Here is a 55,892-nt window from a genome sequence, read left to right as displayed (position 1 = left end):
ATCGAGCTGGTGCGTGCCGCCCCGGATGAGGCGGAGGAGGCCGACGACACGTGAGCGAGTAGGTACGGGCATGACGGATGACACCGCCGCGCAAGCGACAGGGACGCGCGAGGAGCCACTCCACGGCAACCTGCTGTTGGGCCCGCAGACCAGCGCCCCGGCGACGGGCGCGAGCCTGGAACCCGGGGTCGGCGAGCGGGGACATGTCGGTGAGCGTTTCGTCGACGTCAAAGACGAGGACACCGGGGCGGCTGTCAGCGCACATCGCGCACTTGCCCATCCAGCGGCCCTCCCGGTCCAGGGTGACGGTGAAGGTGTTCACGTGGTTGGGGAAGGCATCCATCTTGTACCGCAGGTGCGGTACCCACAGCGAGTGGATGACGTCACGGGACGTCAGCCGGAGTTGCACGGGGCGGCCGGTCGGCACGACCAGGGTCGGCAGGTCGTCGCCCCGGCACGTCCCGGTGACACTGCGCGGTGCGGGTGCCTGCGGGTAGCTGAAGTTCCAGCACCACTGGAACGAGGAGACGTCGACGCGCACGGGCGGGCGCTCGGCCGCCTGGTGCTCCCGGTGGTTCTGCCATGCCGTCCACGCCACCAGGAACACGGCGAACGCGGTCAGGACGCCTACGTAGTAGGCCTCCAGCCGTGGACGCTCCGCACGTTCGGAGGCGGTCACCTGCCGCGCTGCCCGCCGCCTGAGAAGCGCGTAGCCGAGCAGGGCAAGGACGACGAGGAATACCACGCCCGCGACGATCGACTCCAGAGCGAAGACGTCGCCGAAGATATGACGTTGCTTCACTGCGCCACCCTTTCCCCGTGTTTGTCGGCGCCCTTTCGAACGCCTCTGCGCAGGCACGCCCTGGTCCCTGCCGTCCGGCGGAAGTCCCCGACAACCAGTCCGATCGCTCCCGTCATACTGTTCGAGACCGAGGCCATGCGGACATTACGGGGCAGGCCGGACGGTCCGCGAGCGGACACACCGCCGACCGGAGTGCCCGGGTATCCGGGCCGCACACCTGCACCGTCCGAAGTCACCCGTTCCCAGGTCGACTTGCCGGGTACTCCGCACCGCTGAGCGAAGGAGGCGAACACATGTCCAGCCGGAGCCGGGTGCGGCACCTCCTCCGCTCGCCCCGCTGGAGTTGTCCCGCGGGTCGACGGCCGCCGGCCTTATCGGCGCATCGAGCCGGCCGGCACCGAGCGTCCGGCCGACTGCCGGCGCACGCGCGGCCGCTGAGCCCTTCCGGCGTGCTCGCGACCGGGAGTCCACTCGCCCGGCTGCCGCGGGAGCGCTGTGGATCGCTGTTCGCAGCGGACGCGTTCCGCGGGAGCCGGACCGAGGCGAGGGAGACCAGATCCCGGCCGAGCGGGATGGCAGTGAGCCACATGGTCAGAACGCGGATCTTGCGCTTCCAGGTCGGCACCGCCAGAACGTGATGCCCTGGTGCGTCAGCGAGGCCGGTGGTCCCTTGATGCCAAGGCCCTGCTGTCCCAGAGCACATGCAGGGTGGGGGGCTTGCGGAAGACCAGACCGTGCGGAGTGGCCGGGCGGTCCGGGTCGAGCCGCAGGGCGGGGAGGCGTTCGAGCAGGCGCTGGAGGGCGATACGGGTCTCCAGGCGGGCGAGGTGCGCGGCAAGGCAGTAGTGGGGGCCGTGTGCGAAGGCCAGTTGGAGACGCGCGTTCTCGCGTCGGACATCGAACCGATCGGGGTCGGGGAAGACGGCCGGGTCGCGGTTGGCACCCGTCAGGGAGACGGTGACCAAGTCACCCCGGCGGATCGCGGCCGGGCCGAGGACGATGTCACGGGTGGCGTAGCGGTCCACGACCGCCGCGCCGGGTTCCAGGCGCAGGGATTCCTCTATCGCTCCGTCCAGCAGGTCGAAGTCGGCCCGGACCGGGGCGAGTTGATCCGGGTGTCGCAGCAGGAGCAGCAGCGCGTTGTTGATCATCGCCTCGGTGGTCTCGATGCCTCCGAACATCAGCACCGCGGCATTGGACGCCACCTCGGGCAGCGCCAGCCGCCCGGCAGCGGAGACAAGGAGCGAAGAACCTCCGCCGTCGGCGACGGTGGCTTCCACAGCGGCTCGTAGTCGCGCGTACGCCGCGGCACCGGCGGGCTCCACCTCATGCCCTGCGGTGATGGCCGAGACCGACCGCACGATGGAGTCGTACCAGGAGAGCACCGTAACCGGGGTGGTGCCGACCAGCCCGAGTGCCTCGGTCACGACGGCGACCGCGAGCGGGCCCGCGAAGGCACGTCGCAGTTCGACGGCGCCCGTCGGCTGCAATGTGGTGATGAGCCGGTCGGTCTCCCGCTCGATGAACGAAGCGAAACCGTCACGCACCGTCCGAGGCCGGAAAGCAGAGGTGAAGGTCTCACGGTGGCGGGTGTGCTGGTCACCGTCCAGGGACAGCATGCTCGGCCCGACGACCTGTGCGGTGGAGAACCGAGGGTCGTCGACGGTGAAGGTCGCGGCGTCCCGCATCACGCTCAACGCGAGGTCGCGACGCGTCACCAACCAGCCGTCCAGCTCGGGCAGCCAGGAGACGGGCTCATGCGCACGCAGCAACGCCAGTCGCGGGTGCGGATCCCGCGCGAGTTCGGCGAGTGTGGTCGCGGCACCCAGCGGGAAGGAGTCGACGCGGTTCATCGCGAACCTTGGCCGGGCAGAAGGAAACCGATCACAGCCAAGGCTAACAACCTCTTTCAAGGCAAGGCGGATTGGAGGCGGTTTGGGCTTGCGGACCCCGCCTGACGCTACCGACACGGTGACGTGCGGCCACGCCGGCCATTGTCATGAAGAGGTGGACACCACCTCGTTTCTCGCCGCGGGACGCGAGCAGCAGGCAACCTGCACTCCGGTCGGCGGAGTCGGCGGGGATCCTCGGCAGCTCCGCGGCTGCGTACTCCGGAGGCACTCGTGCCGGCTGATGTCCGGTTGGTCAGCAGTGGTCGGTGTCGGGCGAGCACCACCGCGGCATGGCCCCGGCAGCAGATGGTGCCGGGGTCTTCCCCGTCCGGGGCTTCACAGCGCTCCACGAGGTGGAGGGTGACCTCTCCGCTTGCGGGATCGACCTCTCGTACCGTGCCGGTGACCACGAGCCGGTCTCCCGCGTGGGCGGGCGCCGGTTCTGCCAGGCGACCTCGCGTACCCGTCCGGTCTCGTCGGCGAATCCCGCCGCGGCCGATGGAAGAGGCAGCCGTGCAACCGCGCCATGACGACCGGGCCGGCCAGCCCTTCGGACCGGGCGAAGGCGGTGTCGTAGTGGATGCGATGGGTGTTGCGTGTGACGGCGCCGAAGCGCAGCAGGGCGACCGCGTCGGGCGTGAACTCGACGGGCGGTACCGGGTGTCCGACGGTGACGGAATCGATGTACCTGCTGACCTGACTCACCTGACGATGAACCTCTCCGCGACCTCGGCACGGTCGCCGACGGGCAACGCAGACCCGCGGTGGAGCCCTCAGGGGGTGTACCGGTGTCTGGGTGCCGACCGCTGGCTCGCCGTCAGCGTCCGCTCGGACGAGGAGTGGACTGCCCTCTGCCATACGATCGGACGCCCCGAACTGGCCGATGACGAACGGCTGTCGACCGCTGAGGGGCGCAGGCGGGAGAGCGCGCTGATCGATGGGCGTACTCGGCGACTGGGCGCGCGGGATGCCCGCCGATGCCGCTGCCGAGCTGTTGCAGGAGCGCGGGATTCCGGCCGGTGCGGTGCAGGACGGTCGCGAACTCCTCGAGCACGACCCGCAGTTGAGGGCCCGCGGCTTCTACGTCCGTCTTGAGCACCCGGCGGCGGGCGCCTTCCTCCACGAGGGTGTGCCCATCCGCCTCAGCGGCACACCGGGCGGAGTACGCAAACCCGCGCCCCTGCTCGGTGCCGACACCGACGAGGTGCTGAGCGAGGTGGCAGGCATCAGTCCTGAGCGGCTTCGGCGACTTCACGAGGCCGGAGTTCTGCGGTGGGTGGCATCGCGGATGCGCTGACCGTGCCGCAACTGGTCGACGCCGCCGAGAAGTTCGGCGACCGGACCTTTCTGCGGGTGGGCGGCACGACGCGGACGTACGCGGAGACCCGCGAGGCCGCCGCCACCATGGCCGGGGCACTCGCGGCACGGGGCTGCCGACCGGGCGACCGGATCGCGGCCCTGTTGCCCAACCGGATCGAACTCGTCGATCTGACCCTGGGCTGCGCCTGGCTCGGCGCGGTCGTGGTGCCGTTGAACACCGCTCTGTGCGGCCGGTCGCTGCGACATGTGCTGCACGAAGCGCAGCCGCGATTCCTCTACGCCGAGGGCGAGTTGGCGGAACGTGCCGTCGAGGCGGGCCATCAGGGCACGGTGTGGGTGGCGGGCGAGGAGGACGTCCCCGCGCCCGGCACGACCGGAGCGCTCCCGCCCGCCCCGGTACGTCCACAGGACACCGCCGCCGTTCTCTTCACCTCGGGAACCACGGGCGCGTCGCGCGGTGTCCGCTGTCCGCAGGCCCAGTTCGTGTGGTGGGGCCGCAACGTCGCGGACTCCCTGCGCCTCACCTCCGACGACGTGCTCTTCACCTGTCTGCCGCTGTTCCACACGAACGCCCTCAACACGCTCGCGCACGCCATGACGGTGGGCGCGAGCTGCGTCGTCGGCGGGCGGTTCTCCGCAACGCGGCACTGGGCGCAGGTCGCTCAGACCGGCGCGACCGCGGTGTACCTGCTCGGTGCGATGGCGCCCATGCTGCTGGCGCAGCCGCCGGGCCCTCAGGACCGGGCCCACCGGGCGTGGCGCGGGCTGTCGCCGGCGACCCCTGCCGCCGCGTGGGAGCCGTTCCGCGAGCGCTTCGGCATCCGTCTCGTCGACGGGTTCGGTTCCACCGAGACGAACCTCGTCACCGGCTCCACACCCGAGGAGACCCGTCCCGGCTACCTCGGCACCGTACGCGCGGGCTTCTCCGCCCGGGTGGTCGACGAAGGCCTCGCTCCTGTTGCGGACGGGACGCCCGGTGAACTCGTCGTCCGCAGCCACCGGGAGCACGCCTTCTCGACCGGCTATGTGGGCGACGCGATGGAGCCCTCCGACTCCTGGCGCCGGACCGGCGACCGCGTGATCCGCGAGCCGGACGGCTGGTTCCGTTTCGTCGACCGGATCAAGGACGTCATCCGGCGCCGCGGCGAGAACATCTCCTCGTCCGAGGTGGAGTCGGCGGTCCGCACCCATCCGGCGGTCGCCGAGGCCGCCGCGTTCCCGGTCTCCTCCGAACTGGCCGAGGACGAGGTGATGGTCGCGATCGTCGTCCGGCCCGGCACCGATCTGGACCCGGAGGACCTGACCCGGCACTGCGCGCTGGAGCTGCCCGCGTTCGCCGTGCCCCGCTACATCGAGACGGTCCCGTCCCTGCCGCTGACCGAGACCGGCAAGGTCCGCAAAGCGGCCCTGCGGGAACGCGGCGTCACCGCCGGCACCTGGGACCGGGCGCGCACCGCGGGACGTACCGCCCAGTCCTGACGTCGACGGCCATCTGCTGGGAGTTCAGCCGCCGGTCGCGCCAAGGGGATCCGTCAGTGCGACCGGTTGTCCGGTGCGCAGCGACTCGTAGGCGGCCAGCACGATCCGGAGGGTGCGCAGGCCCGTCTCGCCGTCGGGAGACGGCCGCCGTCCGGTGCGTACGGTGTCGAGGAACTCCTCGAGCATGGCGGCGTCCAGGTCTGCTCCGCCCGCCTCCCAACGGTCGCGACCGGTGGTGGAGTCGAACCCGCCGAGCAGCGGGGGGAAGGCGTCGAACTCCACGATCGCCTTCTCGCCGACGCAGGTCATGGCGAGCCCGCCCCAGGTGGGGTGGTCCGGCGGATGGCTCCAGCTGGCGTCCACGGCGGCGACCAACCCGCTGGGGTACCGGACGGTGACAAGCGCCGCGGTCTCGACGTCCGGAGCGGGGCCGTCGTCGTCCAGGATGCTGTTGGCCTGGGCGTACACCTCTGCCGCCTGCTCGCCGTCCAGCAACGCGTCAACGAGGTCGGCGATATGGACGGTGTGGTCGGCCAGAGCTCCGCCGCCCGCCAGTTCCGGGTCGGCGAACCAGGGGCGCGTACGGGCCGGGTTGGAGCCGTTGTTGGCTCCGTGGACGCTGATCAGGCCGCCGAGCGAGCCGTTGGCCAGCGCGCGGCGCAGGGCGGTGAAGGCGGGGCTGAACCGTACGGGATAGGCGGTCATCAGCCCGACCCCGGCGCGCTCACAGGCGTCGATCATGGCTCGTGCGTCCGCCTCCGTGGTCGCGAGGGGCTTCTCGCAGAGCACATGGGCCCCGGCCGCGGCGGCCCGCTCGACCAGGTGCCGGTGCCGGGCGTTCTCGCTGGTGACCACCACGGCGTCGGGACGGAGGGCGAACACCTCGTCCCAGGTGTCGGCGTAGGCGGCACCCAGGCTTTCGGCGAGTTGACGGCCCCGGGTGGGGTCGTCCGGCGGGGCGTCCGGATCCGAGGTGATCAGTTCGATGCCGTCGCGGTCGCGCAGCAGCCCGATGTAGGTCGCTGCGTGCACATGGGCGAAGGACAGTACGGCGACTCTCACTGGTCGATTCCCCCTGTGGGTACGGTGGTTGGCCGCGCGGCGAGCTCTACGGTCCGGCCGGTACGGGCGGACTCCGCCGCGGCCTCGGCGATGCGGACGGCGGCCACGCCGTCCCGGCCGCTCACCCGTGGTTCCGGACCGCCCGCGAACGCCTCGGCGAACTCGCGGATCTGGGTGAGGTAGGGCGACGGACCGAACTCTCCGCCGGGTATGCCGTCCGCCGGGCCGCCGGACACGGCACCGGTGATCCGCAGGTCGAGGTGGGCCTGCGAGTCGTGCTGGACGGTCCCGCCGGTGCCCGACACATGGAACGTGGTGCGGAACGGCGTTGCCGGCGGCCCCCACACCCCTACGACCTGTGTGATGGCGCCTCCCGCGTGAGTGAGTACGGCGGTGCCGGTGGCGACCGCCCCTTCCGGGGCCGGGGTGGTGAGATGCCCCTGGTGCCGGGCGTGAACCCGTACGACCTCGCCGAAGAGCCAGCGGGCGATGTCCATGTCGTGGATCATCTGGTCCGTCAGAATCCCGCCGGAACGGGCCGGGTCGGCGAACCAGCCGCTCCAGGTGGGATAGCGGCCGGTACGGGTGAACCGCGCGACCGCCACCCGGCCCAGACCGCCTCCGGCGACCAGGTCCCGAAGCCGGGCGTAGGCGGGGAAGAAGCGCACGACATGTCCCGGGTACAGCCTCACCCCGGCCGCTTGCGCCGCGTCGGCCATCTCCTCGGCCTCGGCCGCGCTGAGCGCCAGCGGCTTCTCGCACAGGACATGGGCCCCCGCCGCGACGGCGGCCAGCGTGATCTGCCGGTGGGTGTCGGTCGGGGTGCACACATCCACCACGGCCGCCCCGGTGATCGCCTCGCCCAAGGAGCCCACTGACGTCGCGCCGAACTCGCGAGCGAGGGCGGGGGCGCGGGCGTCGGGTGCGTACAGGCGTACGCGCGCGCCGAGGGCGGCCCACGCGGGCAGATGCGTGCGGGCGATGCCGCCCGCGCCGATCAGCGCGACTTCGAGTTCTGCCATGGAGTTCTCCGACCTCCTGTGGGTTCAGGCCTTGTGTGGTCAGCTGTGTTCAGCCCTTGAGGGCGCCGCTGAGTACGCCGCTGATGAAGTGCCGCTGGAAGAACAGGTAGACGAGCACGACCGGGGCGATCACGATCAGGGTGGCCGCGGCGAGCAGCGGCACGTCGACGCCGAACTGCCCGGTGAAGAAGCCCAGTCCGGCGGGTGCGGTACGGCGGGCCGGGTCCTGGATCAGGATGAGCGGCAGCAGGAATTGGTTCCAGCTCCAGACGAAGTACAGAACGCCCAACGTCGTAATCGCCGGGCGGGAGTTGGGCAGCAGGATCCGCCAGAGCGTCGCCCACGACGAGGCGCCGTCCAGCCGTGCGGCTTCCATCAGGCTGCGTGGCATGGTCGCGAAGTGGGCGCGCATCCAGAAGACCCCGAACGGCATGAACGCGGCGATCTCCGCAAGTGCCAGCCCCGGCACGGTGTTGGTCAGCCCGATGGCGCGCAGGTCGTAGTAGAGCGGGATGATGGTGCCCTCGGTGGGGATGGACAGGCCGAGCAGCAGATACGCGTAGAGCCTTCCCCGGCCGGGGACGTCCAGGGTCGCGAGCGCGTACCCGGCGAGGGTCGCGCACACCACCGCGGCCGGCACCACGCACAGCGCGATGACCACGCTCGACCGCAGCAGTGTGCCGAAGCCGGCCGCGGACCAGGCGCGGGAGAAGTTCTCGAAGTGCAGGCCGTCCGGCAGGGCGAAGCCGGTCAGCGGGGCGCCCGCCGGCTGGAGTGCTGCCAGCAGCAGGGAGGCGAACGGCACCAGCACGGCGGCCATGAACAACGCGAGCACGACGGGAGCCGCCAGCCGCCCGGTGACCGCTCTAGTCGTGGAGGTCGGTGAGATCGTCGAGGTCGGTGAGGTCACGGCGCCTCCCTGGACAGCCGGTTGATCACCAGGACGGCGAGGGAGATGACCACCGTCAGCACGATCGCCAGCGCGCTGGCGACACCGACGGCGCCGCCCCCGAAGGCCAGGCGGTAGATGAGGATTCCGGGGACGACGGTGCTGTTGCCCGGGCCTCCCCCGGTCGTGATGTAGATGAGGTCGAAGCTGGACAGTGCGGCGATCACGGTGATGGACAGTGCCACCGCGAACTCCGGCCGCAGCAGCGGAACGGTGATCGCCGTGAACTCGCGGACGGGGCCCGCCCCGTCCATCCGTGCCGCCTCGTAGATCTCCGGGTCGATGCGCTGGGTCCCGGACAGGAACAGCACCATGCACAGGCCCGAGACGACCCAGCTGCCGATCAGTCCGACGGCCGGCAGGGCCCAGGTGAAGCTGCCCAGCCAGGCGTCGGTGAGGCCGCCCAGGCCGATCGCCCGCAGCGCCTGGTTGAGGGTGCCGTCCTCGGCGTACACCCAGCGCCAGAGGATGCCGACCGCGACCAGCGGGATGACCTGGGGCAGGAACAGCACCGTGCGGACCAGAGTGGTGCCCCGGCGCCCGGCACGCCGGGACACGATCGCCGCCGAGACCAGCCCCAGGCAGATGGGCAGGACGGAGAAGAACAGGATCAGCGCACCGGCATGCCAGGCGGCGGCGCGCAGTTGTGGGTCGGTGGCGATACGGCCGTAGTTGTCGAGGCCGACGAAGGACGGGAGGGTCACCCCGTCCCAGTCGAACAGTGAGAGGTACGCGGTGTGCAGCAGCGGTAGTACGGCGAAGAGCGTGTAGGGCAGCAGGGCCGGCAGCAGGTACAGCAAGGCCACGGCCCGGCGTCGGCGGCGGCCGGACCGCGCCGGGCGGGGCTGCTTGCGCACGCTGCTGTCGGCCGCGAGCTGCACCGGGCTCTGGGCGCCGGCAGCAGGGGCGGGATCGGTCAGTCGGTCGGCCGTGGTCATTTGTGGTAGTTCTCGAAGTCCGTCTGGAGACCGGCGAGGAACTTCTCGGTGGTGGTCTTGCCTCCGGCGAGCAACTGCAGCTGGGTGGTGAGGGTGTCGGCCATCGTCGGGCTGGAGGAGTTCTGGATGAACGGCTGCAGACCGGCGTCCTTGACGACCGCCTGCCAGCCCTTCTGGACATCGCCCAGCAGTCCGCTCTGGCTCGGCATGGCGCCCGCGTCGGGAGCCATGAAGCCCGCCTTGGCGGTGATGGCCGCGGCCTCCGCGCCGGCGGTGAAGTCGAGGAAGGCGGCGGCCGCGGCAGCGTTCTTCGACTTGCTGGACACGCAGTAGTACACCCCGGCGCCGGTGGTGCGTACCTTCCCGCCGGAGGTGACGGGCGGCATGTTGAAGTAGCCGGCCCCTTCGCCCAGGCCCTCGGCGACCGCCGCCGCGGCCCAGTTGCCGCTGATGCGGAAGACGCCGTCGCCCTTGGCGAACGCGGCGGTGGCGTCGTTGTCGCTGACGCCGTTGACCTTGGGGGTGACATACCCCTCGTCCACCCACCGCTTGAGCGTCTCGGCCGCCTTCTCGGCCTCCGGCAGCACGATGGTGGCGCTCTGGTGGCCGTAGGCCCACGCCTCGCGGTCCTTCGGCGTCAGATGGGCCGAGAGCAGCACGTTGAAGGCGTGGTTGAGGCCGCCGTCGAGGTTGCCGGCGACGAGTGCGGTCTCACCGGCCGCCTTGGCCTTGGCGAAGAGGGCCTCCAGCTCTTCCAGGGTGGCCGGAGGGACGGTCAGGCCGAGCTTCTGCGCCTTGGACTTGTTGTAGTAGACGCCTTCGAACGACAGGCCCGCGCCCACCCCGTACAGATGGCCGGTACCGACGGTCTTGCCGTCCGGGGTGAGGGTGATCTGGTCCAGGCCGGGGAACTTCTTGGCCCAGCCGTACGCCTTGCCGTACTCGCCGACCTTGAGCAACAGCCGCCCCGGGACGAGGTTCTGCATGCCGGAGGTGAACTGGGCGATGTCGGGGGCGCTGTCGGCCGACATGGTGGTGTTGATGCTCTTGAGGTAGTCGTCCCAGCCGGTGTAGTTGCGCTTGACGGTGATGTTCGGGTGCTTCTTGCGGAAGGCCGCGATCAGCCCCGGGGTCATGGTGGTGTCGTCGGCGTCGGCGACCACCAGCGTGATCTTCTCGTCGGCCGGGATCGCCGTGGAGACGGGGCCGGTACTGCTCTTGTCGGACGACGATGCGCCTGGGGTCAGTTCGCTGCACGCGGTGAGCGCCGCGGCGCCGACCGCGCCGGTGACTGTGAGGAACGTACGTCTGGACAGGGACGACGGGGACGACGGGCTGGGGCTCATGGGGTCTCCTGGGCGTGACGGGACGCGGCGCGGCGGAGGCGGCGGAGGAGGGTGAGAAGACGCCGTCGAGTCGCCGTGGAGTTCGACTGGTTCGATAACGCAGTTGCGTTTTATAATCGGAGCGAGTCTGGCAGGCGTCAAGGAGTCATGGCTGGATTGTTATCGTCGGGGCGGTCCGCACCGGTCCCCGGCTGTACCGCTGTTGGGCCGCTCCACAGGAGGTTGATCATTGGCCACGTCCAGGGACCGCTCCCCGTCCCGGGCACCCGCCGCGCAGGCGCCGTGGCCGCTCGGCGGACAGCCCGAGCCGTACTCCCCCGGGCGCGAACTGCCCGCGGTGGTGGGCGTCGCGGACCTGCGTGCCACGAACGCCGCGGCCATTCTCGCCGCCGTACGCTCGACCGATCCGCACCCCCGGCTCTCCACGCTGGCCGAGGCAACCAAGCTCTCCCGTCCCACAGTTGAGGCGATCGTCGAGGAACTCATGGACCGCGGCCTCATCGAGGTCGCCCCGGCCGTCTCCGCCCGTGGCCAGCGTTCGCCGGGCCGCCCGGCCCGCCGGTTCCGCTTCTGCCCGCACGCGGGCTATGTCATCGGCGTGGATGTACGGGCCCGCTCGGTGAGCGCCTGTCTGGCCGACCTCGACGGCCAACCGGTGGCCGTCGAACGCAAGGCGGTGCGCGCCGACTTGGGTGGCCGGGCCCGCGCCCGCGCCGTGACCGGGGTGGTGCGGCGCACGATCGAGCGCTCCGGAGCCGACGCCGGGCGGGTGTGGGCCGCGACGGTGGGCACCCCCGGCCTGGTGGACCGGAGCAACACCCGTGTCCGGCAGGCCGACAACCTCAAGGGCTGGGCCGAGGCGGACATCGTCACCACCCTCCGCGACGCCCTCGGCTGCCCGGTCGCCGTAGAGAACGACGCCAACCTCGCCGCGCTCGGCGAGCAGTGGCGCGGGGTCGGCGGCGCGGCCGACGAGATGGTCTTCGTCCTGCTCGGCGAACGCCTCGGCGCGGGTGTCATCACCGGGGGGCGCCTGCTGCGCGGACACCGCGGTGCGGCCGGTGAGATCGGCTTCATCCGGTTCCCCGGCAGCACCTCGTCGCAGCCCGGCCTCGAACCCCTGGTACCGGACGCCGTCGCCTCGGATCCTCCGGATCCTGCGCGTGGCACCGGCACCGACATCGTCCGCGGTGCCGCTTCAGGGGATCCCAAAGCGGTCGCGGCCATCACGTCGTACGGACGAAGGCTGGCCGCCGGAATCGCCCCCGTGCTGCTGGCCCTCGACCCTGCGCTGGTCGTGCTCGGCACCAGCCTCTTCCCCAACCCCGGCCTGCTTCCGGCGGCTGAACTCCTCCTGAACGCCGCCGAGGAGGAGGCCGGCAGCCTCCTCGTCGACCTGCCGCAGTGGCGGTTGTCCGCCCTGGGCGACGAGGCCGTGATCACCGGCGCCGTCCGCTTCGCCCTCTCCTCCGTCGAAGAGGTGCTCCGCACCCGGCCCACCAGCCTTCCGCCCCAGGGGGCACTTGGCCGGCCCACGGGCCTGGAGACGGGGGCAGAAGCCCCCTAGTGGCCTGAGTCGGATGACCCAACGCCCAACGCCCAACGGGTCACTGGTTGGTTCTTGGGTGCGAGTGCGGGTGCGCTGCGGCTTGTCGCGCCCACGCGACGGAGTCGCATATCGACACCGCCCCGCGCCCCCTCTAGGACTGCCCGTTCAGCGTCCTTCGACGGTCACGCAACAGCGCCCGGAAGCTCAGGGCGACCGACGAGCCATCAGGTCATCTGTCCCGGACTCTTGACTCGGTTAACCACAGTCGCGATTCTCATGGCATCCGCTTGTACGAGTCATGACAGCCAGGCATTGATCTAGTCATGCCCATAACCATCTGTCTGGCTCATCGACAGCGCCATCCGCCGACCGGAGACGTGAGTGATGACCATGACTCGACAGCCACACCGCAGGCGTACCCCCATCACGCTTCTCTCGCTGCTCTTCATCGTGATGACCATGACGCTCGGCCCCACGTCCAGTTCCGCGGCCGAGACGGACTGGTGGAACCCGGTCGCGCGGCCCGCGCCGGACTCCCAGATCAATGTCACGGGCGAGCCCTTCAAGGGAACCGACTCCCAGGGGGAGGTACGGGGTCTCGTCGACGCGCACAACCACCTGTTCTCCAACGAGGCCTTCGGCGGCCGGCTCATCTGCGGCAAGCCCTTCTCCGAGAAAGGGATCGCCGACGCGCTCAAGGACTGTCCCGAGCACTATCCCGACGGCTCGCTCGCGATCTTCGACTACATCACCCACGGCGGTGACGGCAAGCACGACCCGGTCGGCTGGCCGACGTTCAAGGACTGGCCGGCGTACGACTCAATGACCCATCAGGCGAACTACTACGCCTGGATCGAGCGCGCCTGGCGCGGCGGTCAGCGGGTCCTCGTCAACGACCTCGTCACCAACGGCATGATCTGCTCGGTCTACCCCTTCAAGGACCGCAGTTGCGACGAGATGACCTCGATCCGGCTCCAGGCGAAGCTGACGTACGACATGCAGGACCACATCGACAAGATGTACGGCGGCACCGGCAAGGGCTGGTTCCGGATCGTCACCGACAGCGCGCAAGCCCGCGAGGTCATCGAGCAGGGCAAGCTCGCCGTCATCCTGGGCGTCGAGACCTCCGAGCCGTTCGGCTGCAAGCAGGTCCTCGACATCGCGCAGTGCGACAAGGAGGACATCGACAAGGGCCTCGACGAGCTGTACGACCTGGGCGTGCGCAGCATGTTCCTGTGCCACAAGTTCGACAACGCGCTGTGCGGGGTCCGCTTCGACGAGCACGGGCTCGGTACGGCCATCAACGTCGGCCAGTTCCTGTCGACGGGCACCTTCTGGCAGACGGAGAAGTGCACCGGCCCGCAGAAGGACAACCCCATCGGGGAGCCCGAGGCGTCCGACGCCGAGGAGGACCTCCCGGACGGCGTGGAGGTCCCGGAGTACGACGAGGACGCACAGTGCAACGTCCGCGGTCTCACCGGTCTCGGCGAGTACGCCGTGCGCGGCATGATGAAACGCAAGATGATGCTCGAGATCGACCACATGAGCGTCAAGGCCACCGGCCGGGTGCTCGACATCTTCGAGGCCGAGCAGTACCCGGGTGTCCTGTCCTCGCACAGCTGGATGGACCTCAACTGGACCGAGCGGGTCTACTCCCTCGGCGGCTTCGTCGCCCAGTACATGCACGGCTCCGAGGAGTTCAGCGCGGAGGCGAAGCGCACGGACGCGCTGCGCGAGAAGTACGGCGTGGGCTACGGCTACGGCACCGACTTCAACGGCATCGGAGACCATCCCGCCCCGCGCGGCGCGGACACCTCGAACCCGGTCACGTACCCCTTCAAGAGCGTCGACGGCGGCTCCGTCATCGCCAAACAGACCACCGGCGAACGCACTTGGGACTACAACACCGACGGCGGCGCCCACGCCGGCATGATCCCGGACTGGATCGAGGACATCCGGAAGGTCGGCGGCCAGGACGTCGTGGACGACCTCCTGCGGGGCGCCGAGTCCTATCTCGGCACCTGGGGAGCGTCCGAGGACCACAAGGCCGGGGTCAATCTCGCCTCGGGCTCGACCGCCTCGGCCAGTTCCTCGGAGTCGAACCCGTTCACGAGTTACGCACCCTCCAGGGCCGTGGACGGCAAGCCGAACACCCGCTGGGCGAGCGACTGGAGCGGCGACCAGTGGCTCCGGCTCGACCTCGGGTCCGCGACCCTCGTCAAGCGCGTCACCCTCGACTGGGAGCGTGCCTACGGGAAGGCGTACCGCATCCAGCTCTCCACCGACGGCACGAACTGGCAGTCCGTATGGTCCACCACCGCCGGCGACGGCGGCCTGGACACGGCCCGGTTCAGCGGCGTGCCGGCCCGCTATGTGCGCGTCCAAGGGCTCGAGCGGGGCACCGAATGGGGATACTCCCTCCGCGAAGTCGGCGTCTACAGCAAGTGACGGCACCGAGTCGGTGTCCAGGGCCGCGGCCGGCCGGATCAGCTCGCCTGATCCGGCCGGCCGCGGGCCGCTTTCCCCGGCGGAACACAAGAGCCGAGACACAAGAGCCGAGACACGAGAGCAAAGGGATTCCACATGGCACGGATGCCGTCGGCCGAGCGGCGCCGACAGCTCACCGAGGCGGCGATCCGTGCGATGACCCGAGACGGTGTCCCCCGGACGACGACCCGGTCCATCGCCGCCGAGGCGGGCGTGTCACTGAGCGTCTTCCACTACTGCTTCGACTCCAAGCAGGCCTTGATCGAGTCCGTCATCGAGACGATCACCGGTCATTACGTCACGGTGGTGAAGGAAGCGATCCGGCCGAAAGCCACCCTGCGGGAGACCATCGGGGCCGGCTTCCAGGCCTACTGGGACCATGTGTCCGCCAATCCGGGCGAGCACATGCTCACGTATGAACTGACTCAGTACGCCCTGCGCCAACCCGGGTTCGAGCATCTGGCACGACGGCAGTACGAGCTGTACTCCGACACCTACGCCGAACTCATCGAACAGCTCCGGCACAGCATGAACTTCGAACTCCGCGTACCCGTCCCCGTGTTGGCCCGCTATCTGGCCGCCATGACCGACGGCCTGACTCTGAACTTCCTCGTCCTCGGCGATGACGCGGCCTGGGCGGACATTCTCGACACGATCACCGACCACGTCGCCGGTCTCGTCCGGGACGAGGCACCCGCGACGACCTGAACGCCAGGCTCCGCCCCTGGCTGGTAGAGCCGCGGAGCCGGTCGGGGAGCGGGCACCCCTGATCCTCCCCTGATAAGGCGTAGTACCAGTTGTTGCAGCCGACCACCGGCTGCGCGCCGCCTCTCTCAGCCCTTCACCGCGCCGGACGTGAGCCCTTGGACGATGTGGCGGCTGGCGAAGGCGAACAGCAGCATCGTGGGCAGGATGGTGAGGACCGCCGCCGCGGACATGGAGCCCCAGTCGATGTTGAAGCTGGAGATGAATCCGTTCAGGGCCGTGGGGACGGTCTTGTTGGTGTCGCTGTTCATCAGCGTCACGGACAGGAAGAGTTCGTTCCAGCAGTTGACGAAGTTGAAGATGAACGCGGCCACGATCCCGGGACGCATCACCGGCAGCAGCACCCGGAACAGCGCCCCGAACCGGGACAGGCCGTCGATCATGGCGGCCTCCTCCAGCGCGTCGGGGATGTTCTCGAAGAAGCCGCGGAGCATCACCGTGCAGAACGGGATGCAGACGGCGATGTAGACGAGGATCAGCCCGAGCCGGTTGTCGACCAGCTTGAGATCGGTCATCAGCAGGTACAGCGGTCCCAGCGCGATGAAGGTCGGGATCATCTGGGTGACCAGGGCGGCCATCAGCAGGGCGGACTTGGTACGGAACTCGAAGCGGGCCAGTACGTACGCCGACAGCATCGAGATCGCCGTGGCGACCGCGCCCGCGACGGTCGCCACGATGAGGCTGTTGGTGAGGTAGACGCCGAAGTCGGCCTTGCCGAACAGCCCGCTGTAGTTCTCCAGCGAGAAGCGCTCGGGCCAGTAGGCGATCGGGAAGGTGAAGATGTCGCCGGGTGCCTTCAGCGACGTGATGGTGATCCAGTAGAGCGGGAAGACGGTGAAGACCAGCCACAGCCCCAGGACGGTGAACTTGGTGGCCCGGCCGGCCGTGGACTCCTTGCCGATCACGGCTTCACCTCTCGCTTGTCGTCCCGCTTCTCGCGCGTGGCCAGGAGGAAGAAGACCGCGAACACCAGCAGCGTGGCGACCACGATGAGGCCGAGCGCGGAGGCCCTGCCGTAGTCGCCCTGCTGGGTGATCTTGATCATCCAGGTGGTCACGATGTGCGTCTCGTTGTTGGGTCCGCCGCCGGTCATTCCGAAGATCAGGTCGGGGAAGTTGAAGATCCAGATGACCCGCAGCAGCACGGTCAGCGCGAGGGTGACCCTGATGTACGGGATCGTGATCTGGAACAGCGTGCGCACCTTGCCGGCTCCGTCGAGCGCCGCCGCCTCGTACAGCTCCTCGGGGACGGACTGCAGCGCGGCCAGGATCATGATCGTGAAGAAGGTGACCCCGTACCAGACGTTGGCGACCACGACGGCGAACATCGCGGTCTTCGGGTCGGCCAGCCAGGCGACCGGCTCGTCGATCAGCCCGGCCTTCTGGAGCAGGTCGTTGACGACGCCGAACTCGCTGTTGAACAGCCAGCGGAACAGGATGCCGATGAGGAATCCGGAGATCGCCCAGGGGAAGAAGACCAGCGCCTGGTAGAGGCCCCGGAAGCGGAACTTCCGGCGCAGCCACAGGGCGAGGGCGAAGCCGATCACCAACTGGGGCACGATCGAACCGAACACCCACACGGCGGTGTTGGTGAGGACGGTGCCCCAGGCGGGGTCGGCGAAGACGTCACGGAAGTTCTTCAGGCCCACCCAGGAGGTGTCGCTCAGGTCCGTCAGATTCCAGTTGCGGAAGGCCATCTGGCTGCCGGCGATCATCGGGTAGTACGTGAAGACCGCCACGAAGATCGCGGCCGGGGCCATGAAGGCGGCGATGAGCAGCCCGCGCCGGGAGGTGAACTCCGGCTTGCGGCGGCCCCGTTCGGTGCCTCGGGCGGGCGGGCCTCCCCTCTTCCGGTTCCGGGAGGAGCCCGCCGACGCCGTTTTCACCGTTTCCGTCGCACTTGTACTCGTACTCGAACTCGTCGTTTCGGACGCGGACGGCATTTTGCCTAGCCCTCCTGCTGCCACTTCTCGGTCCAGTACGCGTCCCAGCCGGCCAGCAGCGCCTTGGGCGTCAGCTTGCCGAGCACCATCTTCTGCACGTCGGCGTCGGCCTTCTGCTGCCACTCGGTCCACCAGGCGACGCCGCGCGGCTGACTGACGTTGAGGTACTTCTCCGGCTGCTCCGTCATGGTGACGTAACTGGACCAGGGGCCGGTCTTGTAGAACGGATCCTCGGTGGCCGACTTGAGGATCGGCACCAGGCTGTTCTTCTTGGTGAAGGTCGTCGACGCCTCGCCCTCGGAGAGGAACTCGACCAGCTTGACGGCCTCGGCCTTGTTCTTGCTGCCGTCCGCGACGCCCCATCCCGCGGTGGCCAGCGGCTGGACGGTCTTGCCGCTGGGGCCTGCCACCAGCGGGGCGGTGTCCCACTGGTCCTTCGCGATCGCCTTGGACTCCGAGACGGTGGCGATCACTTCGGGATCCTGGAGCAGGAAGGCCGTGGAGCCGTTGGCGAAGCCCTCGACCATCTCCGGATAGCCCCAGGACACGGACGACTTCGGGGACGCCTGCTTGAAGAGCTTGAGGTAGGTCTCCATGGCGTCGAGGGCTTCGGGCACGGAGAAGATCGTGCTGCCGTCCTTCAGCTTGAAGCCGTTGGCGGGGTCGATCTCGTCGGCGACGTACGCCTCGATGACGGCGGTGGCGTTGCCGTTGGCGTTGGCCCCGCCGCGGAAGGCATACCCGTAGCGGCGCTTCCCCGGGTCGTGGATGGCGGAGGCCTGCTTCAGCAGCTCGTCCCAGGTGGCCGGCGGCGCGCTGAAGCCGGCCTCCTTGATCAGGTCGGTGCGGTAGAAGACGCTCAGGCCGTAGAAGCCGTACGGGACGAAGTAGGTCTCGCCGTCGGCGTCCTGGGAGGCCTTGACGGCGTTCTCCGTCATGGCCTCCCAGCCCTTCCAGCCGGTGAGGTCCTTCTTCATGTCGTAGAGCCAGCCGTTGTTCGACCACGGGCCCACGGTGGTGTCCCGCACTTCGAGGGTGTCCACGCCACTGCCGGACTGGAGCATCTGCTGGATCTTCTGGTCGGCCTGCTCGGTGGGCGGCGAGACCAGATTGACCTTGATCTTGGGGTTCTGCTGTTCGAAGTCCGCTATGAGGTCCTTCAGCAGATCCGTGCGGGCGGGGTTCGTCAGGCTCTCGACCATGTTGAGGGTGACCGTTCCGCCACCACCATCGCCGCTCATGGCGGAGCAGCCAGTCAGTATCATCGTGGCGACTGTGCCGAGGGCGAGAGCTACCGTCCTTCTTCTCATCGTGCCGACCTCTTCCTTGGATGCGGCCGCGCCGGCGGCGGCTTCGGGGCGGGGGTTTCGCGGTGCCGCGCCGCTACGGCGCGGCGGGGTGTTCGCGGGCCGCGCGGGCCCACTCGCAAAGGACGGGGACGCAGTCCTCGGCGAAGTACTCGTAGTCGGCGGCGGTGTTGTAGACGTGCGCGGACAGCCGCAGGTAACCGGTGCCGCCGAAGCTGGTGAAGGCCGTCTCCACGCCCAGCTCCCGGGCGGCCCGGTCGCGCAGCGCGTCGGCCTCGACGCGGCTGGCGCCCAGCCCCGCCGGCAGCCGCACCAGACGCATTCCGGGCACCGGCATGCCCACGTCGACGGCGCTGGGTTCGCCGGTGAGCTCGGCGAAGGCGGCGCCGACGACGCGCTCGGCGTAGCCGACCAGGTCGTCCATGTACTGGCGGGCGGTCCCCCAGCCCCAGGTGCGCTCGATGAGGTCCAGAGCCGTCGGCGCCGCCAGATAGCTGGTGAGGTCCACGGTTCCCTGCTGGTCGAAGCGGTCGGGATACGGATCGGCGACGCCCCACGAGTCGATCAGGGGGTAGAGCTGCTCGCGCCGCGGGCCGCGGGCGACCAGCGCGGCGGTGCCGCGCGGTGCGCAGCCCCACTTGTGCAGGTTTCCGGCCCAGAAGTCGCACGTGACACCGTCGAGGGGGGCGGCGATCAGACCGGGGGCATGGGCGCCGTCGACGAGAAGCGGGATGTCGCGCCGCCGGGCCTCCGCGCCGATCCGCTCCACCGGCATCCGGCGTGCGGTCGCCGAGGTGATGTGGTCGAGGACGACCAGATCTGTGGCCTCGCCGATCTCGGCGGCCACGGCCTCGTACGCCTGCTCCTCGTCCGCGTCCAGCGGCACCCGGGCGGTGCGGACCCGGCCGCCCCAGCGGCGTGCCAACCGCTCGGCGCCCATGGTCACAGCCCCGTAGCCGTGATCGGTGACGACGATCTCGCCACCGCGGCGGCGGGAGAGGCCGGCGAACACGACGCTGGCACCGGCACTCGCGTTCGGCACCAGGGCGAGGTCGTCCGGGGCGACCCGCAGGAAGGCGGCGAGTTCGACCCGGGTGGCGGCGATCCGCTGCGGCAGCGCCGGGAACCACACCACCGGGGAGCGCTCCATTTCCGCACGCAGCTGGTTCTGCCGCTCCTGCGCCACCGAGGGGACCGCCCCGAACGAGCCATGGTTCAGGTGCTTCATCGCGGGGTCCAGCGACCACGCCCGGGCGGCGGGTCGGCCGTCGGCCAGCAGGAGGGGGCGCGGGGCGGTGGTGACCTCGGTCTCGCTCACATCACTCCATATCTGCCCGGCCTGAGTGCCCGAGACATCAGACAGTGTCTGAATTTCTTCCAGAGACGTATGATGACTCGGCATCCTGGCATGGCATTTTCGCGCCTGCAAGGCCAATGCAAGGGAAAGTCATCAGATGAATCCTGGCCGATACATACAAGACATCTGATGACTCGGGATGACTCGGTACAGTGCACGAGGGCTTCGGTGATGCCGCCGGCCCGTCAGGGAGGAGTCGAATGTCCGCAGTCGACAAGGCGTTCCACGGCCTACGACACATGATCGCGACGGGACGTCTCGGTGCGGGCGAGCGCATTCCGCCCGAGGCCGAGCTCGGCGAGGAACTCGGCGTCTCGCGGGGATCGTTGCGTGAGGCCGTGCGGATGCTCGCGGCCCTGGGAGTGGTCGAGCCGCGGCACGGCTCGGGTACCTACGTCTCCCAGCTCAGGCCGGAGGACATCATCGGCAGCCTTTCGCTGACCCTCGAACTTCTGCCGCTGCCCGGCCTGTTGGAGGTGTACGAGATCCGGCGGGTCCTGGAGGCTCATGTCGCGGCCAAGGCCGCCGCGCGCCGAACCCCCGAGACCGTGCGGACGCTCTTCTCGCTCATCGAGGCCATGGAGGCCACCGACGACCCCGCCGAGGCCTCGGAGCTCGACCACCGCTTCCACGCGGAGATCGCCCGGGCCGCCGAAAACCCCACCCTCGCCTCCCTGCTCGCGGTCTTCCGCGCCCGCTCCCGCAAGTACCAGGTCTTCACCCTCCCCGAGGGCCCCGAGCTGCGGCGCAAGAGCGACGCGGACCACCGCGTACTGGCCACCGCGATCGCCGACCGCGACCCTGGCTCCGCCGCGGGCGCGGCCGAGGCCCACGTCACCCAGACGGAGCGGTGGCTGCGTGCCTTCATGCCTCCGGTGGAGGAGGGCGCCCGGGGCCGGGAGAAGAGCGGCGAGGCTGACGGCGCCCTGAGCTGATGGCACTCGGCCGTCGGCAGGCGTACCTCGCGGCGCCCATCACGGGGCGATCGACGCGACAACGCGGTCGAGCCACAGGGTGGGGCCGTCCAGGTCGAAGCTGAGCATGGCGGCGCAATGTGCGCCGCCCGGCCAGGCGGGCGGCGGTGCTTGATGCATGGGCGGTTCCGATTCGCGTGAGTTCGACGTCAGTTCTTGCGCGGCCGTGGCTCGGTGGGGTCGAGCAACTGGCCGCGCAGGACGGTGAGTTGGTGGGAGGTCTCGACGGCCCGGTGTTCGTCCAGTGAGGCGAGGGCCAGGACGAGGGTGTCCATGATGACCGTGCCGGTCAGGGACTCGGCGGTGATGCCAGTCGGGGTGTGGGGCGCGCTGATCACCACGTCGGCGCGGGCGGCGAGGGGGCTGGTGGGTTCGTCGGTGACGAGTAGGACGCTCGCGCCTACCGCCCGGGCCCGCTCGGTGAGGACGGTGAACTCCCGTAGCAGTCTGCCGGGTTGGAGGATCACCACGGCGTCGCCGCGGCCGAGGTCCAGCAGTTCGTCGGCCATCGTGAAGCCGGTGGCGCCGACGAAGCGTGCCCGACGGCCGGCCCGGCGCAGCTTCAACACCAGGTGGCGGGCGGCGAGTTCGGAGGCGCCGACGCCGTACGCGACCACTTCGCGCGCGTCGGCCAGAATCTGGACCGCCTGCTTGAATACGTCCGTCTCCAGCAGCCTGCGGCACTGTTCGAGACGCTCGGCTGCCTCGTCGAAGACGCGGTCCTTGATCTGCTCCAGGTCGTGGCCGACATGGGCGATGCGCTGCTTGAGCCGCTCCTCGGGGGCGGTCGCGGAGGTGAAGTCGGCGGCGAGTTCCCGCTTGAGCGCGGGCAGTCCGGTGTAGCCGAGGCGCTGCAGGGCCCGTACGACGGTGGCGTTGCTGGTGCCGCTCGCCGTGCCCAGCTCCTGCGCGCTGGCGAACAGCAGGTGCTCCGGCGGCGTGCTCGCCAGGTACTGGGCCACCACGCGCTCGGAGGCGGACAACTCCCCCCACAGGTCGCGAATCGTGGCGTGGAGTCGTGTCGCTCCGGTTACGTCTTCTGTTTCGCTCATTACAGCTATTGACTTCCTCGTAGCGTCCATTACTAACCTGGTGCCATCATTTCAGAAGCTCCGGATCCTGAAACGCACATTACAGGCCGCCGTGGGCCCGGGCCCTTGGATCACTCACGTCGCAGAGCACAGTCCCAGAACGACAGCCCAGAGCGTCAGTCGCAGAGCACAGGAGAGGCATGACAGCCAGCGCCATCCCGATCGTCGAGATCTCCGGTACGCCCGTCGAGCGCGGCCGTCAGTACGGCGAGGCCGTGCGCGGCAGACTCGGCGCCGCGCTCGCCTACTACCAGGAAGCCTTCGGCCAGTCGTCGGGGCTCACCTGGGAGCAGGTCACCGCGCGGGCCGAGCGCTGGCTGGAGCCGGTGCGCGCGTACGCCCCCGATCTCGTCGAGGAGATGAGCGGGATCGCCGAGGGCGCCGGGGTCGGGCTGCTGGACGTGCTCGCGTTGAACGCCCGGGGCGAGATCATCTACGACGAGACCTTCGCCAGGATGCGCGGCCGGGACGACTCCACGGAGGACGCCGTGGAAGAGAAGGGCACGGCCGACGGCTGTACGTCCTTCGCTGTCATGGGCGAGGCCAGCGGTGACGGGCACGTGTACTGCGGCCAGAACTGGGACTGGCGGGCGGGCACCGCGGACACCCTCGTGATGCTGCGGATCGTCCAGCCTCCGCGCCCCACGGTGATCATGCAGGTCGAGGCGGGCCAGATCGGCCGCCAGGGCGCCAACTCCGCGGGTATCGCCCTCAACGCCAACGGTCTCGGCGGCCGTTTCGACGACGCCGTGGGCCTCCCCCAGACCGTGATCCGCCGCCGCGTCCTGGACAGCGAGTCGATCAGCGAGGCAGTCGAGGTGCTGTGCCGCACCCGCGGCCATATCGCCAGCAACGCCCTGCTGACCTGCCGCGAAGGCTTCGCCGTCGACCTGGAGACCACCCCCGGCGCGCACGGCTGGCTGTATCCGGCCGACGGCCTGCTCGTGCACGGCAACCACTACCAGGCCGACGTACCCGTCCAGCTCGCCGCCAGCTACCGCCCCGCGTCCTCCGATTCACTGATCCGCGTCCCCCGCGCCGAGGCCGGACTGCGCCAACTGCGTACAGCCACCGCCCCCGACGACTCCCGCAAGCTGATCCGCCAGGCCATGTCCGACCACCTCGGTCACCCCGAGGGCCTGTGCACCCATCCCGATCCGCGCCAGGCGGAGGTCAAGCGGTGGACGACGCTGCTGTCCTCCTGCGTGGACCTGACCACCGGCGACTACCACGTAACCCCGGGCACCCCCTGCGACCACGAGTACCAGTACCTGCCCTGGAACCTCTACGACGGCCCGCACGCACCGAACTGACGCACCCTCAACCCCGCGACGCATAACGCTCCCCCACCGCGCTGACGCCGCCTCCTCACCCCTCGAACCACCAGGAAGAGCCTGCTATGAGAACCAAGCTCTGTACCGCCGCAGCCGGCCTCGCGGGAGCACTGCTGTTCACCGCGGGATGCTCCGGCGCCTCCACCGGGACGGGCGGCGCGACCGCCGACGCCGCCGAACTCAAGCTCACCAACACCACAGCCAAGGCGTCCGGCGAGGCCGCCTCGGTGAACTGGCTGGTGGAGCAGGAGCCCGGTTCGCTGGACCTGGACCGGCAGGGCACCACCAGCGGACGGACGGTGCTGGCCAACGTCTGCGAGCGGCTGTTCCAGCTCCAGCCCGACCTCACCACCCAGCCGCAGCTCGCGTCGAAGGCCGAGTACACCGACGACAGGACGCTCGTCCTCACCCTCCGCGACGGCGTCACCTTCCACGACGGCTCCCCCATGACGGCCGACGACGTGGTGTGGAGCCTGCAGCGGCACGCGCAGCCGGAGATGTCGGAGTCGGACGAGTACGAGGACGTCGACGAGATCACCAAGACCGGCGCATCCGAGGTCACCGTCACCTTCAAGGAGCCCAGCGCCCTGTTCATGAAGGCGCTGGCCGGCGACGCCGGGATCATCATGGACCGCGAGACGGTGGAGAAGCAGGGCGACGACTATGGCACCCCTGGGCAGCCGGACGCCTGCACGGGACCGTACCGGCTGAAGAGCTGGGACTCCGGGTCCTCCATCGCCATCGAGCGGTACGAGGACTACTGGGACGACAGCAGCCCGGCGCTGACGAAGAACGTCCTCTTCCGCTGGGCGACCGGCAGCGCGCTGGTCAACGCCGTCTCCACCGGCGCCGCCGACGGCTCGTATCTGACCGCGACGGGTCCGGCCGCCGTACTGGCCGAGAAGAAGGGCGTACGCGCCTACTACGGGCAGAGCACCACCGCCTGGTCGCTGAGCCCCACCGACAGCGGCGCGCTGAAGGACACCCGGCTGCGCAAGGCGCTCTCGCTGGCGCTGGACCGTGAGGGCATCGCCAAGTCCGGATTCAGCGGACTCGCCCAGCCCTGGGCGACGCCCGTCGGCCCCGGCGCATGGGGTTACGAAAAGGCCGCATTCCAGAAGGCGCAGACGGACCTGGAGAAGTCGACCGCGTACGCGGCGTCGCCGTCGTCCGACGACATCGACGAGGCCAAGAGGCTGGTCGAGGAGGCCGGGGCGCCCGCGCAGCCGATCGTCGTGGCCAGTGACGGCGGCGAGAGCCAGACGGTCATCACCAACGCGGTGCGCGGCGCGGCCCAGAAGATCGGTCTCGAGGTGACTGTGAAGACCGTGCCGCCGAGTCAGTACGACGAGTTCTTCGCCGACCCGAAGGCGCGGGAGGGCTTCGACCTGATCGCGGTCGACTGGTACATCTCCAAGGCCGACCCGGTGGGCTTCTACGACAACGGCATGTCCGGCAGCGCCAACAACTGGCTCGGCTACGCGGACAGCGGCTACGACGCCCTCGTCAAGAAGGCCCAGCAGACGATCGACGACAAGGAGCGGGCGAAGCTCGTCATCGAGGCGCAGTCGAAGTTCGCCGACGCCGCCGTGTGGATTCCCCTGGTGCAGGTGCCGTCGGTGCTGGTGCTCGGCGAGAAGTACACCGGCCCGCCCGCGTCCATGGTGTCGCTGTACTACCCCTGGGCCGCCGACCTCGGAACGAAGGGCTGACGCCATGCTGCGCGGACTGCCGCGCCGGATCGCCGGCCTGCTCGCGACGCTGCTCGCCGCCTCGTTCGTCATCTTCTCCGCCGTCTACGCGGCTCCGGGCGACCCCGCCGTCCTGCTCGCCGGCAGCAGGCAGGAACTCACTCCCGAGAAGCTCGCGGCGGTCCGCGCCGAGTACCACCTCGACGAGCCGCTCGTCGTCCAGTACGGGCGATGGCTGTGGGAGAGCGCGCAGGGCGACCTGGGCCGGTCGTTCCAGTACCGCGACCAGGTGGCGGACCTGATCGGGGCCCGACTGCCGACCACCCTCGAACTCGTCGCCTACGCCACGGTGTTCTTCGTGGTCCTGGGCGTCGGCTCCGGGGTCCTTGCGGCGCTGCGCCGCGGCTGGGTGGACTCGGCGGTCGTCGGGGGCACCACCCTCGCCGCGTCCATCCCCTCGTTCGTCGCCGCGATCGCGCTGGTCTCGCTGTTCGGTGTGCAGCTCGGCTGGTTCCCGGTGACCGGCCAGGGCGAGGGATTCGCCGGCCGACTGCACCATCTGACACTCCCGGCCTTCGCGCTGGCACTGGGGGCGCTCGCGGTGATCAGCCGGGTGACCCGGCAGGCGATGGCCGAGGCGTACGCCTCCGATCATGTGGAGGCCGCCCGCGCCGCCGGTCTGACGGAGCGTGAGATCGTCCTGCGGCATGTGCTGCGCAACGCGCTCGGCCCGATCGTCACCATGTGCGGCCTCGTCATGGCGGGCATGCTCGCCGGAACGGTGGTCGTCGAGACCGCCTTCGGCCTCAGCGGCGTCGGCTCGCTGCTGGTGAGCGCGATCACCACGCACGACTTCCCCGTCACGCAGGCGGTGCTGCTGCTGATGGTCATCGGCTATGTCGTCGTCACGACGCTGGTCGACCTCGTCCATCCGCTGATCGACCCCCGGGTCTCGCTCGGAGGGAAGGCCGCATGACGACTCTGACAGCAGCCGGGGCACTGCTCCCGGTCAAAGTGCGGGCCCGGCGGCCGGTACCGGTGATGCTGGCGGGCGGCTTCCTCGCCCTGGTCGTGGTGGCGGCCTTGTTCGCACCCCTGCTCGCGCCGTACGCACCCGACGCCGTCGACCTGTCCGCCTCACTCGCCGGGACGAGCCCCGACCACCTGCTGGGCACCGACACCTCGGGACAGGACCTGCTCTCCCGGGTGCTGTACGGAGCCCGCTCGAGCCTGCTCGCTCCCCTGGCCCTGCTCGCGCTGGCCGCCCTGCTCGGCATCACCATGGGCACGGTCGCCGCCTGGTACGGCGGCTGGGTGGACACCCTGTTGTCACGGGTGACGGATGTGATGTACGCCTTCCCGGGCCTGCTGTTCGTCGTCCTGGTGATCGCGGTGTTCGGCGACGGCCTCACCACCTCCGTCGTCGCCATGGGGCTCGCGTACGCGCCCACCATCGCCCGGTACACCCGCAGTCTCGCCCTGTCCGAGCGGTCCAAGCCCTACATCGACGCCTATCGGGTCCAGGGCATGGGCGGGGCGCGGATCTGCGTACGTCATCTCGTGCCCAATCTGTCCGGTGCGCTCGTCGGCTACCTCGTGGTGCTGTTCGGCGAGGGACTGATGAGCCTGGCCACGCTCAGCTATCTGGGCTTCGGCGCCGGATCGCCCAGTATCGACTGGGGATTGATGGTGCAGGAGGGCCAGGACGCCGTGGTGCAGGGAGCGCTGCTGCCGGCCCTCGTACCGGGCACGGCCATCGCCGCCGTGGTGGTGGCCTTCAACATCGTCGGGGTCTGGGTCTCGGACCGGCTGGGCCAAGGAAGGTAACCGTCCATGCTGCTGGACATCGAGAATCTCACCCTCCGGCTGCCCTCCGGGGCCGCCGCCCGGCCCCTGCTCGCCGAGGTGTCGCTGACCGTCGGCCGGAGCGAAGTGGTCGGCCTGGTCGGCGAGTCGGGCTCCGGGAAGTCGACCACGGCGCGGGCGGTGCTGGGAATGCTGCCCGCGGGAGCGTCGGTCTCCGGCGCCGTGCGGGTGGACGGCGAGGACGTACTCGCCATGGAACCCGGCCGCCTGCGCGCCCACCGGTCCCGTACCGTCTCCATGGTCTTCCAGGACCCCCGCTCGGCGATGAACCCGGTCCGCAGGATCGGCGACTTCCTCACCGAGCCGCTCGTACGCGTCCTGGGGCTGCCGAAGCGCAAGGCGGCGGCGAAGGCCGTGGAGCTGCTGGCCGCCGTGGGGCTGCCCGATCCGGAGCGCCGGATGCGGCAGCGCCCGCACGAGCTGTCCGGCGGCATGCTGCAACGGGTCGTGATCGCCGCCGCGCTCGCCACGGACCCCGGCCTCCTGCTCGCCGACGAGGCGACGAGCGCGCTGGACGCGACCACCCAGGCGGAGGTGCTGGCCCTGCTGCGCGGCATCCAGGAGGAGCGGCGGCAGGCCGGCAGCGGCCTCGGCACCCTGTTCATCACGCACGATCTGCCGCTCGCCGCCGCCTACTGCGACCGCGTGTACGTGATGTACGCGGGCCGCGTGGTGGAACACCAGCCCGCCCGCGGACTGTTCGCCGACCCCCGGCATCCCTACACCCGCGGTCTGCTGGACTGCTCGCCCTCGCTGGGCGACAAGCGCGAACTGCGCCCCATCCCCGGCCGCCCGCCGTCCCTGTCCGACACCTTCACCGGCTGCCCGTTCGCCCCGCGCTGCCCGCGCGCCGAGGAGGAGTGCGAGAGCTGGACGCCGGTGACGGTGCCGTTCGGCGGCGACGGCGGACCGGCGGACAGTGAATCCGTGGACGGCGGGTCGGCCGCCTGCCGCCGTCTGGAACTCGCAGCGAGGAGCAGCGCATGACCAAGGCCGAACCCGCACTCGTCGTACGGGGCCTGTGCAAGAGCTATCCGCTCCCGGGCGGCGGCCGTACGGCGGCCGTGGACGACGTCTCGTTCTCCGTGGCGGCCGGCTGCTCGCTGGGCGTCGTCGGCGAGTCCGGCTCCGGAAAGACCACGGTGGCCCGGATGCTGGTGGGCCTCGTACGGCCGGACGCGGGAACGATCGCCGTGAACGGGCGGGAGCGGACACCCCGGGAACGCGGCGGAAAGCTGCCCGGGCCCGGGCGGAGGCGGCCGGGCGGGGGCAGAACGGCACGTCTGCGCCGTGCCCGCGAGATCCAGATCGTCTTCCAGGATCCGTATGTCTCCCTGGACCCCCGCCTGACAGCGCGTCAGTGCCTGCACGGCGCCTTGCGGCTGCACGGCCGGTACGAGGGTGAGGCCGCCGTGACGCGGGTCGGCGAACTGCTCGATCAGGTGGGCCTGGGCAAGCGCGAGGCCGATGCCCGGCCATGCGGGCTGTCGGGCGGGCAGCGTCAGCGGCTGGCCATCGCCCGTGCGCTGGCCGTGGATCCTCAGGTGCTGGTTCTGGACGAGGCGGTGGCGGCGCTGGACGTGTCGATCCAGGCGCAGATCCTCCAGCTTCTCGCCGATATCCGCCGGGAGACCGGGGTGGCCCTGGTCTTCGTCAGCCACGACCTGGCCGTCGTACGGCACATCACCGACGACACGCTGGTGATGCGCCGCGGCCGCACGGTCGAGACCGGCCCGACGGCCCGCGTCCTGGACGCTCCGGCGGACCCGTACACCCGGCTCCTGCTCTCCTCCGTGCCACGCGAGGGCTGGGATCCCGCCGAGACGGTACGGCTGCGCGGCGAACTCGCCGGAGCGACGCGGAAGGACTGACCGTCGTACGTCGAACGCATCGAACGCGCCATCCAGGACGTGGAAGTGGGCCTGGAAGTGGCGCGATCGTGCGTTGCGGCCCTGTGGCCCGAGGAAGAATCTGGAGGATGCGGGAGCGCTCCCATACCGGAATTCACCATCTCGGAAAGAATCGGAAAGAAGGAGACCCGTGTCCGATTGTCATGATCGCACCAAGTTATCGGTCCGACCTCGGGCAACTCTCGTCCTGAGCATGGTCACCGCGGCCCTGCTCTGCCTGATCCCCTGGAGCGGCACCGCCGTGGCCCACGGTTCCGTCATCGACCCGGCGTCCCGTAACTACGGCTGCTGGGACCGCTGGGGCGACGACTTCCAGAACCCGGACATGGCGCAGGAAGACCCGATGTGCTGGCAGGCCTGGCAGGACGATCCGAACGCCATGTGGAACTGGAACGGCCTGTACCGCAACGGCTCCGCCGGCGACTTCCAGGCGCACGTCCCCGACGGTCAGCTGTGCAGCGGCGGCCGGACCGAGGGCGGCCGCTACAACTCCCTGGACACCGTGGGCGCCTGGAAGACCACGGACATCGGCAGCGACTTCACCGTCAAGCTGTACGACCAGGCCAGCCATGGCGCGGACTACTTCCTGGTCTACGTCACCCGCCAGGGCTTCGACCCCACCACCCAGCCCCTGACCTGGGGCGACCTCCAACTGGTCGCCCGGACCGGCAGGTACGCCCCGAGCCAGAACTACTCGATCGACGTGAGCACCTCGGGTCTCACCGGCCGCCATGTCGTCTACACGATCTGGCAGGCCTCGCACATGGACCAGACGTACTTCCTGTGCAGTGACGTGAACTTCCGCTGACACATCCCCGTCCCGCCGTCCCGCCGGACGTAGCGGACGCAGCGCGTCCGGCGGGACACCGGTCTGCGCGAGCTTCAGCGGACAAGCGCATAAGCTCGGCAGATGGCCAAGTACTTCGACGTGCACCCCGACAATCCCCAGCAGCGCACCATCGGCCAGGTGGCCGAGAGCATCCGCTCAGGCGCCCTGGTCGTCTATCCGACGGACTCCTGTTTCGCGCTGGGCTGCCAGCTCGGCAGCCGTGACGGCATCGACCGGATCCGGTCCATCCGGCAGCTCGACGACCGGCACCACTTCACGCTCGTCTGCCAGAACTTCGCGCAGCTGGGCCAGTTCGTACATATCGACAAGGACGTGTTCCGCGCCATCAAGGCCTCCACGCCCGGCAGTTACACCTTCATCCTGCCCGCGACGAAGGACGTGCCGCGCAGGATGCTGCACCCGAAGAAGAAGACGGTCGGCGTCCGTATCCCCGATCACACCGTCGCCCAGGCCCTGCTCGCCGAACTGGGCGAGCCGCTGCTCTCCAGCACCCTGCTGCTGCCGGACGAGGAAGAGCCCATGACCGTGGGCTGGGAGATCAAGGAACGCCTCGACCACGTCGTGGACGCGGTGGTCGACTCCGGGGACTGCGGCACCGAACCGACCACGGTCATCGACTTCTCGGGCGGCGAGGCCGAGATCGTACGCAAGGGAGCGGGCGACACGGCGCGCTTCGAGTGACGCGCCGCCCTATGGGCGAGCCGGGGCTTCCGCGCTGGCCGGCACGAGGGGTGCGGTGCTGCGCGAGCGGGTGCCGACCGGGGCGACGTCGCCCGGGGTCCAGAACCTGATGGTCCTGGCGGGTGACGCCCACGTGGGCTAGGTCTTCGACATCGAGGAGGCCTTCGACGACCTGGCCTCCAGGACCGTGCGGCTGCGTCGCGTAACTCTCCTTCCCTGTTCGGCTGAAGAGGCGAAGGCCTGCACATCATTTGCCCTGCTTGCGGCAAAACCTACGGGTTCGAGGCCCTTTCATCGTCGAACCCGAGGAGAGATCCTGATGGTCCATCGATCCGCCGGAGCAGGCTGCGTGGCCCTGACCGTACTCGGCGCACTCGTGCTGGCGGGGCCGCCCGCGGCCGTCGCCGCCGAGCCCCCCGTACCGACGACCGCGACCTCCGCCGCCGAGACGCTGGGCGCGCACCAGCCGTCGGCCGACGTACTGCGCGCGCTGCGGCGCGATCTGGGCCTGACCGAGGCGCAGGCCAGGACGCGGCTGGTGAACGAGGCGGAGGCCGGCACGCGCGCAGGCCGGCTCCAGAACGCTCTGGGCGAGCGCTTCGCGGGCGCCTGGCTGCACGGCGCGACCTCCGCCGACCTCACCGTCGCCACCACCGACGTCGCGGACGTCCCGGTCATCGAGGCCGGCGGCGCCAAGGCCGCGGTCGCCAAGAACGCACTGGCCGAACTCAGGGCCGTCAGGGCGAAGTTGGACGCCGCGGCCCGTCCCGACGGCCTCGGCACACCCGTCCGGTACGTCGACATCCGGGCGAACCGGGTGACGGTGCAGGCGACCAGCCGGTCCGCCGGGAACGCGCTGGTCGCCGCTTCCGGAGTCGACCGGAAGCTCGTGCGAGTCAAGGTGTCGGCGAACCGGCCGCATGCCCTGTACGACATCCGGGGCGGCGACGCGTTCCACAACCTCGACGAGCAGGCCCGCTGCTCCGTCGGCTTCTCCGTCACCTCGGGCCAGGAGCAGGGCTTCGCCACCGCGGGCCACTGCGGGAGACCGGGCAACAGGACCGCCGGCTACAACCGGGTCGACCAGGGAACCTTCAGAGCCTCCACGTTCCCGGGCCGCGACATGGCCTGGGTGCGGGTCAACAACGACTGGACGGCGACCCCCAACATCAAGGCCGCGGGAGGAAACAACCTCCAGATCAACGGCTCCGTGCAGGCCCTGGTCGGCGCCGCGGTCTGCCGGTCCGGCTCCACCAGCGGCTGGCGCTGCGGAAGGATCGAGCAGCACGACACCAGCGTCAGCTACGACGAGGGCACCATCCACGGTGTGACCGAGACGACGGTATGCGCCGAGTCGGGCGACTCCGGCGGCCCCGTCGTCGCGAGCACCCAGGCGCAAGGTGTCCTGTCCGGCGGCTCCGGAGACTGCACGACCGGAGGAACGACCTACTACCAGCCGATCAACCCGCTGCTCCAGGCGTACGGACTCGTCCTGACGACCAGCACGAGCGGTACGGCCGCTCCGGGCGGCGCCCCTCAGGAGCCGGCCGGCGGCACCTGGGCCCCGGGCCAGGTCTACGGCGTCGGTAGCACGGTGACCTACGGCGGCGTCACCTACGAGTGCCTTCAGGCGCATCAGGCGCAGACGCCGTGGCAGCCCGCGGGCACTCCGGCTCTGTGGCAGCGCCGCTGACGGTTGATCAGGGGCGTGCGGCGCGAGGCGCCCTCCGCTGCAGGGTGTGCCCACCCTCCCCCACTCTCGGCTTCGCTCGAGCGGGGGGACCCCCATCGCCCTGCGGAACGACTGCCCACAGCGGTAGCGGCAGCGGTGGGCGAGTCCTCGCGCCGCGCAACGGCGGCCGGGTTATCCGTTTCCGGAGGCGCGTGCGACGCCCCGGGCCCACAGCACGAGGGGGATCTGGAGGGGCAGGCGGCCGAATGCCGCGGTCTTGACGGCGGTGGAGCGGTGCCGCCAGTCGAGCGCCATCTGCACATTGGCCGGGAACACCCCGACGAAGAACGCCGCCGTGGCGCGGGCCGCGGCCTGCCGTGTGCGGGGATGCGCGAGCCCGGCCGCCAGAGCGAGTTCGGCGGCGCCGCTGGCGTAGGTCCACGTCCGGGGGGAGCCCGGCAGCATGCGCGGGATGGTCGCGTCGTACGGCTTCGGTGCGACGAAATGCGTCACGCCGGCGGTGGCGAGGAGACCGGCGAGTATGAGCGGGGAGCGGCGGGAGGGGGCCATCGTGTCTCCGTAGTCGTGGATACAGCGCGCGTGGATACAGCGCGCGTGGATACGGCGCCACGCTACGGGAGGGCAGGCGCTGCCGCGCACCCGCCTACGGCGTCAAGTCCCTTGTGCCGTCCGGCAGTTGGAGCACAACACCCCGCCCCCGCCGACCCTCGAAGTCGAGTCGGCGGAGGTCACCGCGGCGCTTTAGCAGTTACGCGACGATGCCGGACTTCGCGATCTTGATCGGCACCCTGGTCGCGCCGGAGCGGGAGCCCTGGGCCTCGACGGCCTTGACGACGTCCATGCCCTCGACGACCTCGCCGAAGACGACATGCTTGCCGTCCAGCCAGTCCGTGATGATCGTCGTGATGAAGAACTGCGAGCCGTTGGAGTTCGGCCCGGCGTTGGCCATGGACAGCAGTCCCGGCTTGGTGTGCTTCAGCTGGAAGTTCTCGTCGGCGAACTTCTCGCCGTAGATGCTCTTGCCGCCGGTGCCGTCGCCGCGGGTGAAGTCACCGCCCTGGAGCATGAAGTCGGGGATGACCCGGTGGAAGACGGAGCCCTCGTAGCCGAAGCCGTGCTCGCCTGTGGCCAGCTCACGGAAGTTGCGCGCGGTCTTGGGGACCACGTCGTCGTACAGCTTGAAGACGATCCGCCCGGCGGGCTGGTCGTTGATGGTGATGTCGAAGTACACGTTGTTGCTCATGGCTTCATCCAAACACCTTCACCCCCCGCGGCACACTTCGGGCCCCGCTCTCGAGGCCCGAGTGGTGTGGCGTCAGGAAGTCCCGAAGGCCGTACGCAGCGTGCTGACCGCCTGGGCGATGGCGGCTTCCGCCGCGTGGGTCTCGCGGAGGGCGTTGAGCATCACGAAGTCGTGGATGATGCCCTGGTAGCGGACGGCGGTGACCGGGACGCCGGCCTTGCGGAGCTTGTTGGCGTAGGCCTCGCCCTCGTCGCGCAGCACGTCGGCCTCGGCGGTGATGACCAACGCCGGGGGCAGACCGGTGAGTTGCTCGGTGCTGGCGCGCAGCGGCGATGCGGTGATCTCGGCGCGCTGGACCTCGTCCGTCGTGTACTGGTCCCAGAACCACTGCATGGCGTCGCGGCGCAGGAAGTAGCCCTCGGCGAACTGGTGGTAGGAGCCGGTGTCGAATGCGGCGTCGGTGACCGGGTAGAAGAGGACCTGCTGGACGAGGGGCACGTCGCCGCGTTCCTTGGCCATCAGGGTCAGTGCGGCGCTCATGTTGCCGCCCACCGAGTCGCCGGCGACCGCGATGCGGGTGGCGTCGAGGTTGTGGCCGGCGCCGTCGGTGACGATCCAGCGGGCGACGGTGTAGTTCTGCTCGATGGCGACGGGGTAGCGGGCCTCGGGCGACAGGTCGTACTCGGGGAAGACCACCGCGGCGCCGGTACCGACGGCGAGTTCGCGTACCAGGCGGTCGTGGGTGTGGGCGTTGCCGAAGACCCAGCCGGCGCCGTGGATGTACACGATCACCGGGAGAACGCCCTCCGCTCCCGCGGGCCGCACGATGCGCGTCCGGACCTGGCCGGTGGGGCCGCCCGGCACGACGACCCACTCCTCATCGACGGCGGGCATGACGGCCTCGGCCGACTGCACCTCGTCGACAAGCTTGCGGCCGTCGGCCGGTCCTAGGTCGAACAGGTACGGCGGGTTCGCGGTCGCCTCCGCGAAGGACAGTGCGGCGGGCTCGAGGACCGGGCGGGGGGTGGCGTTCTCGGTCATGGCGGTCTCCTCGGATCGGATGCCGCGGACACACTCCGGGGCGGTCTGCGCTGGGGAGCGGCGGCACGGTGCGACAGTAGCGCGCCATTTAGTCGTGCGCAACTTATTAGTGGTCGATACAATCGAGAGGACGTGAAAGATAAGGTGGACGTCCTCGTGCAGGGCACAGAAGCCTCATGCAGGGGCACAGGACCAGAGGAAGGCAGCGAGACCATGACCGCAACCGGGGCAGAACCGAGGCAGGAGGGCTCCCTGCTCCTCGACGACCAGCTCTGCTTCGCCCTCTACGCGGCCTCGCGGGCGGTCACGGCGCGCTATCGGCCCCTGCTGGACGAGCTCGGGCTCACCTACCCGCAGTACCTCGTGATGCTCGTGCTCTGGGAACAGGATTCGGTGTCCGTACGCGACCTGGGCACCGCGCTCCAGCTGGAATCCAGCACCCTCTCCCCGCTCCTCAAGCGCCTGGAGGCGCACGACCTGGTCCGCCGCGAGCGCCGCGCGGAGGACGAGCGTTCCGTCGCCATTCGTCTCACCGAGACCGGCGCGCGCCTTCGGGAACGGGCCCGTACCGTGCCGGTGGCCATCGGCGACGCCATGGGCCTGACCCGCGAACAGGACGCCATGGCCAAGCAGTTGCTCCGCCTGCTCACCGCGAACGTCACCGAGGACTGACCTGGCATTTCCCTCAAATGGCGGTCCCCGGTTGACAGGCAGACGATGGAGTGGAGGGCCTGCGAGATTGCTGGCCATGGCCACAGCGGAGGGAAGCACGATGATCGAGGTCAAGACGGTCGAAAAGCCGGACGAGCGACGCGATTTCCCCAGGGGCCACCTCGAAGCCGTCCACCTCACCGGGCTGGACTTCGCGGTGGCGACCTTCGAGCCCGGCTGGCGCTGGTCCGAGTCCGTGGCTCCGATCGCGGGGACCGAGAGTTGCCAGGTCCATCACAACGGCTATGTCGTCCAGGGACGGCTCCGCGTCCGCATGGACGACGGCGCCGAGAGCGAGGTCGGTCCCGGCGACGTCTTCGTGGTCCCGCCCGGGCATGACGCCTGGGTCGTGGGCGACGAAGCCGTGATCGCGTACGACTTCGCCGGTGGCATGGCGCAGGAGTACGCGAAGGCGAAGGGCTGACAGCGCGCGCGACGCAGGTCGCGGATCACTCGCGTACGGATGGATTAGTCACGTACGTCTCTGGCCATCGCGTTACGCAGGCGGATGCAGGGGATTACGTACGTCCCTGGCCGTCGCGTTGCGCAGGCGGATGCCGCTGAACCCCAGCGTGCTGGTGGTCACGGCGTCCCAGAACGCCCAGAGGTTGTCGAGTACGCGCAGCTGGATTCCGGCGTCCCGGTGGAGCCCGAGCAGGTCGCCGACCGGCTCGGGCGGGCCGAGCGGTTGGACGGGTTCGCTCGCCACGACGGCGTGCGGTACCGGTTCGCCGAACGGCCGGAAGGCGTCGGCGGAGAACCGGTAGGCGAACAGCCGGACGTTCAGGAACTGTTCCACCCAGCCGTACTCGATGGCGTGCACGCGCTCGCCGCCGCCCGGGCCGAGGATGCGTTCCCGGTCGGACGCCGAGGTGCCCGGCTCGGTCCAGGCCATGGCCCGCGGACACTGCCGGGGGAACCAGTAGTCCGGCGCCCGGCCGTGGTCGACGGCCCATACATAGGCCTCCGGCTGCTGGGCGGTGGCGGCGACGTGCGGACGGAACTCGGTGATCGTCGGGTCTTCCGAGAAGTGCAGGACCTCTCCGGGTCGTGGACGCATGCCCCGGTTCTACCGCAGCGCCACCGCCCGGAGACGGTGTCGCCTCACTCGTTGGGAGTGGCCGCGCTGATGTCGCCCAGCGCGGACTCCGGGTCGCGCTCGATGGCGAGGTCGCCCAGAGCGACGATGCCCACGGGCGTCTTGCCCTCGACGACGGGAAGCCGGCGCAGGGAGTGTTCGCGCATCAACTGGACGGCGCGGCCCACCTCGTCGTCAGGGGTGACGGTGACGAGTTCCGGGCTGCATGCGGACTGTACGGTCGTGTCGGCGGGGTTCTTGTCCTCGGCGAGGACGCGCACCACGAGGTCGCGGTCGGTGACCAGGCCGCGCAGTTCGTCCCCTTCGGCGACCAGCACGGCGCCGATGTCCTCGTCACGCATCCGGTGCGCGACCTCGCTCACCGCGGTACGCGTGCCCACCGCGACGGGGGCACTCGTCATGATCTCGCGGACCTTCTGAGCCATCACTGTCCTCCGATGAACGGGCGGCGACCTCCCCAGCCGCCGCTGGACCGTCCCAGTACCCGCAGGATGTGGCTCCAAGCACGCTCCCGTGCCATGTCATCGGCCGGTTTCCTCTTCGGAGTGGGCGCGCCAGCCGTGCCGGCGTCGTACGGAGATGACGACCACCGGTCCGCCTGGGGGCCGTTGACGATACTGGGCGTATTTCTGCCGCAGCAGTTCGATCGCGGCGGCGTACTCGTCCCGCGCGTCCTGTTCCGACGCGTCCGGCTGTACGACGTGGGCGGTGCCGTCCACCCGTACCCACCACAGCCGGTCCCAGTCCTCGTCGTACGCGTCCACCAGCAGGCAGACCTCCGGGTGGACGGCGATGTTGTCCAGGCGCTTCATGCGCCCCGGTCGCTTCGGCTTCCAGTCGATGGCGGTGACGATCTCGTCGCCGCGCACGGCGAACACGAGCGGGACCAAGTGCGGGTGCCCCTCCGCGTCCGAGGTCGCCAGTCGCGCCACTCGGGCCTCGGCGAATCTCCGCCGCGCCTCGGCCTCGTCCATGACCGGCATGAGGAGCCTCCGTCCGCCTGTGTCTGCATCTGTTCGCGTCGATGTCCGTCCATGGTCGCGCGGGTTCGGGTTCTGTCCGAGCCGGGGGCACGTCCGACGCGAAGAACGGGCGGCCTTAAGGTCGAGGTGGATGTACCTGACCTGAGGAGAGCACCGCTCGTGCCCGACGCACCGATCTACGACCAACTGATCTCCGAACGCGGCGACATTCCGCTCCAGGTCCGCAGCGAGGCCCGCCGGCTCCAGAGCGAACTCGGCTGGATCGCCGAGGCGGAACCGTCGCCCGCCGGACGGCCGGCCCGCTCCCCCACTGCTCCGGCGCCGGTTCCGGCTCCCAACTCCCCTCCTCAGCCACCTAGTTCACAGTCCGGCCAGGGGGCTGGTTCGCAGTCGGGTTCGCAGGCCGGTTCGGGGTCTGGTTCGCAGTCGGGTTCGCAGGCCGGTTCGCAGCAGGGCTGGTTCGCCTGACGGGATCCGGCACCGGCACCGGCACCGGCATCAGCCTCAGGACCTGGGCACGTCGCGGGTTTCAGACGGTGGGTGTCAGCCGGTGGGTGTTAGACGCGCAGCCACTCCGTCACCACGACTTCCTCGTCGGTCCGCAGCCTCAGGGCGAACGGACCAGTGAGAAGCCCTTCACAGAGGAAGCGGCCCATCGCGTCGGCCGTCACCGTGGCGGCCGTCGCCGGCTGCGCGGCACCCAGGATCTCGATACGGGCCGCCTGCGGCGGCAGCAGCTGGCCCGTCATCCCCTGGGCGGTCACCTCTACGTCGACGGTGAGGGCGGACGTGCTGAAGGTCAGCATCCTGGGCACGTCCTCGCCCCGGACCGGGGCGGCGTCGACGACCGAGTCGAACGTCAACTCGGCGAGATGGGCGTCCATATCGCGCAGCGCGTGCAGGGCGTAGGCCTCGACGGCGATGTGCCGCAGGTCGGCGGGCACCGGGTCCAGGATGGCGGCGGCCTGGCGCAGCGCCTCCTCCAGCGCGTCGTCCTCAGCAGCGGCCCCATCGAAGCTGTCGAAGGTGTCGTTGCCATCGTTGTCGTTCACAGCACCCCCCGGGCGACGAGACGCGCGCGCAGGCGGCCCAGGCAGCGCTGGCGCAGGGGTCCGATGCTGCCCACGGCGATGCCCAGCGCGGCGGCCACCTCCTGGTAACTGGGCGGCGGGGAGGCCATCAGGACGCGGAGCAACTCCCGGCAGCGGTCGCCCAGTTCCTCGAACTCCTGCCACATCCGGCGAATACGTTCCGCCTCCGCGGCGGCCTCCTCGGACTCGATCAGCGACTGTTCGGGCGTACGGTCCTCACTGATCCGGTCGAGCACGCGGGCATCGTCCGTGGGAGTCAGCCGCCGGCTGCTCTTGATGACCTTCAGGCACTCGTGCCGCGCGGTGCTCGCGAGCCAGGAGCCGGCCTTGTGCGGTTCGCGGATCCGCCCGAGGTGCTGGGCGAAGCGGAACCAGGCGGTCTGGTACACCTCGTGACCGTCGGCGTCGGAGAGCCGGTGGGCGCGTACGACGGACCACACCAGCGGGCTCAACCCGTCCACCAGCGCTTTCCAGGCCGCCGCGTCCCCGTCGGCGGCGGACTGGACGAGCGCACCGACAGCATCACGATCCACGGCCTCACCCCTCGTGTACGGCAAGTCATCGTACGCCGCGGAGTGAGGGATTCCGACCGTGATCCGGGACAAGAGCACCGTGCCCGAGCAGGAGGTCATGCCATCGCGGAGGGCGTGGCGACCGGGACGGGGGTCCAGGTCGGCGGGAGCAGTGCGGGCACCATTGCGCCCCGTACCTCCGCGTGGTCGCGGTTCACCGACAGCAGTTGCCTACAGGCGGCCCGGGGGTCGCTCTCCTTGTGCGCCATCATATGGGCGGCGATCATCGCCGCCGTCACCGGGGTCGCGAACGAGGTTCCGCTCCACTGCGCGAGCCCCTCGAACATCACCTGCTCCGGCTTGGCGGGCGTGGGCTGCTGCTCCTCGCTCAACACGCCGATGTGCTGGGGGTGTTGGCAGGTGCAGACGTACGCGAAACCGTGCCGGCAAGCGTCGTACGTCGAGTGCTGGTACAGGTACGGGACGGGGACGTCGAAGCCGGTGAGCGAACTGGTCAGCCGCTCCCCCGGCGCGTAGATCTTCACCCAGGGGCCGTGGTTGCTGAAGCAGGCGCCGAACTCGCCGTCGCCGCGCAGCGCTCCGACCGACAGCACCACGTCCTCGTAGCCGGGGACGTCTGAGTAGGCGGCGGGCCAGAAGGGGGTGGCGCTTGCGTTGTTGCCGGCCGCCGCGATCAGCAGCGTACGGGGCTGGTCGCGCAGTTCCTCCATGAAGCGCTCCAGGCCGAGCAGGCCGTCGGTGCTGCCGTTCGACGTGCCGGCGGAGAGGCTGATGAGGTCGGGCCAGCCGTCCTGGTCGACGGCCTCGAAGAGCTTGTCGCCGAACTCGGACTCCAGGATGGCGCCGACGTCGCCGAGGGTCCCCCGTACCGTGATGTCGGTGTTCGGCGCGACCGCCGCGACGAGGCCCGCGATGAACGTGCCGTGGCCGACGTACTGCTTGAGGAAACCCTGCTCGTCGGTCTCGGCGAGCGCGCCGTCGCCCTGGGTGTGCGCGAGCAGGGGGTACGACCGGTAGTCGTGCATGAGTCCGGTGTCGATCACCAGGACGCCGACGGCGGTCTCCGGGACGTACGCGACTTCCGCCGGCGCGGGGTTGGCGGTGACGGTGGGCTGGGCGGGCACGGGTTCGTCGCCGGGGCAGGCGTTGACCGCGATCGTCACCACGTGGTTACGGCTCACCAGGCGGCGCCCGGCCCGGCCCTCCGCCTCGCGCATGGCCCGCAACGCCCCCGCGACGGCGCGGTCCCCCGATCCCGATCGGATGCCTGGTGCCGGGTCGCCCACCTGGATACGGGTGATGCCCGACCGGTTCGTCTCCGGTCCTGCCCTGCGGACGGTGTCCGCGGTCAGGCCCGGGATGTCGGCGGACCGAGCCCGCAGGGTGTCCTCGACGATCCGTGCGTCCTCGCCGTCACGGGCCAGGACGACCCCCTGCTCGTAGAAGAACTCGGCGGAGTCGTCCGGCCCCATCGCCAGGGGGACGTCCGGCATCGCGCGCCGGACCTGGTCGAACTGCTCCTGGAATCGCTGTGGTGCCATGGCGTGTCCCCTCCCCGTTGGTCAACGCGTCGTCAATCAGAGCCGGGTGATGGCTGATTGATACACCGGCGCTGATGGCTGATTCGGCAGCGGTGGTGGTCGATTCGGGCGTTGGGCCTGTCTACGGCACTGCCCGCGGCCCTAGCATCCTTTGAGTGACAGGTGGAAGCGACCCGATTTTCGAGCTGCTCCCGATGGTGTTCGCCCGCCCTGGCGAGGCGCTGGCGAGAGCGGAGGCGGTGCTCGACGGCGATCCCTCGCCGTTGCACGCCGCTGTCGCCCATCACGTGATCGGTATGTGGCAGCGGGACTTCGGTGATCTGCGGGTCGCGCTGCGGTATCTGCGGCGGGCTCGCGATCTCGCGGCGCGGTCGGGGTCGGCCGAGCGGGAGGCGGATGTCCTCGGCACGCTGGGGGTGGCGCTGGTTCACGACGGTCGTACGCGGCAGGGTCTTGCCGCGCTCGAGCGGGGAGTCGAGCGGGGCACGGGGCACACCCGCGCCCGTGTCCTGTACCGGCGGGCGTACGTGTGGTGGGTGCTGGGGCACCATCGGGAGGCGCTGGACGATGTGCGCCGGGCGACGCCCGTGCTGCGGCAGGCCGGCGATGTGATCTGGACGGCGCGCGCCCTGACGCTGCGTGCCACGGTGCATCTGGCGCTGGGCGCGGTGGAGCGGGCGGAGGCCGACTTCACGGCGGCGGAGCGGCTGTGGGACACCACCGGCCAGGAGCACGACAAGGCCGATGTCGTGGAGAGCCGGGCGCTGGCGGCCTTCCGGTCGGGTGACATTCCGGCGGCGCTGCGGCTGTTCGACGAGGCCGAGGAGCGGTACGCGAAGCTCGGCACGCCGCAGTTCGTGTTCCACATCCGGCGCTGTGAGGTGCTGATGGCGGCCGGGCTCGCGCCCGAGGCGCTGGCGGAGGCTGACGCAGCGGTCCAGGTGCTCGACCGTATCGGCGGGCAGACGACCCGTAAGGCTGAGCTGCTGCTGGTCGCGGCACGTGCCGCTCGGCTCGCGGGCGATCCGGACACCGCTATCGCGCGGGCGGGCGATGCCGTACGGCTCTTCGCGGGGCAGCGTCGCGACTGGTGGGAGACGCATGCCCAACTGGTGCTGATCGAGGCGCGGTTGGCGACCGGGCGCGCCTCGGGGCGGATGGTGGCCGATGCGGCGGCCGTGGCCGGGCGGTTGGAGGAATGCGGCTCGCCGGCCGCGCCCGAGGCGTCGCTGCTTGCGGGGCGGATCGCGTTGCGGCTGGGTCGGCGGGCGGAGGCCGAGCGGCATCTGGGGGTGGCCGCGCGCAGTCGGCGGAGCGGGCCGCCGTTGGCACGGATGACGGGGTGGGCCGCGCAGGCGTTGCGGGCCGAGGCCGCCAGTTCCAGCCGGGGCGTACTGGAGGCCTGCCGACGCGGGCTCGATGTGCTCGACGATCACCGGATGACGCTCGGTGCCTCCGAGTTGCGCGCCCGGGCGACCGCGCAGGGCGCGGAGCTGGCCGCGATGGCTCAGCGGGCCAGCCTGGTCTCGGGCGGGCCGCGGCGGCTGCTGGTGTGGAGCGAGCGCTGGCGGGCCACGGCGCTGTCGGCTCCGCCCACGCGGCCGCCCGCCGATCCGGCCCTGTTGCGGAATCTCACCGCGTTCCGGGAGATCGCCGCGCGGGCGGAGGAGGCCCGCGTCGACGGGCGTCCGGTGCCGGCGCTGGAGCGGGAACAGCGGCGGCTGGAGCGGGAGATACGGTCGCGGACGCTGCGGATGCGTGGTGAGGTGCCGGACGATGGGCATCGGTTCGAACCGGGTCGGCTGCTGGAGCGGCTGGGCGGCGGGCAGTTGGTGGAGATCGCCGAGCTGGGCGGCCGGGTTCAGGTGCTGCTCTGCGGTGAGGGCCGCGTACGGCGGTTTGAGGGCGGGTCGCTCGCGGACGCGTTGGCCGAGGCCGAGCATGTGCAGGCCGGGCTGCGGCGGCTTGCCCATCCTGGGGCGGAGGGTCGGCTGCCGGTGCTGGAGGCTGCGGGGCGGCGGCTGGAGGAGCTGTTGTTGGCCGCGGCCGTGTCCCAGCTGGGCCCGGGGCCGCTTGTGGTGGTGCCGCCGGCCAGGCTGCATCGTGTGCCGTGGGCGCTGTTGCCTTCGCTTCGCGAGCGGGTGGTGAGCGTCTCGCCGTCGGCGAGCAGTTGGCTGCGGGCTGTTGAGACGGAGCCGCCGCCGGACGGGGGGCATGTGCTGGTCCGGGGGCCTGGCCTGGCGACCGGTGGCGCGGAGGTGCCCGAACTCGCCGGCCGCTACGGCGATACGACCGTGCTGGAAGGTGATGAGGCGCGGGTGCCGCGCGTACTGGACTCGCTGGACGGCGCCGTGCTGGCGCATATCGCCGCGCACGGTACGTTTCGTGCGGACAGTCCGCTCTTCTCGTCCCTGCGGATGGCCGACGGGCCGCTGATCGTGCACGACTTCGAGCGCCTGCGTCGCAGCCCGTATCGCATCATCTTGTCCAGCTGCGACACGGGCCGACTCGCGTCGGTCGGCGCCGATGAGGTGCTCGGCCTGGTCTCGGCCCTGTTGCCGCTGGGCACTGCGGGTGTCGTGGCGAGCGGTGTTCCTGTCAACGACGCCACGGTGGTGCCGTTGATGCTCGCGCTGCACAAGGGCCTGAGCTCCGGCCTGTCCTTGGCCGAGGCCCTGCGGGATGCGCGAGCGGGGCTGCCGGGTGATGCGGTGCATCAGGTTACGGGGTGGTCGTTTACGGCGTTTGGGGCGGCGTAGGCGGTTGCCTCCGGCGGTTGGGCGGGTGGGTTCGTAGGGGTTGGGTTCGGTTGCCGGGTGCGGGTTCGTTGTGGTTGCTCGCGCCCGCGCGGCGGAGCCGCATATGTCACAGCCTCGCGCCGCTTGGGTGGGTGGTGGGTGCGGGGCCGCGTCGGGGGTGTCCGTCCTCGGACCGGCGCGCGTTGCTGTCGGCTGGTAGGGGGTGCCGGTGTTGGCGCGCCGGCCGCTGCGGGCGCACACCCCCGCCCCGTCCCCTTGCCGCCGTGGGCGGCTGCGGGGCCATGGGGGTGCGGGCTCCCTCCGGGCGGGCTGTCCGGACCGCGGGCTTGCCCGGGGCGCGGGCTCCTTCCGGGCACGGGCTGCTCGGGTGCGGGCGCCTTCCCGGCACGGGCTGCCCGGGTGCGGGCGCCTTCCCGGCACGGGCTGCCCGGGTGCGGGCGCCTTCCGGGCACGGGCTGCCCGGGTGCGGGCGCCTTCCGGGCACGGGCTGCCCGGGTGCGGGCGCCTTCCCGGCACGGGCTGCCCGGGTGCGGGCGCCTTCCCGGCACGGGCTGCCCGGGTGCGGGCGCCTTCCCGGCACGGGCTGCCCGGGTGCGGGCGCCTTCCCGGCACGGGCTGCCCGGGTGCGGGCGCCTTCCCGGCACGGGCTGCCCGGGTGCGGGCGCCTTCCCGGCACGGGCTGCCCGGGTGCGGGCGCCTTCCCGGCACAGGCTGCCCGGGTGCGGGCGCCTTCCCGGCACAGGCTGCCCGGGTGCGGGCGCCTTCCCGGCACAGGCTGCCCGGGTGCGGGCGCCTTCCCGGCACAGGCTGCCCGGGTGCGGGCGCCTTCCGGGGCGAGGGCTTTTTCGGGTCGCTTGCTCGTCGGGGTGCGGGCAGTCGCAGGCTTTTGCCTTTAGGGGCGCGGGGAACTGCGCGACAAGCCACAACGCACCCGCAGCCGCGACACAACGTGTCACCCCCACCCCGCTAGGCACCCCACACACCCTATGAACCCACCCACCCGCGGTAGGCGCCACCAGCCACCCCGCCGGAGGCAGGGGGTCTGGGGCGCAGCCCCAGTTTCGGGAAGGGGCGGGGCTGGGGAAAGGAACCGCCAACGACGGGCCGCAGTCGCCCACGGACTGAACCCACCACCCCCCGTGGGCGCCGGACCGAACCGCCAGGTCAGTCGTCCTCCCCCGCCGCGCAAAACGTGCCGCATCACGCCGACCATGCGTCCGGCAATGGCGCTCCATCCGCGTCGTCCACGAGCCGCGGCAGAGAGCCGCGATCGGTACCGCCGAGTCGGGTATACGCGCTGTGGAGGTGATTACCGACGGTGCGGACCGACAGAGTCAGTTGCTCCGCTATCTCACGGTTGCTCAGACCGGCCGCGGCGAGGGTGACGATCTGCCGCTGGCGGGCCGTGAGTTCGCCCAGGACCAGGCCCGAGAGGGCTGGCGTGCGGGCACCCTGACAGCGCCGGGCCAGAGTGACGGCCCGCGTACGGGACATGCGGGCGGCCCGCGGGTCATCGTGCGCCGACGCGGCGTGCGCGTGTGCTTCGGCGGCGAACAGCAGGAAGCCGCGCTGCTCAAGGCGTTCGGCGGCTCGGTCCAGGGCCGGGCCGTCACCACGGGCGAGAGCGTCCGCGTGCAGGGAGAGGAGAGCCGCGGGTTCCCCGGGAAGCTGGGCCAACCGGTCCGCGACCAGGGCGGGTTCGCCAAGGCGCACCGCGTCGTGCAGAGCGTAGGCGACCTGGCCGCCGACGCGGCTGGCCTCGGCATGGACGTCCTGCGGCAGGGCGAGGGTGACGGCGCCGCTGTTCAGAGCGTAGGCGTCGTCCCCCGTGATCGACTCCAGTGCTCCGGCGATGTCACCTCGGGCGGCCCTCAGCCACGTGTCCGCCCGGCCGGACGCCGGACCCGCCGCCAGCATCTCGCGCGCGCCCGCCGACGCGTTGCCCAACTGCGCCTGAGCCACGGCAAGTTCGACACGACAGCCCACGACGTCCGGAACCTCCCGCATACCCTCCCGCGCCTCTGCCACAGCCAGTTCGGCACGGCAGCCCAGGTCGCCCGGGACCGCCCGCATACCCTCCCGCGCCCACGCCACCGCCTCGCGCAGCTCTCCGCGCAGCCGTGCGTACCGTGCACGCACCACCGCGTACCCGGCGGGGACCGCGCTGTCCGGGCCCGCGCCCTCCCCAGCCAGCCAGTCACCGATCGGCGTCGGCACGTCCCGTACGTCTGCCTGCTCGATCCGTCGCGCCAGAGTGGCACCCTCCGCTTCGAGGGCCGGGCCGCACCGGGACGGTGTACGGGACAGCCGCCTGGCCCGCAGTTGTCCGGCCTCCGAGCGGAGCACCGGGCCGTGCAGAGGGTGAGCGAGGCGGACGGAGGAGTGGTCGTCGATGGCCACCAACCCTTGCGCTTCCAGGAGTTCGAGGACCCGCAGGTCCAGCTCGCCGGCATCGAGGGGCAGTGGTTCGCTGAAAGCGAGCTCTTCGAGGACAGCCCGTTCGTCCGGGCTGAGCCCTGCGAGAGCCCCCGCAGTCCGTTCGCGGAGGGGCGCGGTCACCGGTACCGGGCCCCGCCAGGACCACGCGTCGGAACCCCGCGTCAGCGATCCGCGCTCGCGCAGCGCGTCGAGCAAGGCGCGCAGCAGGCGCAGGTCTCCCTGGCACAGCCGGTGCAGCCGGTTCACGGTGAGCGGCTCCGCGGTACCGCCGGCGCCCGCTGTCACGAGCTGGGCCAGGTCCTCCCGTGGCAGCGGTTCCAGGGCGAGGCGTGGCAGCAGTTCTCCGGTCCACAGGCGGGAGATCGCGTCGGGGACCGGTTCGCCGTCCGTCACGACGACGATCAGGCGGGTACGGCCGTGCACGGCCAACTGGTGGACCAGCGCGGCCGAGGCGTCGTCCAGCAGATGCGCGTCGTCGACGATCAACAGGCGGATGTTTGCGAGGAGTTGGACCGCACGGTGCAGGGAGACCGTCTCCGGCAGCAGGTGCGCGAACGCGGCGAAGGGCAGCTGCCGGGTCCCGGGCGTCCCGGTCACCTTCGTGCAACCGGAGTCGCGTACGGCCTCGGTGACGAGCCGGGTCTTGCCGCAGCCCGCGCGGCCCGTCACCACGATGCCGCGCCTTCCGGCGGTCAGTGACCTGCGGATCAGGTCCAGTTCGGCTTCGCGTCCGGTGAACGGCCAGGGCAGTTCCAGGGTCTTCGCGTCCCGTTCGTAAGTCATCACGTACAAGAAGAGTCGGGCTACTCATCCCTGATACAGGGTGACTTGAGTACCCCTCGACTCAGGCGCCCGGCGGTCGGCCGACGGCATCCTTTGTGCGCGGGCCACAGGCCATGTTCCGGCACCCGGGGGAGCGGTCGAGGACGTCGTCTTCATGGGGGAGGGTGACGTCCTCGACCACGCCCCGAGGTTCGATACGGCTCAGCGGGTCAGCCGGTCGAAGCGGAAGGGTGCGAGGGCCTCTGGCCGTCGGCCGGTACGGATGTACTCGGCGAGCCGGCGCCCGGTGGCGGGGCCGAGCGTGACGCCGAGCATGCCGTGGCCGGTGGCCGCGAAGGCGTTGCGGTGGCCGGGGACGCGGTCGATCACCGGGAGCCCGTCGGGGAGGAACGGCCGCCCGCCGACCCAGGGGTCGCGGATCAGGCCGACCAGGTCGTCCGGATCGTCGAACCAGCGGCCCAGGTAGTGCCGGCTGGCGAGGGCGACGGCGACGATACGGCGCCAGTCGAGCCGGTTGTTGTTGCCGCTCAGCTCCATCGTGCCGCCGATCCGCGTGGTGCCGCCGATCGGTGAGGCGACGGCCCTGCGCTCGCCGAAGTACAGCGTGTGCCGGGGCGCCCGGTCCAGCTCCACCGAGAAGCTGTAGCCCTTGCCCGCTTGGAGGGGCAGCGGTTGTCCCAGAGAGCGCAGCAGGTGCGGGGAGCGCATACCGGCCGCGACGACGACGGCCGCGCAGGGAATCTCGCCCTGGGTGGTGCGCAGCGCGGCGATGCGGCCGGCAGTAGACCGGAATCCGGTGGCCTCCGCGTTCTCGTGGACCTTCACCCCCGCGTCGGCCAGAGCCTCCCCCAGCCCTTGTGCGAATGCCTCCGGATCGACCACGCCCTCCCCCTCGACGAGGTAGGCCGCGCGCACCCCGGGCGACAGTGCCTCGTCCAGCAGATGTGCCTCGGGGCCGGTGGTGACGTCGTCGGGCATGGGGTAGCGGCCGTCCGCCATCTGCCGCTGGATCGCGAGATGGTGGCGGGCCTCGGCCGGCGACAGGAAGGCGTGCACCATGCCGGGCCGGGTCAGCGTCGTGGCGACGCCGTTCTCGCGCAGGCCGTCGAAGAGGTCGAAGGTGTCGCGGTTCAGCTCGGCGATCGCCGCGTAACCGCGCCGGAAGGCGGCCGGTGTGCTGCTGCGCCAGAACCGCCACAGCCACCGTACGAATGCCGGATCCGGCAGGGGCCGCAGATAGAGCGGCGAGTCGGGCTGACCCAGCGAGCGGAAGGCGTAGCGCACCACGCCGGGCGCCGGGACGGGCGTGGAGTGGCTGAGGCAGACCCATCCCGCGTTGCCCCGGGAGGCCCCGGAGCCCAGTCCGCGCCGCTCGACGACCTCCACCGGAAGACCGGCCGCGGCCAGGTAGTACGCCGTGCACAGTCCCACGACGCCGCCCCCGACGACCACGACGGGACTGTCGCCGAGTGGCCCCGCCGCACCGGACACAGGGGATGCACCGGTCATGACGTGGGTCCGTACGAGGCGAGGAACTCGCGGGTCCGAGCTTGGGCGGGGTGGTCGATGACGTCCTCGGGCCTGCCCTCCTCCACGATGCGGCCGCCGTCGACGAAGACGACATGGTCGGCCACCTCGCGGGCGAACGGCAGTTCATGGGTGACCAGCAGCATCGTCATTCCGTCCGCGGCGAGTTCCCGCATCACGCTCAGTACCTCCCTGGTGGCCTCGGGGTCCAGGGAGGAGGTGGGCTCGTCGAAGAGCAGTACCTCGGGCTTGAGGGCGAGGGCCCGTGCGATGGCGACGCGCTGCTGCTCACCGCCGGAGAGCTGCTCGGGCTGGGCGAGGCCGCGGTGGGCCACCCCGACCCGGCGCAGGAGCGCGACGGCCCGCTCCAATGCCTCCTGTTCGGGGACGCCCGCCTTGCGCTGGGCCAGGACGACGTTCTCGACGGCGGTGAGATGCGGGAACAGGTTGAACCGCTGGAAGACCATGCCGACCGTACGACGCAGCCGGGGCAGGTCGCGGCAGACCATCCTGCCGCCGTCGTGCACCACTTCACCGGCGACCTCGACCGTGCCGCCGTCCGGCCGTTCCAGCAGGTTGACGCAGCGCATCAGGGTCGTCTTGCCGCCGCCGCTCTGCCCGATGACGCTGACGATCCGGCCGCGGTCGACCTCCAGGTTCACGTTGTCGAGGACGAGACGGCCGTCGAAGGACTTGCTGAGGCCCTGGATCCGTACGACGGCCTCGGTGGTGGCGGCCGGTGCGACGGTCTTCGCTGTGGTGACGGGCTCGGTCATACCGTCGCCTCCTTCCGGTCGGCCTTGCGGTCGGTGGCGGCTGGGAGGTCGGCCGCGAGCAGGGCGCGGGCGGCCCGCACCCGGCGCCTTCGCCATGGGGACAGGGGGACGCCTGCGCGGACCTTCCGCTCCAGCAGCAGGAGGAGTTGGGAGAGCGGGTAGCAGAGGGCGAAGTAGATGGCGGAGATGACCAGGTACACCTCCAGTGCCCGGAAGGTGGACGAGGTGATCAGCCGCCCCTCCGACATCAGCTCGGCGGCGGAGATGGTGACCAGCAGTGATGTGGACTTCAGCAGGTCGACGAGGAAGGTGTTGGTGCCGGGCAGTGCCTGCCGGACGGCCTGCGGCAGGATCACCTGGCCGAAGATGCCTGCCTTGCCCAGTCCCAGCGCCTCCCCCGCCTCCGTCTGTCCGGCGTGCACCCCGCTGATCGCGGAGCGGAAGATCTCGGACAGGTAGGCGGCGTAGAAGACGATGAGGCTGACGCAGCCGGCCGTGAACACGTCCAGCTTGAGTCCGGCGGAGGCCAGGCCGAAGTAGGCCAGGAAGATGATGGCCAGGAGCGGGATGTTCTTGAAGACCTCGGTGTAGACGGCGGCGACGGCGCGCGCGGCCCACATCTTGCTCAGCCTGAGCAGGGCCACGGCCAGGCCGAGCAGTACGGCGCCGACGAAGCTCACGACGGTGTAGGAGATGGTGCGCCAGAGTGCGTCGACGAGGTCGGATTGGTAGTCGGACCAAGGGACTTGGAAGAGACCGGACATGTCAGCCCCTCACTTCGCGAGGGACGGGGGCGTCCAGTCGGCGGGCCGGTCCACGCCTTTGCGCGCCGGGGCGACAGCGGCGTCGGGTGTGAGGAACTGCTCCGGGTCACCGCCGTACTTCTTGACGAGCTTGGCCATCTCGCCGTTCTCGTACATGGCGTCGATCTGCTCCGAGATCGCCTTCTCCAGCTTGGTGGCCTTCTTGGGGAGGTAGAAGCCGGTCTGGTACGGCTGGAAGTACTCGTACGCGGGCTTCGCCTTCACCTGCTCGGCGGTCGGCGGCGTCATGTACTGGGTCTCGATCTTCAGTTCCGGCCGTTCCTTCTGCGCCGCGATGATGATCAGCGGGTCGAGGAAGCCGACGTCGACGCGGCCGGCGCCGAGGTCGTCGAAGACGCCGTTGGCGTCGGGGTAGGCGTGCAGCTTGGCGTCGGGCACGGCCTGGATCGACTTGACCCAGACATAGCCCTCGACCGTGCCCAGTTCCAGGCCCTTCAGGTCGTCGACGGTCTTGTACGTCTTGCCGTTCCTGACGGCCATCGCCGGGGGTGAGTAGTACGGCGGATCGGTGAACAGCCCCTGCTTCTGCCGCTCCTCGGACCAGGCGACGCCGCCGATGGTGATGTCCACCCGGCGGGACTGCACTCCGGCGAGCATGCCGGCGAAGTCCGTCACCTCGGGCTCGACCTTCAAGCCCAGCTTGTCCGCCGCGTAGCTGAGGATGTCGCCGTCCAGCCCGACGATCTTGTCGCCCTGGACACTGGTGTACGGGGCGTACGGCTGGACGGCCACCTTGAGCACGCCCGGGGCGAGGGTGCCGAGCCCGGCGGCCTTCGCGGACACGTTGGTCGGTTCGTCGTCGCTGTCCGAGCCGCAGGCGGCGGTGGCCGAAAGCAGGAGTGTCGCGGACAAAGCGGCGACAAGTGAGCGCACACGGGTCATCGGCATGGCCTTCCCATCTGGCACTGAAGGGGTCCGCCGTTCACCTCGCTGTGCCCCGGCGGGGGATGTGACAGGGCCCAAACGCTATGGACCGGCTCGCGGTACGTCACCGGTCACTTCGTCCGAACTTATGGCTGAAATCGCTCGATGCACTGTACGGTGCGTCCAATCCGGGCAGCGGCCCCGCGGCGGGAGGAGCCTTGATGCTGAGCCCGTCACTCGCGCAGGAGATCGCCGGGGACACCTCCGCGGTCATCGGCTTCAACGTGCTGATCACCGATGCGGAGGGCACGGTCATCGGCAGCGGCGACAGCAGCCGGGTCGGCACCTTTCACGAGGCGTCCGTCGAGGTGATCCGTACGAAGGAGCCCGCCACGCACAACACCTCGCAGGCGCTCCAACTGCGGGGAGTACGCCCCGGAGTCACCCTGCCGCTGGTCACTGACGGGCAGGCGGTGGGCACGGTCGGGATCACGGGTACGCCAGCCCAGGTGCGCCGCTTCGGACTCCTGGTGAAGCGCCAGACGGAGATTCTCCTGCGGGAGTCGGTGATGCTGCGCTCCCGGCTGCTCGCCGAGCGGGCGGCCGAGAAACTGCTCGCCGACATCGCCTCGTACGACCCTCATGTCGTGGAAGGCGAGTTCCTGCTGTTCCGGGCCGCCGAGCTGGGTTTCGACCTGCGGCTTCGGCGGGTGGCGGTGGCGTTCGAGGTGACCGTGCCCGACGCGGGCGCCCGCCGCCAGGGGGCGCCGACCCGGGACATGGCGCTGATCCGCTCGGAACTGCTCCGCACGGTGCGCGAGGTCTTCGCCGACCCCCAGGACATCGTCGCCACCACGGCGCCCGGCTGGATCGGCGTACTGCACCGGCTGCCGGCCCGCCGTCCGCTGACGTCGCTGGCCGGCGACTGCCGCCGGGTCACCGACGTCATCGCCGCCCAGGACGGCCTCGCCGCCCGCGCCGGGATCGGCGAACCCGCCTCCTCGGTCGGCGACCTGCACGACTCCTACCAGGACGCCTGCGACGCGCTCCGCCTCGGCGCCCGGGTGACGGGAGGCTCCCCCGTCCACCTGATCACCGACCTCCGCGTCCACCAGGTCCTGGCGGCGGTGGGCCAGCCCGCCCGCAACCGCCTGCTGGCACTCACCGCCGCGGACCTGCGCACCCAGCCGGACTGGCCGGTACTCCGCGACACGATCACCGCCTGGTGCGAGAGCGGCTTCAACCTCGTACGGGCCTCCGCGGCCCTGCACATCCACCGCAACACCGTCGTCTACCGGATGAACAAGATCGAGCAGATCACCGGCCGTCCGCTGCGTGATCACCGGACGACCATGGCTTTGTACCTGGCCTGCCTGTCCGACCAGTTGGGCAGCGGCGTACCTCATGCCGGCGATTCCTAGGCCTGCAGCTCCGCGAGGCGCTCGAGGTCGTCCTGGACCGACTCCCGCTCCTGCGCGCCGAGTTGGGCCGCGACTGCGGCGGCCTCGGCGAGTGCGGATGCCGCAGTATCCACGTCACCCAGGCGCCCGGCGACATCCGCACGCAGTACGAGTAGGCGCAGCAGTTGCGCGGGCGTGGGGCGCTCATCCTCGAGACGCAGCACCCGGTCGATGACCTTCGCGGCGGCCGCCGGATCCTCCTTCGAGTCCGCGAGGAGTGACGCGTGGTGCAGGGCCCGCGCGAAGGTCTCCTTGGGTGCGGGCCGGTGGTGCTGGTCCTCACTCGTCGGCTGCCCGATCCGGATGCAGTTGCCGCCCGGATCGGTCATGAGGAACTGCCGCATGCCGTACGACATGTCCTTCAGCGCCCCGATGCGCGGCAGTCCTCGGGTCGGGATCTTCCCGTACGCCGCCTTGAGTCCGGCCCGGAAGGACTCGTGCAACCCGTCGACGTCATCCGTCAGTACGTAGCACGTGCTGTACGACTCGGTCGGCTCGTGCTGCTTCAAGCCGAAGAACTGCAGCTCGATGTCGCCACGCTCGACGACCGCGTACGGATTGGGGCTCGTCTGCTGGAAGGTCACCTCGATTCCGAGGGCGGTGTAGAAGTCGAGAACGGGCTGGATGGTCCGGCACGGCAGAAGGATCCCTCGCCGCCGGCGACCCGGGGAGCAGTGCCCGCGACGCCCTCATCGCCTGGCGCAACGAGCACACCTCCCTCCTCCGCGACCGGTTCAAGCAAGCCGTCGACGAAGGCGACCTGCCCGCCGGCACCGCTCCCGAGCTGCTCGCCCGCTACCTCATGACCGTGGCCAACGGCATCGCCGTCCAGGCCGCCAGCGGCGCCACCCGCGACGACCTCCAGCAGGTGGCCGACATGGCCCTGCGCAGCTGGCCACCTGCCTGACGGCCCTGACGACCGAGTTCGCCGTCGATCAGCTACCGCCGCGTCCACACCGGCGGACGGCCCGGACCTGCCCCCCTCCGGACCTAGTGCACACTCGCCGCAGGCCGCACCACGATCTCGTTCACGTCGACCTCGGGGGGCCGGCTGATGGCGAAGGCGATGGCGTCCGCGATCGCGGAGGCGGGGATGGCCACCGCGCGGTAGGCCTTCATGTCGTCACGGGCCCGCGGGTCGGAGATGGAGTCGGCGAGTTCGGACTCGGTTACGCCCGGGGAGACGACGCTGACCCGGATGTCACCGGGCGACTCCTGGCGCAGCCCCTCGGAGATGGCGCGTACGGCGAACTTGGTGGCGCAGTACACCGCGGCGGTGGGCACCACCTCGTACGCGCCGACCGACGCGACGTTCACGAACTGGCCGCCGCCCTGTTCCCGCATCACGGGGAGGGCGGCGGCGATGCCGTGGAGGACGCCACGGATGTTCACGTCGATCATCCGGTCCCACTCGTCGATCTTCAGTGCCGCGAGCGGCGAGAGCGGCATCACCCCGGCGTTGTTGACCATCACGTCCACCCGGCCCCAGCGTTCCCGGGCAGCGGCCACGAAGGCGCGTACATCGGCGGCGTCCGTGACATCCAGCGGCTCGTACGCCGCACTGCCGCCCTCGGCGGCGATCTTCGAGACCAGCCCTTCCAGACGATCGGTGCGCCGCGCGCCCAGGAAGAGTCGGTGGCCGTCGGCGGCCAGCCGCAGGGCAGTCGCCTCACCGATGCCGCTGCTCGCGCCGGTGACCAGTACCACCTTGGCCGTGTTCGTCATGCCTGCGTCTTCGTTCGTCATGCCTGCTTCTCCTGCCGGTGGAGGACGAGGTGCTCGTGGTAGAGCACGCCGTCGCGGATGTCGCCCGTCGCGGTGAACCCGGTGTCGTCGACGTAGTCCAAGTGGCTGCCGGTCACCGTGTACCGGCCGGTGTACGCGCTGCGCCGGTCGCCGCGGGCTTCGTCGTAGCGGCCGTCGGGCAGCAGCTCCTGGCGTATGTGACCGTCCGCGGTCACCCACATCCCGACCACGTCGACGCTGTCGTCGTCAGCGGTCCTGGCCATGGCGAACTCCTCTCGTCCGTCGGTGCGGTTCTGCCCTGCGCCACCGAGTCTGGGCAGGTCGGCGACCGTCAACCAGGACGAGTGCTGCCTGGGTGCGGCACACCCAGGCAGCACGCCGATCCGGCGCCTAGCCTGAGGCCATGGCTGACAACCACTTGGGAGACTTCCTGCGCGCGCGGCGGGCGGGCCTGCAGCCGGAGGACGTCGGCATGGCGAGCTACGGGGTCAGACGCGTCGCCGGGCTGCGCCGTGAGGAGGTCGCCGTTCTCGCCGGGGTGAACGCCGACTACTACACCCGCCTGGAACAGGGCCGCGAACGCCACCCCTCCCCCCAAGTGCTGGACGCCCTCAGCCGAGCGCTGCGCCTCGACGCGGACGCCCGCGCCCACCTGTTCCGGCTGGCCGGGACCACTCCGAGCGACCAGCCGTCCGTCCACGCCCCCGACAGGGTCGGTCCGGCGCTGCGCCAGCTGATGGACGGATACCCCAACACCCCGGCGTTCGTGATCAACCCGACGCTGGACATCATCGCCACCAACGCCCTGACCGATGCCCTGTACTCCCCCTTCGAGCCGGCGGACAACCTGGCCCGGATGGCGTTCCTCGATCCCGCCCACCGCACCTTCTACCCGGACTGGAACGGGACGGCCCAGGCCACCGTGGCCAATCTGCGCCAAGCAGCAGGACTCGACCCGGACAACCCCCGGCTACGGGAACTCGTCCGCACCCTCACCAAGCACAGCGAGGACTTCACCCGCCTGTGGAACGCCCACACCGTGCGCGGCAAGACCCAGGACGCCAAGCGTTTCCTCCACCCGGACGTCGGTCAACTCGCCCTCACGTACCAGGCGTTCGACGTACGCGATGCTCCCGGCCAACAACTCGTCATCTACCACGCCGAACCAGGCAGCCCCAGCGCCCACGCCCTGGGCCTCCTCGGCTCCCTCCACGCCACCCGACACCAGGCGGAGCACCGTCACCACGGCTAGGCACGGCACGGCTGGGCACGGCAGCGCTGACGAACCGTCATGACCCAGTTACGGCCCGGCCTCCCGCCGAAGGCGCCACCGTGTAGAAGAGCTTCTTCCACGCCCCGGATCTGGTCAGGGCCAGTCCCAGCGGCTCCAGAGCGGCATTGAGCCTGTCGAGGCGGGCGCGCAGGGCCGCACGGTTCAGGGGCTGTTCGGCGGTGCCGAGCAGTCGGCTCAGATCGTGGCAGCACCACGGTCTTGGGTCGCTGAGCAGCAGGCGCAGAAGCAGTCTCTGCGAACCGTGGCGGGGAAGCATCGAGGCCGGCGGGGAGCACTGACCGTGGGGTACGGGCGGCGCCGAGGCCAGAGAGCGCCGCTCCGTCGCCAGTCGTGCGGCCAGTTCCTGGACCGGCATGCTGCGGGTCAGGACGTTGTCGGCTCCGGCGTCGAGGAGATCGGCGGCGTCGGTGCCCGGCGGTACGAGGACGATCACGGGCGCCAGTCGGCGCAGCAGGCCGATGCGTTGTTCGAGGCCGGGTCTCCACCGCTCGTCCGGTACGTCGAGGATCGCGAGCGACCGGGGTTCGGTCAGCAGCTCTTCGTAGGCGTGGTGCGAACCCCACAGGTGGACGAGCGGAGGCAGTAATCGCGCCCCGCGCAGGGCGCGCAGGAGGGGTCCGCTACGGGATCGGTCGAGAGAGACATTGACGTAGGTCATGTTGGTTCTCGCTCAGCGGGCAGGTGGTCTCGGAGTGCCTTGGTGAGGCCGGCGGCGATCTCGGCGGCGGCGTCGGCATCCGCAAGGCAACGTTGTCAGTGCGCAGGGAGGTGCGTCCGCGTCTGTGGACACGCAGAGACTGCCATGCCCGAGTCAACATCCGAACAGGATTCGATCGGGCATGTCCGGACGTGGCGTACTTGTTACAAGGAC

At 70.5% G+C, this 55,892-nt stretch carries 52 protein-coding genes and 2 pseudogenes (2 of these 54 cut by a window edge); 24 read left to right on the top strand and 30 right to left on the bottom strand.

Annotated elements, in window-relative coordinates; all coding sequences use genetic code 11:
• A protein-coding gene (gene qcrB / locus OHT21_RS42555) for a cytochrome bc1 complex cytochrome b subunit (protein ID WP_328774437.1) crosses the window boundary here: on the top strand, positions 1-54 show its 3' end. The gene continues 1,533 nt to the left of window position 1, outside the view; only the last 54 of its 1,587 coding nucleotides appear in the window; its start codon lies off the left edge, out of view; the stop codon is at positions 52-54.
• On the opposite strand, the gene OHT21_RS42550 is transcribed toward qcrB, so the two are convergent.
• Positions 1-802: the 5' portion of a hypothetical protein gene (locus OHT21_RS42550; RefSeq protein ID WP_328773587.1), read on the bottom strand. It extends 23 nt beyond the left edge of the window; only the first 802 of its 825 coding nucleotides appear in the window; its start codon is at positions 800-802; the stop codon falls past the left edge of the window. The two genes, qcrB and OHT21_RS42550, sit on opposite strands and share 77 nt — an antisense overlap.
• 650 nt (positions 803-1,452) lie before the next feature.
• On the bottom strand, positions 1,453-2,655 hold the full coding sequence (locus OHT21_RS42545; protein ID WP_328773586.1) for a cytochrome P450: 1,203 nt from the start codon (positions 2,653-2,655) through the stop codon (positions 1,453-1,455).
• Between the two features lie 345 nt (positions 2,656-3,000).
• On the opposite strand from OHT21_RS42545, the pseudogene OHT21_RS42540 reads away from it, so the two are divergent.
• From OHT21_RS42540 to OHT21_RS42530, 3 genes and pseudogenes are all read left to right on the top strand, one after another.
• Positions 3,001-3,573, top strand: a pseudogene (locus tag OHT21_RS42540) (CoA transferase); the annotation flags it as partial.
• A 58-nt stretch (positions 3,574-3,631) separates the two neighbouring features.
• On the top strand, positions 3,632-3,991 hold the full coding sequence (locus OHT21_RS42535) for a CoA transferase (protein WP_328773585.1): 360 nt from the start codon (positions 3,632-3,634) through the stop codon (positions 3,989-3,991).
• Positions 3,967-5,493 (top strand): AMP-binding protein, encoded by a 1,527-nt coding sequence (locus tag OHT21_RS42530; RefSeq protein WP_328773584.1) that lies wholly within the window; start codon positions 3,967-3,969, stop codon positions 5,491-5,493. The genes OHT21_RS42535 and OHT21_RS42530 overlap by 25 nt, the downstream gene beginning before the upstream one ends.
• Positions 5,494-5,517: 24 nt before the next feature.
• Here the strand turns inward: OHT21_RS42530 and OHT21_RS42525 are convergent, their stop codons facing one another.
• Genes OHT21_RS42525 through OHT21_RS42505 form a run of 5 tightly spaced genes read right to left on the bottom strand, consistent with a single transcriptional unit; the run spans position 5,518 to position 10,810 of the window.
• Positions 5,518-6,555: a Gfo/Idh/MocA family protein gene (locus OHT21_RS42525; RefSeq protein ID WP_328773583.1), complete on the bottom strand. Its 1,038-nt coding sequence runs from the start codon at positions 6,553-6,555 to the stop codon at positions 5,518-5,520.
• On the bottom strand, positions 6,552-7,577 hold the full coding sequence (locus tag OHT21_RS42520; protein ID WP_328773582.1) for a Gfo/Idh/MocA family protein: 1,026 nt from the start codon (positions 7,575-7,577) through the stop codon (positions 6,552-6,554). The genes OHT21_RS42525 and OHT21_RS42520 overlap by 4 nt, the downstream gene beginning before the upstream one ends.
• A 49-nt stretch (positions 7,578-7,626) precedes the next feature.
• Positions 7,627-8,487, bottom strand: a complete 861-nt coding sequence (locus OHT21_RS42515) for a carbohydrate ABC transporter permease (RefSeq protein ID WP_328773581.1) — start codon at positions 8,485-8,487, stop codon at positions 7,627-7,629.
• Entirely contained in the window at positions 8,484-9,464 is a 981-nt protein-coding gene (locus tag OHT21_RS42510; RefSeq protein ID WP_328773580.1) for a carbohydrate ABC transporter permease, read from the bottom strand. Before OHT21_RS42510 ends, OHT21_RS42515 begins: the two co-directional genes overlap by 4 nt.
• Positions 9,461-10,810: an ABC transporter substrate-binding protein gene (locus tag OHT21_RS42505; RefSeq protein WP_328773579.1), complete on the bottom strand. Its 1,350-nt coding sequence runs from the start codon at positions 10,808-10,810 to the stop codon at positions 9,461-9,463. The genes OHT21_RS42510 and OHT21_RS42505 overlap by 4 nt, the downstream gene beginning before the upstream one ends.
• 229 nt (positions 10,811-11,039) lie before the next feature.
• On the opposite strand from OHT21_RS42505, the gene OHT21_RS42500 reads away from it, so the two are divergent.
• The 3 genes from OHT21_RS42500 to OHT21_RS42490 all read left to right on the top strand — a co-directional run bounded on the left by OHT21_RS42500 (position 11,040) and on the right by OHT21_RS42490 (position 15,554).
• On the top strand, positions 11,040-12,377 hold the full coding sequence (locus tag OHT21_RS42500; RefSeq protein WP_328773578.1) for an ROK family transcriptional regulator: 1,338 nt from the start codon (positions 11,040-11,042) through the stop codon (positions 12,375-12,377).
• Positions 12,378-12,743: 366 nt separating this feature from the next.
• On the top strand, positions 12,744-14,807 hold the full coding sequence (locus OHT21_RS42495) for a discoidin domain-containing protein (RefSeq protein WP_328773577.1): 2,064 nt from the start codon (positions 12,744-12,746) through the stop codon (positions 14,805-14,807).
• Positions 14,808-14,942: 135 nt separating this feature from the next.
• A complete protein-coding gene (locus OHT21_RS42490; RefSeq protein WP_328773576.1) occupies positions 14,943-15,554 on the top strand; it encodes a TetR/AcrR family transcriptional regulator in 612 nt (203 codons plus the stop codon).
• 125 nt (positions 15,555-15,679) lie between these two features.
• Here OHT21_RS42490 and OHT21_RS42485 read toward each other — a convergent pair whose 3' ends face one another.
• The 4 genes from OHT21_RS42485 to OHT21_RS42470 form a co-directional block, all read right to left on the bottom strand.
• The gene (locus OHT21_RS42485; RefSeq protein ID WP_328773575.1) at positions 15,680-16,516 is read right to left on the bottom strand and encodes a carbohydrate ABC transporter permease; all 837 of its coding nucleotides are present in this window, start codon (positions 16,514-16,516) and stop codon (positions 15,680-15,682) included.
• Entirely contained in the window at positions 16,513-17,553 is a 1,041-nt protein-coding gene (locus tag OHT21_RS42480; RefSeq protein WP_443050574.1) for a carbohydrate ABC transporter permease, read from the bottom strand. Before OHT21_RS42480 ends, OHT21_RS42485 begins: the two co-directional genes overlap by 4 nt.
• Before the next feature lie 5 nt (positions 17,554-17,558).
• Entirely contained in the window at positions 17,559-18,863 is a 1,305-nt protein-coding gene (locus tag OHT21_RS42475) for an ABC transporter substrate-binding protein (RefSeq protein WP_328773573.1), read from the bottom strand.
• 73 nt (positions 18,864-18,936) lie between these two features.
• Positions 18,937-20,178 (bottom strand): aminotransferase class V-fold PLP-dependent enzyme, encoded by a 1,242-nt coding sequence (locus tag OHT21_RS42470; protein WP_328773572.1) that lies wholly within the window; start codon positions 20,176-20,178, stop codon positions 18,937-18,939.
• Positions 20,179-20,417: 239 nt separating this feature from the next.
• On the opposite strand from OHT21_RS42470, the gene OHT21_RS42465 reads away from it, so the two are divergent.
• A complete protein-coding gene (locus tag OHT21_RS42465) occupies positions 20,418-21,152 on the top strand; it encodes a FadR/GntR family transcriptional regulator (protein ID WP_328773571.1) in 735 nt (244 codons plus the stop codon).
• Between the two features lie 188 nt (positions 21,153-21,340).
• On the opposite strand, the gene OHT21_RS42460 is transcribed toward OHT21_RS42465, so the two are convergent.
• A complete protein-coding gene (locus OHT21_RS42460) occupies positions 21,341-22,243 on the bottom strand; it encodes a MurR/RpiR family transcriptional regulator (RefSeq protein WP_328773570.1) in 903 nt (300 codons plus the stop codon).
• A gap of 179 nt (positions 22,244-22,422) precedes the next feature.
• Here OHT21_RS42460 and OHT21_RS42455 point away from each other — a divergent pair, with 179 nt between their 5' ends.
• The 9 genes from OHT21_RS42455 (at position 22,423) to OHT21_RS42415 (ending at position 32,307) form a co-directional block, all read left to right on the top strand.
• Positions 22,423-23,595 (top strand): C45 family peptidase, encoded by a 1,173-nt coding sequence (locus OHT21_RS42455; protein WP_328773569.1) that lies wholly within the window; start codon positions 22,423-22,425, stop codon positions 23,593-23,595.
• An 86-nt stretch (positions 23,596-23,681) separates the two neighbouring features.
• Positions 23,682-25,328 (top strand): ABC transporter substrate-binding protein, encoded by a 1,647-nt coding sequence (locus OHT21_RS42450; RefSeq protein ID WP_328773568.1) that lies wholly within the window; start codon positions 23,682-23,684, stop codon positions 25,326-25,328.
• Positions 25,329-25,332: 4 nt separating this feature from the next.
• Positions 25,333-26,283 carry an ABC transporter permease gene (locus OHT21_RS42445; protein WP_328773567.1) on the top strand — a complete coding sequence of 317 codons (951 nt, stop codon included), beginning with the start codon at positions 25,333-25,335 and terminating at the stop codon, positions 26,281-26,283.
• Positions 26,280-27,134 carry an ABC transporter permease gene (locus tag OHT21_RS42440; RefSeq protein WP_328773566.1) on the top strand — a complete coding sequence of 285 codons (855 nt, stop codon included), beginning with the start codon at positions 26,280-26,282 and terminating at the stop codon, positions 27,132-27,134. Before OHT21_RS42445 ends, OHT21_RS42440 begins: the two co-directional genes overlap by 4 nt.
• Before the next feature lie 6 nt (positions 27,135-27,140).
• Positions 27,141-28,160 (top strand): ABC transporter ATP-binding protein, encoded by a 1,020-nt coding sequence (locus OHT21_RS42435; RefSeq protein ID WP_328773565.1) that lies wholly within the window; start codon positions 27,141-27,143, stop codon positions 28,158-28,160.
• Complete coding sequence (locus tag OHT21_RS42430) at positions 28,157-29,044, top strand: ABC transporter ATP-binding protein (RefSeq protein ID WP_328773564.1); 888 nt, start codon at positions 28,157-28,159, stop codon at positions 29,042-29,044. The genes OHT21_RS42435 and OHT21_RS42430 overlap by 4 nt, the downstream gene beginning before the upstream one ends.
• Before the next feature lie 232 nt (positions 29,045-29,276).
• Positions 29,277-29,891, top strand: a complete 615-nt coding sequence (locus OHT21_RS42425; protein WP_328773563.1) for a lytic polysaccharide monooxygenase auxiliary activity family 9 protein — start codon at positions 29,277-29,279, stop codon at positions 29,889-29,891.
• A 102-nt stretch (positions 29,892-29,993) separates the two neighbouring features.
• Positions 29,994-30,614 carry an L-threonylcarbamoyladenylate synthase gene (locus OHT21_RS42420; RefSeq protein ID WP_033319247.1) on the top strand — a complete coding sequence of 207 codons (621 nt, stop codon included), beginning with the start codon at positions 29,994-29,996 and terminating at the stop codon, positions 30,612-30,614.
• Between the two features lie 319 nt (positions 30,615-30,933).
• Complete coding sequence (locus OHT21_RS42415) at positions 30,934-32,307, top strand: trypsin-like serine protease (RefSeq protein ID WP_328773562.1); 1,374 nt, start codon at positions 30,934-30,936, stop codon at positions 32,305-32,307.
• 171 nt (positions 32,308-32,478) lie between these two features.
• Here OHT21_RS42415 and OHT21_RS42410 read toward each other — a convergent pair whose 3' ends face one another.
• The 3 genes from OHT21_RS42410 to OHT21_RS42400 form a co-directional block, all read right to left on the bottom strand.
• Complete coding sequence (locus OHT21_RS42410) at positions 32,479-32,856, bottom strand: DoxX family protein (protein ID WP_328773561.1); 378 nt, start codon at positions 32,854-32,856, stop codon at positions 32,479-32,481.
• Positions 32,857-33,055: 199 nt separating this feature from the next.
• A complete protein-coding gene (locus tag OHT21_RS42405) occupies positions 33,056-33,550 on the bottom strand; it encodes a peptidylprolyl isomerase (RefSeq protein WP_328773560.1) in 495 nt (164 codons plus the stop codon).
• A 72-nt stretch (positions 33,551-33,622) separates the two neighbouring features.
• Positions 33,623-34,591, bottom strand: a complete 969-nt coding sequence (locus tag OHT21_RS42400) for an alpha/beta hydrolase (protein ID WP_328773559.1) — start codon at positions 34,589-34,591, stop codon at positions 33,623-33,625.
• Positions 34,592-34,804: 213 nt separating this feature from the next.
• On the opposite strand from OHT21_RS42400, the gene OHT21_RS42395 reads away from it, so the two are divergent.
• Together OHT21_RS42395 and OHT21_RS42390 are read left to right on the top strand one after the other, a co-directional pair.
• Positions 34,805-35,263: a MarR family winged helix-turn-helix transcriptional regulator gene (locus OHT21_RS42395; protein ID WP_328773558.1), complete on the top strand. Its 459-nt coding sequence runs from the start codon at positions 34,805-34,807 to the stop codon at positions 35,261-35,263.
• Positions 35,264-35,363: 100 nt separating this feature from the next.
• Positions 35,364-35,726, top strand: a complete 363-nt coding sequence (locus OHT21_RS42390) for a cupin domain-containing protein (protein ID WP_328774436.1) — start codon at positions 35,364-35,366, stop codon at positions 35,724-35,726.
• A gap of 72 nt (positions 35,727-35,798) precedes the next feature.
• Here the strand turns inward: OHT21_RS42390 and OHT21_RS42385 are convergent, their stop codons facing one another.
• The 3 genes from OHT21_RS42385 to OHT21_RS42375 all read right to left on the bottom strand — a co-directional run bounded on the left by OHT21_RS42385 (position 35,799) and on the right by OHT21_RS42375 (position 37,384).
• Positions 35,799-36,362 (bottom strand): DUF6886 family protein, encoded by a 564-nt coding sequence (locus OHT21_RS42385; protein WP_328773557.1) that lies wholly within the window; start codon positions 36,360-36,362, stop codon positions 35,799-35,801.
• A gap of 44 nt (positions 36,363-36,406) precedes the next feature.
• Entirely contained in the window at positions 36,407-36,826 is a 420-nt protein-coding gene (locus tag OHT21_RS42380; RefSeq protein WP_328773556.1) for a CBS domain-containing protein, read from the bottom strand.
• A gap of 96 nt (positions 36,827-36,922) precedes the next feature.
• Positions 36,923-37,384, bottom strand: a complete 462-nt coding sequence (locus tag OHT21_RS42375) for a TIGR03668 family PPOX class F420-dependent oxidoreductase (RefSeq protein WP_328773555.1) — start codon at positions 37,382-37,384, stop codon at positions 36,923-36,925.
• 159 nt (positions 37,385-37,543) lie between these two features.
• On the opposite strand from OHT21_RS42375, the gene OHT21_RS42370 reads away from it, so the two are divergent.
• Entirely contained in the window at positions 37,544-37,852 is a 309-nt protein-coding gene (locus OHT21_RS42370) for a hypothetical protein (RefSeq protein WP_328773554.1), read from the top strand.
• A gap of 89 nt (positions 37,853-37,941) precedes the next feature.
• On the opposite strand, the gene OHT21_RS42365 is transcribed toward OHT21_RS42370, so the two are convergent.
• The 3 genes from OHT21_RS42365 to OHT21_RS42355 form a co-directional block, all read right to left on the bottom strand.
• Positions 37,942-38,436 (bottom strand): hypothetical protein, encoded by a 495-nt coding sequence (locus OHT21_RS42365; RefSeq protein ID WP_328773553.1) that lies wholly within the window; start codon positions 38,434-38,436, stop codon positions 37,942-37,944.
• Positions 38,433-39,008 carry an RNA polymerase sigma factor gene (locus OHT21_RS42360; RefSeq protein WP_328773552.1) on the bottom strand — a complete coding sequence of 192 codons (576 nt, stop codon included), beginning with the start codon at positions 39,006-39,008 and terminating at the stop codon, positions 38,433-38,435. The genes OHT21_RS42365 and OHT21_RS42360 overlap by 4 nt, the downstream gene beginning before the upstream one ends.
• A gap of 95 nt (positions 39,009-39,103) precedes the next feature.
• Positions 39,104-40,549 carry a S8/S53 family peptidase gene (locus OHT21_RS42355; RefSeq protein ID WP_328773551.1) on the bottom strand — a complete coding sequence of 482 codons (1,446 nt, stop codon included), beginning with the start codon at positions 40,547-40,549 and terminating at the stop codon, positions 39,104-39,106.
• Between the two features lie 155 nt (positions 40,550-40,704).
• Here OHT21_RS42355 and OHT21_RS42350 point away from each other — a divergent pair, with 155 nt between their 5' ends.
• The gene (locus OHT21_RS42350; RefSeq protein ID WP_328773550.1) at positions 40,705-43,308 is read left to right on the top strand and encodes a CHAT domain-containing protein; all 2,604 of its coding nucleotides are present in this window, start codon (positions 40,705-40,707) and stop codon (positions 43,306-43,308) included.
• A gap of 1,200 nt (positions 43,309-44,508) precedes the next feature.
• Here OHT21_RS42350 and OHT21_RS42345 read toward each other — a convergent pair.
• The 5 genes from OHT21_RS42345 to OHT21_RS42325 all read right to left on the bottom strand — a co-directional run bounded on the left by OHT21_RS42345 (position 44,509) and on the right by OHT21_RS42325 (position 50,545).
• Positions 44,509-46,530, bottom strand: coding sequence for a helix-turn-helix transcriptional regulator (locus OHT21_RS42345; RefSeq protein WP_328773549.1), 2,022 nt, complete (start codon positions 46,528-46,530; stop codon positions 44,509-44,511).
• Between the two features lie 201 nt (positions 46,531-46,731).
• Positions 46,732-48,039, bottom strand: a complete 1,308-nt coding sequence (locus OHT21_RS42340) for an NAD(P)/FAD-dependent oxidoreductase (protein WP_328773548.1) — start codon at positions 48,037-48,039, stop codon at positions 46,732-46,734.
• Complete coding sequence (locus OHT21_RS42335; RefSeq protein WP_328773547.1) at positions 48,036-48,833, bottom strand: amino acid ABC transporter ATP-binding protein; 798 nt, start codon at positions 48,831-48,833, stop codon at positions 48,036-48,038. The genes OHT21_RS42340 and OHT21_RS42335 overlap by 4 nt, the downstream gene beginning before the upstream one ends.
• Entirely contained in the window at positions 48,830-49,597 is a 768-nt protein-coding gene (locus OHT21_RS42330; RefSeq protein ID WP_328773546.1) for an amino acid ABC transporter permease, read from the bottom strand. Before OHT21_RS42330 ends, OHT21_RS42335 begins: the two co-directional genes overlap by 4 nt.
• A 9-nt stretch (positions 49,598-49,606) precedes the next feature.
• Positions 49,607-50,545 (bottom strand): substrate-binding periplasmic protein, encoded by a 939-nt coding sequence (locus OHT21_RS42325; RefSeq protein ID WP_328773545.1) that lies wholly within the window; start codon positions 50,543-50,545, stop codon positions 49,607-49,609.
• Between the two features lie 197 nt (positions 50,546-50,742).
• Between OHT21_RS42325 and OHT21_RS42320 the strand changes: the two genes are divergently transcribed.
• A complete protein-coding gene (locus tag OHT21_RS42320; RefSeq protein ID WP_328773544.1) occupies positions 50,743-51,942 on the top strand; it encodes a CdaR family transcriptional regulator in 1,200 nt (399 codons plus the stop codon).
• Here OHT21_RS42320 and OHT21_RS42315 read toward each other — a convergent pair.
• Entirely contained in the window at positions 51,939-52,565 is a 627-nt protein-coding gene (locus OHT21_RS42315; RefSeq protein ID WP_443050572.1) for a bleomycin resistance protein, read from the bottom strand. The genes OHT21_RS42320 and OHT21_RS42315 overlap by 4 nt on opposite strands.
• Positions 52,566-52,621: 56 nt before the next feature.
• On the opposite strand from OHT21_RS42315, the pseudogene OHT21_RS42310 reads away from it, so the two are divergent.
• Positions 52,622-52,888: pseudogene (locus tag OHT21_RS42310) on the top strand (TetR/AcrR family transcriptional regulator); the annotation flags it as partial.
• 83 nt (positions 52,889-52,971) lie between these two features.
• Here the strand turns inward: OHT21_RS42310 and OHT21_RS42305 are convergent.
• Positions 52,972-53,706 carry an SDR family oxidoreductase gene (locus OHT21_RS42305; protein WP_328774434.1) on the bottom strand — a complete coding sequence of 245 codons (735 nt, stop codon included), beginning with the start codon at positions 53,704-53,706 and terminating at the stop codon, positions 52,972-52,974.
• 17 nt (positions 53,707-53,723) lie between these two features.
• Complete coding sequence (locus OHT21_RS42300; protein WP_328773543.1) at positions 53,724-53,990, bottom strand: Atu4866 domain-containing protein; 267 nt, start codon at positions 53,988-53,990, stop codon at positions 53,724-53,726.
• Between the two features lie 140 nt (positions 53,991-54,130).
• Here OHT21_RS42300 and OHT21_RS42295 point away from each other — a divergent pair, with 140 nt between their 5' ends.
• A complete protein-coding gene (locus OHT21_RS42295; RefSeq protein ID WP_328773542.1) occupies positions 54,131-54,979 on the top strand; it encodes a helix-turn-helix transcriptional regulator in 849 nt (282 codons plus the stop codon).
• A 37-nt stretch (positions 54,980-55,016) separates the two neighbouring features.
• On the opposite strand, the gene OHT21_RS42290 is transcribed toward OHT21_RS42295, so the two are convergent.
• Positions 55,017-55,679, bottom strand: coding sequence for a hypothetical protein (locus OHT21_RS42290; protein WP_328773541.1), 663 nt, complete (start codon positions 55,677-55,679; stop codon positions 55,017-55,019).
• Positions 55,680-55,892: the final 213 nt, after the last annotated feature.

The organism is Streptomyces sp. NBC_00286, assembly GCF_036173125.1.
In the GTDB taxonomy this organism is placed as follows: Bacteria; Actinomycetota; Actinomycetes; order Streptomycetales; family Streptomycetaceae; genus Streptomyces.
This window is presented reverse-complemented; position numbering and strand designations above follow the sequence as displayed.

Excerpts from the sequence above, each read along its gene's own strand:
- OHT21_RS42290 (WP_328773541.1), bottom strand. The coding sequence starts at position 55,679 with ATGACCTACGTCAATGTCTCTCTCGACCGATCCCGTAGCGGACCCCTC.
- OHT21_RS42405 (WP_328773560.1), bottom strand. The coding sequence starts at position 33,550 with ATGAGCAACAACGTGTACTTCGACATCACCATCAACGACCAGCCCGCC.
- OHT21_RS42475 (WP_328773573.1), bottom strand. The coding sequence starts at position 18,863 with ATGAGAAGAAGGACGGTAGCTCTCGCCCTCGGCACAGTCGCCACGATG.
- OHT21_RS42410 (WP_328773561.1), bottom strand. The coding sequence starts at position 32,856 with ATGGCCCCCTCCCGCCGCTCCCCGCTCATACTCGCCGGTCTCCTCGCC.
- OHT21_RS42460 (WP_328773570.1), bottom strand. The coding sequence starts at position 22,243 with ATGAGCGAAACAGAAGACGTAACCGGAGCGACACGACTCCACGCCACG.
- OHT21_RS42535 (WP_328773585.1), top strand. The coding sequence starts at position 3,632 with ATGGGCGTACTCGGCGACTGGGCGCGCGGGATGCCCGCCGATGCCGCT.
- OHT21_RS42325 (WP_328773545.1), bottom strand. The coding sequence starts at position 50,545 with ATGCCGATGACCCGTGTGCGCTCACTTGTCGCCGCTTTGTCCGCGACA.
- OHT21_RS42450 (WP_328773568.1), top strand. The coding sequence starts at position 23,682 with ATGAGAACCAAGCTCTGTACCGCCGCAGCCGGCCTCGCGGGAGCACTG.
- OHT21_RS42480 (WP_443050574.1), bottom strand. The coding sequence starts at position 17,553 with ATGCCGTCCGCGTCCGAAACGACGAGTTCGAGTACGAGTACAAGTGCG.
- OHT21_RS42320 (WP_328773544.1), top strand. The coding sequence starts at position 50,743 with ATGCTGAGCCCGTCACTCGCGCAGGAGATCGCCGGGGACACCTCCGCG.
- OHT21_RS42330 (WP_328773546.1), bottom strand. The coding sequence starts at position 49,597 with ATGTCCGGTCTCTTCCAAGTCCCTTGGTCCGACTACCAATCCGACCTC.
- OHT21_RS42420 (WP_033319247.1), top strand. The coding sequence starts at position 29,994 with ATGGCCAAGTACTTCGACGTGCACCCCGACAATCCCCAGCAGCGCACC.
- OHT21_RS42430 (WP_328773564.1), top strand. The coding sequence starts at position 28,157 with ATGACCAAGGCCGAACCCGCACTCGTCGTACGGGGCCTGTGCAAGAGC.
- OHT21_RS42435 (WP_328773565.1), top strand. The coding sequence starts at position 27,141 with ATGCTGCTGGACATCGAGAATCTCACCCTCCGGCTGCCCTCCGGGGCC.
- OHT21_RS42340 (WP_328773548.1), bottom strand. The coding sequence starts at position 48,039 with ATGACCGGTGCATCCCCTGTGTCCGGTGCGGCGGGGCCACTCGGCGAC.
- OHT21_RS42380 (WP_328773556.1), bottom strand. The coding sequence starts at position 36,826 with ATGGCTCAGAAGGTCCGCGAGATCATGACGAGTGCCCCCGTCGCGGTG.
- OHT21_RS42465 (WP_328773571.1), top strand. The coding sequence starts at position 20,418 with ATGTCCGCAGTCGACAAGGCGTTCCACGGCCTACGACACATGATCGCG.
- OHT21_RS42375 (WP_328773555.1), bottom strand. The coding sequence starts at position 37,384 with ATGCCGGTCATGGACGAGGCCGAGGCGCGGCGGAGATTCGCCGAGGCC.
- OHT21_RS42305 (WP_328774434.1), bottom strand. The coding sequence starts at position 53,706 with ATGACGAACACGGCCAAGGTGGTACTGGTCACCGGCGCGAGCAGCGGC.
- OHT21_RS42490 (WP_328773576.1), top strand. The coding sequence starts at position 14,943 with ATGGCACGGATGCCGTCGGCCGAGCGGCGCCGACAGCTCACCGAGGCG.
- OHT21_RS42390 (WP_328774436.1), top strand. The coding sequence starts at position 35,364 with ATGATCGAGGTCAAGACGGTCGAAAAGCCGGACGAGCGACGCGATTTC.
- OHT21_RS42385 (WP_328773557.1), bottom strand. The coding sequence starts at position 36,362 with ATGCGTCCACGACCCGGAGAGGTCCTGCACTTCTCGGAAGACCCGACG.
- OHT21_RS42455 (WP_328773569.1), top strand. The coding sequence starts at position 22,423 with ATGACAGCCAGCGCCATCCCGATCGTCGAGATCTCCGGTACGCCCGTC.
- OHT21_RS42505 (WP_328773579.1), bottom strand. The coding sequence starts at position 10,810 with ATGAGCCCCAGCCCGTCGTCCCCGTCGTCCCTGTCCAGACGTACGTTC.
- OHT21_RS42395 (WP_328773558.1), top strand. The coding sequence starts at position 34,805 with ATGACCGCAACCGGGGCAGAACCGAGGCAGGAGGGCTCCCTGCTCCTC.
- OHT21_RS42510 (WP_328773580.1), bottom strand. The coding sequence starts at position 9,464 with ATGACCACGGCCGACCGACTGACCGATCCCGCCCCTGCTGCCGGCGCC.
- OHT21_RS42440 (WP_328773566.1), top strand. The coding sequence starts at position 26,280 with ATGACGACTCTGACAGCAGCCGGGGCACTGCTCCCGGTCAAAGTGCGG.
- OHT21_RS42295 (WP_328773542.1), top strand. The coding sequence starts at position 54,131 with ATGGCTGACAACCACTTGGGAGACTTCCTGCGCGCGCGGCGGGCGGGC.
- OHT21_RS42520 (WP_328773582.1), bottom strand. The coding sequence starts at position 7,577 with ATGGCAGAACTCGAAGTCGCGCTGATCGGCGCGGGCGGCATCGCCCGC.
- OHT21_RS42300 (WP_328773543.1), bottom strand. The coding sequence starts at position 53,990 with ATGGCCAGGACCGCTGACGACGACAGCGTCGACGTGGTCGGGATGTGG.
- OHT21_RS42425 (WP_328773563.1), top strand. The coding sequence starts at position 29,277 with ATGGTCACCGCGGCCCTGCTCTGCCTGATCCCCTGGAGCGGCACCGCC.
- OHT21_RS42345 (WP_328773549.1), bottom strand. The coding sequence starts at position 46,530 with ATGACTTACGAACGGGACGCGAAGACCCTGGAACTGCCCTGGCCGTTC.
- OHT21_RS42445 (WP_328773567.1), top strand. The coding sequence starts at position 25,333 with ATGCTGCGCGGACTGCCGCGCCGGATCGCCGGCCTGCTCGCGACGCTG.
- OHT21_RS42495 (WP_328773577.1), top strand. The coding sequence starts at position 12,744 with ATGACCATGACTCGACAGCCACACCGCAGGCGTACCCCCATCACGCTT.
- OHT21_RS42355 (WP_328773551.1), bottom strand. The coding sequence starts at position 40,549 with ATGGCACCACAGCGATTCCAGGAGCAGTTCGACCAGGTCCGGCGCGCG.
- OHT21_RS42335 (WP_328773547.1), bottom strand. The coding sequence starts at position 48,833 with ATGACCGAGCCCGTCACCACAGCGAAGACCGTCGCACCGGCCGCCACC.
- OHT21_RS42415 (WP_328773562.1), top strand. The coding sequence starts at position 30,934 with ATGGTCCATCGATCCGCCGGAGCAGGCTGCGTGGCCCTGACCGTACTC.
- OHT21_RS42545 (WP_328773586.1), bottom strand. The coding sequence starts at position 2,655 with ATGAACCGCGTCGACTCCTTCCCGCTGGGTGCCGCGACCACACTCGCC.
- OHT21_RS42400 (WP_328773559.1), bottom strand. The coding sequence starts at position 34,591 with ATGACCGAGAACGCCACCCCCCGCCCGGTCCTCGAGCCCGCCGCACTG.